The 57671-nt window shown below is 64.0% G+C and carries 51 protein-coding genes (2 of these 51 cut by a window edge); 11 read left to right on the top strand and 40 right to left on the bottom strand.

The window, feature by feature from the left end; genetic code table 11:
- Positions 1-25 carry the beginning of a flavin-containing monooxygenase gene (locus DEH80_RS08210; RefSeq protein WP_109720017.1) on the bottom strand. 1469 nt of this gene lie to the left of the window's left edge, so 25 of the gene's 1494 nt are visible here — the first part of the coding sequence; the start codon lies at positions 23-25; the stop codon falls past the left edge of the window.
- A 107-nt stretch (positions 26-132) separates the two neighbouring features.
- Between DEH80_RS08210 and DEH80_RS08205 the strand changes: the two genes are divergently transcribed.
- A complete protein-coding gene (locus DEH80_RS08205; protein WP_109720016.1) occupies positions 133-1143 on the top strand; it encodes an AraC family transcriptional regulator in 1011 nt (336 codons plus the stop codon).
- A 408-nt stretch (positions 1144-1551) separates the two neighbouring features.
- On the opposite strand, the gene DEH80_RS08200 is transcribed toward DEH80_RS08205, so the two are convergent.
- Genes DEH80_RS08200 through DEH80_RS08180 form a run of 5 tightly spaced genes read right to left on the bottom strand, consistent with a single transcriptional unit; the run spans position 1552 to position 13055 of the window.
- Positions 1552-2481, bottom strand: a complete 930-nt coding sequence (locus DEH80_RS08200; RefSeq protein ID WP_109720015.1) for a M48 family metalloprotease — start codon at positions 2479-2481, stop codon at positions 1552-1554.
- Positions 2468-2944, bottom strand: coding sequence for an SH3 domain-containing protein (locus DEH80_RS08195; protein ID WP_109720014.1), 477 nt, complete (start codon positions 2942-2944; stop codon positions 2468-2470). Before DEH80_RS08195 ends, DEH80_RS08200 begins: the two co-directional genes overlap by 14 nt.
- A 21-nt stretch (positions 2945-2965) precedes the next feature.
- Positions 2966-4801, bottom strand: coding sequence for a CHASE2 domain-containing protein (locus tag DEH80_RS08190; protein WP_133249172.1), 1836 nt, complete (start codon positions 4799-4801; stop codon positions 2966-2968).
- 2 nt (positions 4802-4803) lie between these two features.
- A complete protein-coding gene (locus DEH80_RS08185; protein WP_165831366.1) occupies positions 4804-11529 on the bottom strand; it encodes a Calx-beta domain-containing protein in 6726 nt (2241 codons plus the stop codon).
- 35 nt (positions 11530-11564) lie between these two features.
- The gene (locus tag DEH80_RS08180) at positions 11565-13055 is read right to left on the bottom strand and encodes a PorV/PorQ family protein (RefSeq protein ID WP_109720011.1); all 1491 of its coding nucleotides are present in this window, start codon (positions 13053-13055) and stop codon (positions 11565-11567) included.
- Between the two features lie 446 nt (positions 13056-13501).
- Here DEH80_RS08180 and DEH80_RS08175 point away from each other — a divergent pair, with 446 nt between their 5' ends.
- Positions 13502-14617, top strand: coding sequence for a nucleotide-binding protein (locus DEH80_RS08175; RefSeq protein ID WP_109720010.1), 1116 nt, complete (start codon positions 13502-13504; stop codon positions 14615-14617).
- Between the two features lie 26 nt (positions 14618-14643).
- Here DEH80_RS08175 and DEH80_RS08170 read toward each other — a convergent pair whose 3' ends face one another.
- From DEH80_RS08170 to DEH80_RS08150, 6 genes are all read right to left on the bottom strand, one after another.
- Positions 14644-16602, bottom strand: a complete 1959-nt coding sequence (locus tag DEH80_RS08170) for a site-2 protease family protein (protein WP_133249171.1) — start codon at positions 16600-16602, stop codon at positions 14644-14646.
- Positions 16575-18284, bottom strand: a complete 1710-nt coding sequence (locus DEH80_RS08165) for an efflux RND transporter periplasmic adaptor subunit (RefSeq protein ID WP_133249170.1) — start codon at positions 18282-18284, stop codon at positions 16575-16577. Before DEH80_RS08165 ends, DEH80_RS08170 begins: the two co-directional genes overlap by 28 nt.
- Positions 18268-18573: a DUF3467 domain-containing protein gene (locus DEH80_RS17130; RefSeq protein WP_165831365.1), complete on the bottom strand. Its 306-nt coding sequence runs from the start codon at positions 18571-18573 to the stop codon at positions 18268-18270. The genes DEH80_RS08165 and DEH80_RS17130 overlap by 17 nt, the downstream gene beginning before the upstream one ends.
- 41 nt (positions 18574-18614) lie before the next feature.
- Complete coding sequence (locus tag DEH80_RS08160) at positions 18615-25973, bottom strand: beta strand repeat-containing protein (RefSeq protein ID WP_109720007.1); 7359 nt, start codon at positions 25971-25973, stop codon at positions 18615-18617.
- 46 nt (positions 25974-26019) lie between these two features.
- Positions 26020-26808: an efflux RND transporter periplasmic adaptor subunit gene (locus DEH80_RS08155; RefSeq protein WP_165831364.1), complete on the bottom strand. Its 789-nt coding sequence runs from the start codon at positions 26806-26808 to the stop codon at positions 26020-26022.
- A gap of 101 nt (positions 26809-26909) precedes the next feature.
- Positions 26910-28400 (bottom strand): TolC family protein, encoded by a 1491-nt coding sequence (locus tag DEH80_RS08150; protein WP_109720005.1) that lies wholly within the window; start codon positions 28398-28400, stop codon positions 26910-26912.
- A gap of 190 nt (positions 28401-28590) precedes the next feature.
- On the opposite strand from DEH80_RS08150, the gene DEH80_RS08145 reads away from it, so the two are divergent.
- Both DEH80_RS08145 and DEH80_RS08140 read left to right on the top strand, forming a co-directional pair.
- Complete coding sequence (locus DEH80_RS08145; protein ID WP_109720004.1) at positions 28591-29442, top strand: enoyl-CoA hydratase-related protein; 852 nt, start codon at positions 28591-28593, stop codon at positions 29440-29442.
- Positions 29443-29587: 145 nt separating this feature from the next.
- Positions 29588-30319: a methyltransferase family protein gene (locus DEH80_RS08140; RefSeq protein WP_109720003.1), complete on the top strand. Its 732-nt coding sequence runs from the start codon at positions 29588-29590 to the stop codon at positions 30317-30319.
- A 217-nt stretch (positions 30320-30536) separates the two neighbouring features.
- Here the strand turns inward: DEH80_RS08140 and DEH80_RS08135 are convergent, their stop codons facing one another.
- Together DEH80_RS08135 and DEH80_RS08130 are read right to left on the bottom strand one after the other, a co-directional pair.
- Positions 30537-31451 (bottom strand): metal-dependent hydrolase, encoded by a 915-nt coding sequence (locus DEH80_RS08135; RefSeq protein ID WP_165831363.1) that lies wholly within the window; start codon positions 31449-31451, stop codon positions 30537-30539.
- Positions 31452-31810: 359 nt separating this feature from the next.
- Positions 31811-32059, bottom strand: coding sequence for a hypothetical protein (locus DEH80_RS08130; RefSeq protein ID WP_133249169.1), 249 nt, complete (start codon positions 32057-32059; stop codon positions 31811-31813).
- Between the two features lie 65 nt (positions 32060-32124).
- Between DEH80_RS08130 and DEH80_RS08125 the strand changes: the two genes are divergently transcribed.
- The 4 genes from DEH80_RS08125 to DEH80_RS08110 all read left to right on the top strand — a co-directional run bounded on the left by DEH80_RS08125 (position 32125) and on the right by DEH80_RS08110 (position 33741).
- The gene (locus tag DEH80_RS08125; protein ID WP_109720110.1) at positions 32125-32358 is read left to right on the top strand and encodes a FitA-like ribbon-helix-helix domain-containing protein; all 234 of its coding nucleotides are present in this window, start codon (positions 32125-32127) and stop codon (positions 32356-32358) included.
- Positions 32355-32777: a type II toxin-antitoxin system VapC family toxin gene (locus tag DEH80_RS08120; protein WP_109720000.1), complete on the top strand. Its 423-nt coding sequence runs from the start codon at positions 32355-32357 to the stop codon at positions 32775-32777. Before DEH80_RS08125 ends, DEH80_RS08120 begins: the two co-directional genes overlap by 4 nt.
- Positions 32778-33034: 257 nt before the next feature.
- The gene (locus DEH80_RS08115) at positions 33035-33349 is read left to right on the top strand and encodes a hypothetical protein (protein WP_109719999.1); all 315 of its coding nucleotides are present in this window, start codon (positions 33035-33037) and stop codon (positions 33347-33349) included.
- A gap of 95 nt (positions 33350-33444) precedes the next feature.
- Complete coding sequence (locus DEH80_RS08110; RefSeq protein ID WP_109719998.1) at positions 33445-33741, top strand: DUF2845 domain-containing protein; 297 nt, start codon at positions 33445-33447, stop codon at positions 33739-33741.
- Here the strand turns inward: DEH80_RS08110 and DEH80_RS08105 are convergent.
- From DEH80_RS08105 to DEH80_RS07980, 26 genes are all read right to left on the bottom strand, one after another.
- Positions 33738-34400: an SPRY domain-containing protein gene (locus DEH80_RS08105; protein ID WP_109719997.1), complete on the bottom strand. Its 663-nt coding sequence runs from the start codon at positions 34398-34400 to the stop codon at positions 33738-33740. The genes DEH80_RS08110 and DEH80_RS08105 overlap by 4 nt on opposite strands.
- Positions 34397-35053 carry a DUF2793 domain-containing protein gene (locus tag DEH80_RS08100; protein ID WP_109719996.1) on the bottom strand — a complete coding sequence of 219 codons (657 nt, stop codon included), beginning with the start codon at positions 35051-35053 and terminating at the stop codon, positions 34397-34399. Before DEH80_RS08100 ends, DEH80_RS08105 begins: the two co-directional genes overlap by 4 nt.
- Positions 35050-38364, bottom strand: coding sequence for a phage tail protein (locus tag DEH80_RS08095; RefSeq protein ID WP_109719995.1), 3315 nt, complete (start codon positions 38362-38364; stop codon positions 35050-35052). Before DEH80_RS08095 ends, DEH80_RS08100 begins: the two co-directional genes overlap by 4 nt.
- Positions 38361-38759: a C40 family peptidase gene (locus DEH80_RS08090; protein WP_109719994.1), complete on the bottom strand. Its 399-nt coding sequence runs from the start codon at positions 38757-38759 to the stop codon at positions 38361-38363. The genes DEH80_RS08095 and DEH80_RS08090 overlap by 4 nt, the downstream gene beginning before the upstream one ends.
- A complete protein-coding gene (locus tag DEH80_RS08085; RefSeq protein ID WP_133249168.1) occupies positions 38759-39694 on the bottom strand; it encodes a phage/gene transfer agent baseplate hub protein in 936 nt (311 codons plus the stop codon). The genes DEH80_RS08090 and DEH80_RS08085 overlap by 1 nt, the downstream gene beginning before the upstream one ends.
- A complete protein-coding gene (locus DEH80_RS08080) occupies positions 39691-40329 on the bottom strand; it encodes a DUF2460 domain-containing protein (RefSeq protein WP_109719992.1) in 639 nt (212 codons plus the stop codon). The genes DEH80_RS08085 and DEH80_RS08080 overlap by 4 nt, the downstream gene beginning before the upstream one ends.
- Positions 40326-42530 (bottom strand): coiled-coil domain-containing protein, encoded by a 2205-nt coding sequence (locus DEH80_RS08075; RefSeq protein ID WP_109719991.1) that lies wholly within the window; start codon positions 42528-42530, stop codon positions 40326-40328. The genes DEH80_RS08080 and DEH80_RS08075 overlap by 4 nt, the downstream gene beginning before the upstream one ends.
- Positions 42531-42656: 126 nt before the next feature.
- On the bottom strand, positions 42657-43130 hold the full coding sequence (locus tag DEH80_RS08070) for a hypothetical protein (protein WP_109719990.1): 474 nt from the start codon (positions 43128-43130) through the stop codon (positions 42657-42659).
- Between the two features lie 9 nt (positions 43131-43139).
- Entirely contained in the window at positions 43140-43907 is a 768-nt protein-coding gene (locus tag DEH80_RS08065) for a phage tail tube protein (RefSeq protein WP_109719989.1), read from the bottom strand.
- A 9-nt stretch (positions 43908-43916) separates the two neighbouring features.
- Positions 43917-44429, bottom strand: a complete 513-nt coding sequence (locus DEH80_RS08060; protein WP_109719988.1) for a hypothetical protein — start codon at positions 44427-44429, stop codon at positions 43917-43919.
- The gene (locus DEH80_RS08055) at positions 44426-45070 is read right to left on the bottom strand and encodes a hypothetical protein (RefSeq protein WP_109719987.1); all 645 of its coding nucleotides are present in this window, start codon (positions 45068-45070) and stop codon (positions 44426-44428) included. Before DEH80_RS08055 ends, DEH80_RS08060 begins: the two co-directional genes overlap by 4 nt.
- Positions 45070-45399: a head-tail joining protein gene (locus tag DEH80_RS08050; RefSeq protein ID WP_133249167.1), complete on the bottom strand. Its 330-nt coding sequence runs from the start codon at positions 45397-45399 to the stop codon at positions 45070-45072. Before DEH80_RS08050 ends, DEH80_RS08055 begins: the two co-directional genes overlap by 1 nt.
- 21 nt (positions 45400-45420) lie before the next feature.
- Positions 45421-45798 (bottom strand): DUF2190 family protein, encoded by a 378-nt coding sequence (locus DEH80_RS08045; RefSeq protein ID WP_109719985.1) that lies wholly within the window; start codon positions 45796-45798, stop codon positions 45421-45423.
- Positions 45799-45857: 59 nt separating this feature from the next.
- Entirely contained in the window at positions 45858-48164 is a 2307-nt protein-coding gene (locus DEH80_RS08040) for a ClpP-like prohead protease/major capsid protein fusion protein (protein ID WP_109719984.1), read from the bottom strand.
- The gene (locus DEH80_RS08035; RefSeq protein ID WP_109719983.1) at positions 48161-49816 is read right to left on the bottom strand and encodes a phage portal protein; all 1656 of its coding nucleotides are present in this window, start codon (positions 49814-49816) and stop codon (positions 48161-48163) included. Before DEH80_RS08035 ends, DEH80_RS08040 begins: the two co-directional genes overlap by 4 nt.
- Complete coding sequence (locus DEH80_RS08030; RefSeq protein ID WP_133249166.1) at positions 49813-50037, bottom strand: hypothetical protein; 225 nt, start codon at positions 50035-50037, stop codon at positions 49813-49815. The genes DEH80_RS08035 and DEH80_RS08030 overlap by 4 nt, the downstream gene beginning before the upstream one ends.
- Positions 50038-50068: 31 nt before the next feature.
- Positions 50069-50524, bottom strand: a complete 456-nt coding sequence (locus DEH80_RS08025) for a hypothetical protein (RefSeq protein ID WP_133249165.1) — start codon at positions 50522-50524, stop codon at positions 50069-50071.
- Between the two features lie 212 nt (positions 50525-50736).
- Positions 50737-51294 carry a sulfotransferase family protein gene (locus DEH80_RS08020; protein WP_109719980.1) on the bottom strand — a complete coding sequence of 186 codons (558 nt, stop codon included), beginning with the start codon at positions 51292-51294 and terminating at the stop codon, positions 50737-50739.
- The gene (locus tag DEH80_RS08015; protein WP_207774534.1) at positions 51291-51953 is read right to left on the bottom strand and encodes a hypothetical protein; all 663 of its coding nucleotides are present in this window, start codon (positions 51951-51953) and stop codon (positions 51291-51293) included. Before DEH80_RS08015 ends, DEH80_RS08020 begins: the two co-directional genes overlap by 4 nt.
- Positions 51950-52624, bottom strand: coding sequence for a hypothetical protein (locus DEH80_RS08010; RefSeq protein WP_109719979.1), 675 nt, complete (start codon positions 52622-52624; stop codon positions 51950-51952). Before DEH80_RS08010 ends, DEH80_RS08015 begins: the two co-directional genes overlap by 4 nt.
- The gene (locus DEH80_RS08005; RefSeq protein ID WP_109719978.1) at positions 52617-53012 is read right to left on the bottom strand and encodes a hypothetical protein; all 396 of its coding nucleotides are present in this window, start codon (positions 53010-53012) and stop codon (positions 52617-52619) included. The genes DEH80_RS08010 and DEH80_RS08005 overlap by 8 nt, the downstream gene beginning before the upstream one ends.
- Entirely contained in the window at positions 53005-53310 is a 306-nt protein-coding gene (locus tag DEH80_RS08000) for a hypothetical protein (protein WP_109719977.1), read from the bottom strand. The genes DEH80_RS08005 and DEH80_RS08000 overlap by 8 nt, the downstream gene beginning before the upstream one ends.
- Positions 53307-53702, bottom strand: coding sequence for a hypothetical protein (locus DEH80_RS07995; protein ID WP_133249164.1), 396 nt, complete (start codon positions 53700-53702; stop codon positions 53307-53309). The genes DEH80_RS08000 and DEH80_RS07995 overlap by 4 nt, the downstream gene beginning before the upstream one ends.
- On the bottom strand, positions 53699-54397 hold the full coding sequence (locus DEH80_RS07990; RefSeq protein ID WP_109719975.1) for a transglycosylase SLT domain-containing protein: 699 nt from the start codon (positions 54395-54397) through the stop codon (positions 53699-53701). Before DEH80_RS07990 ends, DEH80_RS07995 begins: the two co-directional genes overlap by 4 nt.
- Complete coding sequence (locus DEH80_RS07985; protein ID WP_109719974.1) at positions 54398-54697, bottom strand: putative holin; 300 nt, start codon at positions 54695-54697, stop codon at positions 54398-54400.
- 105 nt (positions 54698-54802) lie between these two features.
- The gene (locus DEH80_RS07980; RefSeq protein ID WP_109719973.1) at positions 54803-55612 is read right to left on the bottom strand and encodes a DNA adenine methylase; all 810 of its coding nucleotides are present in this window, start codon (positions 55610-55612) and stop codon (positions 54803-54805) included.
- Between the two features lie 189 nt (positions 55613-55801).
- Here DEH80_RS07980 and DEH80_RS17430 point away from each other — a divergent pair, with 189 nt between their 5' ends.
- The 3 genes from DEH80_RS17430 to DEH80_RS07965 form a co-directional block, all read left to right on the top strand.
- On the top strand, positions 55802-56071 hold the full coding sequence (locus DEH80_RS17430) for a hypothetical protein (RefSeq protein ID WP_207774532.1): 270 nt from the start codon (positions 55802-55804) through the stop codon (positions 56069-56071).
- A gap of 196 nt (positions 56072-56267) precedes the next feature.
- On the top strand, positions 56268-56990 hold the full coding sequence (locus DEH80_RS07970) for a hypothetical protein (protein WP_109719972.1): 723 nt from the start codon (positions 56268-56270) through the stop codon (positions 56988-56990).
- Positions 56991-57132: 142 nt separating this feature from the next.
- Positions 57133-57671, top strand: partial view of a RexA family antiphage protein gene (locus tag DEH80_RS07965; protein WP_109719971.1) — the 5' portion only. It continues 391 nt past the right edge of the window; 539 of the gene's 930 nt are visible here — the first part of the coding sequence; the start codon lies at positions 57133-57135; the stop codon falls past the right edge of the window.

The raw sequence follows: 57671 nt of genomic DNA, 5'->3' as shown, positions 1-57671 counted from the left end.
TCAGGACATCGAGTACTTCACTCATGGGATTCTCCTCTTTGATGGGGCTTTACACGCGCCCTTAACGCCATCATCGCGCCGGGGCGGCGACGTGGATTGACATTTGAAGACAGATGTTTTGTATTTGGAGACATGTCGACCCTGTTCAGAGCCGCCGGCATGCGCGGCCTCGCCGAGCTGCTCGTGGAACTGAAGCAGCCGGTCGAGCCGCTGATGCAACGCTTCGGGATTCCGCTGACCGCGCTGGACGACGATGATCTGCGCATCTCGCTGGTCGCCTATGCCCAGCTGCTTGAGCATGTGGCCGGGGCGGCTGATTGCCCTGACCTGGGCCTGCGTATGGCCGAGCGCCAGGACATCGGCATTCTGGGACCGCTGGCCATTGCGATGCAGAACGCCAACACCATGGGCGATGCCTTGCGAATCTGCCTGGGCTATATGCATACCCACAGCCCCGCCATTCGCCTGAGCATGCATCCCGGCGTACCGAAGGCCGGGATGATCGCGCTGCGTCTGTTGCTGGTCGCACCTTCCTGGCTGCCGCACCGTCAGGTCATGGAGCAGTGCGTGGCCGACTTGCTGCACTTTATTCAGTGGCTGGCGCAGGCGCCGGTTCCCCTGGTGCAGGTCCACATGCCGCACCCGCCGGCCGCCCCAGCCAGTCGCTACGCCCAGGTGTTCGGCCCGGCCCTCACGTTCGAGGAGCCGCATGCCGAGCTGATCCTGCCCGATCATTTTCTCGATACCACGCTGCAGGGGGCGTCCGAAGAGCTTCAGCGCCTGAGCCTGGAGTACCTGCAGCTGGCATTTCACCCCGATCAGCAAACCCTGACCGAACAGGTGGAGTCGGTGCTCAGGCGGACGCTGTCCACCAGCCTGGGCCGCCGCGACGTGATTGCACGTTTGCTGGACATCCACCCCCGTACGCTGCAGCGCCGACTGGCCGCGGAAGGCCAGCGCTATCAGGACATCCTGGACAGCGTTCGCAGGGAGCAGGCGCTGCAATGGCTCACCGAGACCGATGAACCCCTGGTACAGGTCGCCGGCCAGCTCGGGCTGGCCGACCAGACCGTGCTGTGTCGCAACTGCCGGCGCTGGTTTGAACGCAGCCCGACCCAGCTCCGGCAACAAGGCGGCCGTTAGGAAAGCGCTGATTGATTCGCACCGCCCAGTTGCTGCCTGCAAACAGGCCAGGCAAGGCGCGAGGAGCGAAGTTTGGTCATTCCAAATGAACGACGAGCACCCATTCGCCGGGAGCGAATTGAAACCGCCGAAGGCGGGCCCACCGGGGGAGGCGCATGGATGCGCCGACTAACGCAGTCTGGCCTGTTTGCAGGCGCAATCCAGACGGAACGGGCCGATTTTCCCGCGATCCTGCGTTGCGAAGCGCGTCCATGCGCTTCGCCCTTCGGGCCGGCCTGCGGCCGTCCGAATACGTTCCCGACGCATTCGTGTCGTGCGCTGATTTGGAATAACCAAGCGGCACTCACTCTGCCTGGGCTCGCGGGAAAACCGGCGCCGTCTCGGCGGTGCGAATAGATTGGCGCTTCGCTAGAAATACAAGTCCAACAATGTAGGGATGAGATCGGGGCCGGATTCCTCCGCCTCTTGCGCGTCGAAGGTCGTCCGACCCTGAGCAATCGCCAGGAAGCGATCGCGTCCCTGAGTCCCGGCGTCACCCTGATGCGGCGCATCTGTCTGCAGGCTTTCCAGCCGGTCTGACATGGGCGGATGGGTGCTCAGTAGATAGCTGAGCCGGCCTTCGTCTGTGGTGTTGACCTCGGCCATGCGTCGCAACACGCTGGACAGCGCGTGGCTGTCATACCCGGCCGACTCGAGCAGCGCGTGGGCACGGAGATCGGATGCCAGTTCGTCCTCCCGTGTCAGTTTGGTGGCCAGTAGCTTGTACAGTCCGGACGAGGTAATCACGACCCGCTCACCCGAGCGGTTGGCAAACTCCAACTTGTGGCTAAGCAAGCGCCCCCACACGCCCTGATGAACCAGCGCTCGCATGTGATGCTGTTGTTCGATATGGGCGATCTCATGAGCCAGTACCGCAGCCAGTTCGGCTTCGGTTTCGAGCAGGTCCCACAACCCGCTGGATAGCAGCACAATGCCACCCGGCACCGCCAGTGCATTAATGGCGGGGTCATCAATCAACGCAAAGCGCCAGGGCAAGGCTGGACGCTGGGACTGCTGCGCCACCCAGCGGCCCACCAGGTTGATGTAGCGCTGACGCCGGCTATCCTCGACCGGCGGGTAAGCGCCTAACAAATGGGCCGCTGCCCGCTCGCCCAGTTCAATTTCCCGGGATTCATCCACGTCATCGCTCAAACCCAGTGCCGTAGCCGCCGCGCCCAGGCGCGAATCCGGATCAAAATGCTGACCGGCACAAGCAGTCAAGAACACCAGCACCAGGGGCAATAGGCGACCGGCGACCACTGAAACGACCCGGAGCAGCCACAGGTTACTTCGGTTCATGGGTCAGGCCTCCGTCTGCAGCAAACCGTCTGGCGTCCTCATCGGAAGCCGCATAGCCCGATACCGCCGCCAACGCGTTGTAGTCGGCATTTGCACGGCCGATCCGTTCCACGTCGATCCCGCGCACCGCGGTCGCCACCGTTAACTCGGAGTCGGCCCCATACGCGCTATCGGACACGACATTCAGGTGATCGTCTTGCTCGAAGACGTGGACATTGAGCAACCGTACCCAGCCGGTCACCGCCGTCGTGCCCGTCGCGGGCTGGGGCAGCGTCACCTGCACCCAATTGCCATCCTGTTCGAGAATCTCGACCACCGTGCCAATGGGCACGGTCCCCAGTCGCTCCGCCCGGAAGCCTGGGTCAGACCGCAGCACATCCGGCTGGATGATTCGCCCCTCTCCGGCGAGCGCGGGAAGCGAACTCGCCGCGGTCAGCATGAGCAAAATTCCAAGTCGTCGCATCACGTTCCTCCCCCCTGCTGGTCAGTTCGGCGCATAGAGTTCCACCGCTTCGGCCCGCCCCTTGACCGTATGCGCCCCCATGGGCGTGAAGCGGCGCTTGGCGTCGCACTGTTTGCGCACGGTATCGGAGACCAACACCGGTGCCAGCCCCTTGGTCAGTCCCTCGATCCGGCTGGCTAGATTGACCACATCGCCAATCGCCGTGTAATCCAGCCGGTCTGCAGACCCCAGAAACCCGACGATGGCCTCGCCCTGGTGCAGACCCACGCCGATGCGGAAAGGCTCCCCCAACTCCTCGGCCCATTCCTGCGAAAACCGCTCGGCCTCGGCGAGCATTTCGCAGGCCGCAGCCACCGCGGCCTCACATTGATGCGCGTCAGCTAGCGGAGCCCCCCAAAACGCCATGATGCCGTCACCAATGAACTTGTCGATGGTCCCACCGTGGCGAAGAATCACCGCAGTCTGGCGTTCCAAATAGCCGTTCAGGGCATTGAAGACCACCTGCGCCGAGCGGGTTTCCGAAAAGGTCGTAAACCCGCGAATATCCGAGAACATGACGGTGACCGGCACCCTCCGGCCAACCCGGGCATCGGCCCGGACATCGGGCATCCCCATGAGCTGACTGACAACCTCGGGGTGCACGAAGCGGCCGAAATGCTGACGAATCGCCTGGCGTTGCTGTCGCGTCACCAGGTAACGGCGAATCAGATCGATGATCAGCACGCTCAGACCAATCAACACCGCGTGACCTAGCGGTAGATACCAGCCACCGACGAAAGCCTGGCGCATGACGATGAGGGTCACCATCATCAGGCCAGCGGTGAGCAACACGCTGACCAGCCAGCGGCGAGCGAGCATGACGCAGGCAAGCGCGCCGAGCACCAGAGCCCACTTCAGACCCCAGAGCATCGGCGCGTCCAGCGAGCGATAGAAATCATCCCGCCACCATCCACGCGCTGCCGTGGCCAGCACGTCCATACCCGGGGTGTGATGCCCCAGAGGCGTGTGATGAAAATCATTCAACCCGGATGCGGTGGCACCGACGATAATGAGTTTGTCCGTCAGGCGGGATGACCACGCATCCTGCCCATTGATCAGCCCCTCATAGACGGTGGCAAAGCCATAGCTGGACCAGCCCGGCGTCCCAGCGCTCCAACGCAGGCGCACAAGATCATCTGCGGGTGCCGCCGAACCCGTTGCAGGTCGCCAATTCTTGACCACCTGCCAGGGCAACGAGGGCACCCACCAAGCCCCTGCTCGCCAGCGCCGTCGGTACTGCCGTAGCAGACCATCCGGGTCCAACGGCACGTTGACCGCACCCACCTGCCCGGGCTGGATCAACTCCCGCACCGGCAGCAACATGGGCGGATGGCTCGCCTGAGCACCTGCAGCCTCCAAACCAAGCTGCGGCGCCAGTGATGCCAGATCGAACCCCGCGGCCACCTGCTCCCGTTCGTTGCGTAGCAACAACAACGGCAGGTAACACGATGGGCAGCCCGCCAAGGTCTGGGCCAGCGCCCGGTCCTGCGCGGGCCGCAACGCGTCGGGCTCGGTCAGCAACACATCCAGCACGATGGCCTTGGGGTCGAACTGACTCAACAATTCGATGAGTTCCGCGTACACCCCCCTCGGCCAGGGGAACCGTCCCAGCACCGGGGCAAGCCGGTTCAGCGATGCATCGTCGATGGTCACCAATACGATGTCCGGATCCGCCGGGTGCTGATAGGCAGCGTGGCGCGTCAGCTGATCCGACAAGCGCTGATCCATCCCCCGCCCCAGCCCCAGCACATGGAACTCCAGGCCGATTAGCAGCAAGGCGGCGACAAGCCAGACCCGCCGGGACTGTACCCAGTTCATGGTCAGCCCGGCTGTCGGGACCTCCCCAGCTCGGCCAGGGCTCGGCGGCGCATCCAGCCGGCCAGCAGGCAGCCCCAGAGCCACAACAGACCCAGGCTGCCCGAACCACCGCCACCGCCGGCCTCATCGTCGTTGCCAATCCCACCCGTCGCGCTGGCGGTCTCGAGGACGGCGTTGACGGGATCCGTCAGTACCACGGTGAACTGCTCATCGGCCTCAACATTCGTGTCCCCGCGCACCGTGACCGAAATCGATCGTATGGTCTGACCCGCCGCAAAATTGAGCTGGCCACTGGTGGCGTCGTAGTCCCCGTCAGCTGTGGTCGCTGTTCCATCCGCAGTGGCGTAGCGAACCGAGACTGCGCGGCCGCTCGGCGCGGAAAGGCTTACATCGAACTGCAGGCTAACCGTGCCGCTATCACCTTCCAGAACGCCGGCCGATGCGATGGACAGCTCTGGCATCCGGTCATCATCCTCAATCAGTCCCACCGCCTCGGCGTCCGCCAAGGTCGCCCGAACCGGCGCACTCAAGGTGACGACAAAGCGCTCATCAGCCTCATCCAGCAAATCGCCACTGACCGGCACCGTCACCGTGGCTGAGGTTTCGCCGGGTGCCAGTGCCAGCGTGCCGCTGCTGCTGACGTAGTCGCCGGCACTGGCAGACGCGCTGTCGTCACTGGTCTGGTAGCTGACCTGAACCTCGCGGCCGCTGGCAGCAGACAGCTGGACCGTGAACTGGGCCTGCGTATTGCCGCTGTCTCCTTCCGCCAAGGTGGTGTCGCCAATCGACAGCGCTGGCAGGGGGTCATCGTTGACGATCGTGCCGGTTACCGACGTGGTGGCCAATGTGGCATTGCTCGCCGAGCCCAGGGTCAATGCCAGCGTCTCATCCGACTCGTTGAGCCGATCGCCCCGAACCGGAACCGCGACCTGCTTGCGCGTCTCGCCTGGCGCAAAGCTCACGCGAGTGGCCACGGATTCGTAGTCACCTGCGGCCTGCGAGGCCGAGCCATCGGCCGTCGCCACAGACACGGCAACCGTCTTGCCGCTGGCTGCCGACAGGTCCAGCTGGAAGACCAGTGAGGACGTGCCCGAATGACCCTCCGAGACCGATGCGCCGGTGGCGCTCAGACTAGGCGCGGCATCGTCATCACGGATGGTGCCCGTGGCGGTCGACGTACCGAGACTGGCACCGCTGGGCTGGCTCAAGGCCAGGGTAAAGGTCTCGTTGGGTTCGTCCCGCGTATCCCCGCGCACCGTGACACCTACGGTTTTTTCGGTTTCGCCGGCCTGGAAGGTCAGCGTGCCGGACCGTGCCACATAGTCACCTGAACTGGCGGTGGCTGAACCGTCTGCAGTGGCGAATCGCACGCTGGCGGTGCGCCCACTGGCCGCGCTGAGCCGGACCACAAACGCGGCATTTCGATCACCGCTATTTCCTTCGGTGACCGACACATCGCTCACGCTCAGCGCAGGGGCCGCGTCATCGTTGCGAATGGTCAACCGCCCGGTGTCATCGGCCAGGGTGGCATGGGTTGGGTTGCTGAGCGTCACCGTCAGGTGTTCATCGGCCTCGTGCCGGGTATCACCCCCTAGCTGCAGGCCAATGGTGGCACTCGCCGAACCGGCCGGAATGGTCAGACTGCCGGAACCGGCCTGGTAATCGCCGTCCGCCGTCGTGGCCGTCCCATCGCGACTGGCCCAGCTCAGTGAGACATCGCGCCCGCTGGTACGGGACAGGCTGATGGTCATCTCCACCACACGACTCCCGCTATTGCCTTCGCCATAGGTGACATCGGCGATGCTCAGCGCAGGCAGGGGATCATCATCCGTAATGGTCGCGGTCGCCGAAGAATCACCAATGGCCGCACCGCTGGCATTGCTCAGCTGCAGCTGGAATTGCTCGTCGGCCTCATCCAGCGCATCGCCACGCACGTTCACGGTGACCGACTTGGCCGTCTCGCCCGGAGCGAACGTCAACGTGCCTGAGCTGCTCTCGTAGTCGTTGTCGACGGTCGTCGCCGACCCGTCACGGGTCGCAAAGTCCAGCGTGACTGCGCTGGCGCTTTCCGCCGACAGGCGAACCTCAAACACCACTGGGCTCAGTCCGCTGTCACCTTCGGCGATCTCCACGTCTGCGACCGTCACAGTGGGCACGCCTTCGTCGTTGACGATGGTGCCTGCGGCAGCCGCCCGCTCCAGACTGGCATTGGCCGGAGAAGACAGCGTAACCGAGAAGGATTCATCCTCCTCACGCACGGTGTCACCCGAAATCTGCACCTCGATGGTCTTGGCCGTCTCGCCGGGTGCAAAAGCCACAGAACCGCTGGCGGCCACGTAGTCACCATCTGCCGTCGTGGCCGTGCCATCGGCGGTCTGGTAACTCACCGTGACCATGCGTCCGCTGGCGGCCGAGAGGCTGACGGGGAACACCAGACGTGAGGTCCCCGAATCACCCTCAGCGATTGAACGATCCTCGATTCGCAGTGCCGGCAGCGGGTCGTCATTGACGATGGTCCCGACGCCTGTTGCATCGACGATTTGTGCGTTCTGCGCCTCGCTGATCACCAGCTGCAGGGTTTCATCGGCCTCGTTGCGCGTATCGCCGGCAACCGTGACGGCCACGCGACGACTCGTCTCGCCTGCAGGAATCGTCAGAGAGCCGCTGGCCGCCGAGTAGTCGGAATCACCAGTCGTCGCCGAATCGTCGCGCGTCGCGAACTGCATGGACACGGCCTGCCCACTGGCAGCCGACAGGCTCACGGTGAAGTTCAGCGTGGCGGTGCCGCTGTTGCCCTCTTCGACCTGTGCGTTGCCTACACGCAACTCCGGCACGGCGTCGTCATTGGTAATGGTGCCATTGGCCGTCGCGGTCTGAATGGTGGCATTCGTGGCCTCGCTGAGACGAACGGAGAACTGCTCGTCCGGCTCGTGGCGGGTGTCGCCGTTGACGGCGACCTGAATCGACTGGCTGGTTTCAGACGGCGCAAAGCTCAGCTGTCCGCTGCGCGCCTGATAGTCACCGTCTGCCGTGGTGGCCGAGCCATCCCGCGTCGTATAACGAACCGTCACCGTGCGACCGCTGGCCGCAGACAGCGTGACCGCCAGCGTTAGCGTCTGCTGCCCGCTATTGCCTTCCGTCACCGTAGCAGCTGCGATGGCCAGGCTCGGCGTCGCATCGTCATCCACGATGGTGCCCGTGGCCCGTCCATCCTCCAGTGCCGCGTTACCCGGATTACTGAGTACCAGATCGAATGTCTCGTCGGCCTCGTCCAGGCGGTCGCCCTGCACGCTAATCTCGATACTGGCCGTAGACTGGCCTGCCGGGATGGTGATCTGTCCCGTCGCAGCCACGAAATCTCCATCCGTGGCCGTGCCCTCCACCGTTGCATAATCGGCCGTCACCGTCTGACCGCTCACGGCAGACAGTTCCACCGTGAATGTCATGGCCGTCGTCCCGCTATGACCCTCGGCCACGCTGACATCGGCCACGCTCAACGTCGGCAAGCCCTCGTCGTTCTGAATCGTGCCGGTGGCGGTGGCCTGATCCAATGTCGCCTGCGCCGGGTTGCTCAGTGTGACCTCGAAGGTCTCATCGGCCTCGTTGCGCGTGTCTCCGACAATCGAGACTTCGATGGTTTTCTGCGTTTCTCCGGCGGCGAAGGTCAGGGTTCCGCTGGCCGCGTTGTAATCCGAGTCTGCGGTCGTGGCGGTGCCATCGGAAGTGGCATAGGCCACCGTGATGTCTCGGCCGCTGGCCGCTGACAGCTGAACGCTGAACTGCAGGTCGCGTGTACCGCTGTCGCCCTCAGCCTGACTTGCATCCGCAATCGACAGCGCCGGTAACGGATCATCGTCGGTGATGGTGCCCGTGGCCGAGTTGGTGGTCACCGTCGCATTGGACGGATCGCTCAGCCCCAGTTCGAAGGTTTCGTCGGCCTCGTCCCGGGTGTCCCCCTGGACCGGCACCGTGACCGTTTTCGTCGTCTCGCCGGCCGCAAAGCTCAGCGTCCCGCTGCGGGCCTGGTAATCACCATCCGCGGTGCGCGCACTGCCATCGCTGGTGGCATATGCCACCGTCACCGCACGGCCCGAAGCCGCCGACAGCGAGACGGTGAATACCGCATTCACGGTGTCGGCATCGCCTTCGGTCACCGTGACATCCGCAACACTCAGCGTGGGTAGCGGATCATCGTCCTGGATCGTGAGCGTGTGTGTGTCATTCGCACCCAGGGTTGCATTGGTGGGCGTGCCCAGGGTGATGACCACTGTCTCACGGCCCTCATCCAGCGAGTCATCGACCACCGTTCCCTGAATCGTGGCCTCGCGACTGCCGGCCGCAATGACGATGGGCGATGCAGTGAAGTTGGAATAATCGTCGCCGGCGGTCGCCGTCCCCGACAGGCTGTAGGGGATCGACACCTCATCCTCGGCGTTTTTATCCAGCGCCACCGTGACGGTCAGCGTGCCGGCGTCTTCCAGAACCTCGCTGGTGGTTTCCGGGAGGGAGACGACCGGTGGGGTGCTGTTCACGCTGGTCTCGACGGTCTTGCTCTGTCGAGTTGTATCCGGGTTCTTCTCCTCGCCCGGATTGTCGCCCACCCCACCAAAGCCGCCTTCAGAGGGCATGGAACTCCCCGTTCCATCGTAGACCTGCCCGCCTTCGTCGGCGTGAACCGTTGCTATCGAGCTCAGCTCACCGCCACTGCCCGGCGCCGTAGCTACGTAATTTAGCTGGATCTCGAAGCCGGGATTCAACTGGTTACCGATGTATGTACAGACGCGATTGGTCTCGCTGCCTGACTCCGCATTACAGGCCCAGCGATTAAAATCGGTGCGTGTAAAGCCCGAGAAAGGGGTCTGGAATCTGACGGTAAAACCGGGCCCCGCCGGCAGGTTGTTTGCGTTCTTGACCGTGGCTGTAAATGCGAGGCCCGCCTCATTTTCCTCGGCCTCTGCAGGCCCGTCGTAAACGCTTAGATCAAGATCGACACCACCGGGATCCCCGACCAGGGATACAAAGATGTCGCCATCGTCATTTGGCCCGGATGCCTGCCATGCCAGGGCGTAGTCCATGAACTGGGAACGGCAGTAGGTGAAGTAATAGGTCCCATCATCCGGCCCATCAACCTGGCCGAAATCTGAGCAGTACTCCCGCACAACGAGCGAAAACGGGAAACCCGCAACAGCAACATTCTGGGCGGCATTGTGTTCGGCAGGGAGCGGGCCGATCGCCGTCAATGTCACGTCATCCGATTGGCTGATACGGCGCCCCATGACCTCGCTCTCGACCCCGGGCAGCGCACTACTTCGCACCCAAGTCAACGTGAAGTCCTCACCTTTGGGAGGATAGTTGTCCACAGCGGAGTTTCCGAAGTTACCCGCGGTGTTAGATTGCGCTCCTTCACGCTCAGCCCTGCCAACGGTCACGACCTGCGGCCCGCTCACCGACGCTACGCTGGAATCGATCGTCTGCAAGTTATCAGGAAGTGTGTAGCTCGCTGGACCAGTCATCCCGTTCTCGTTCGGGATGAGCTGATAGTGGTTCGGCTCCATCACCAGAAGAACGTGATCAGGACTAAGTGACGTCGAAGACTCGGAACTGTCTAAACTATCCGCGCAATCATCCAACGCGTCGTCCGGGCAGATATCCCCCAGGGCGATATCTGGTCGTGCATAGGATTCACCGCCATCGACCTGAGAGACCCGCTGCGCGGCCAGATACTCGCTGCCATCTGCACCAAAGAGTTGCCAACGCACATCCCGGCGGCCGGCACCATCATCAAAATCCCACACAAGCCCGAACACATTGCGCCCGGCTGCCAGGCGCTGCGTCAGCGGGTGAACAGGTGCTCCCGCGCTTTCTGTGGCCACGAGCGTGATGACATTGCCCGTGCCTGCAGCGTCATCGGCGGCGATCTGCCGGACGATAAGTCCGCGGTCGGTGCCTGCGTCAGCCGTGAAGATGGCAGACACCAGAAAACGCCGAATGGGATCGGCCGTGGTATCAAACGCGACGTCCGACGCACGTGTGGTCGTGAACGTACCCGGGAACACCGTGAACTCACCCTGCCCGTCCAGCGGCGCAAGCGTGCTCGCATCATCGGACTGGAACGCGAACAATCGGCCCTTGACCACGGGCACACCTGATCCCGAGTCCGTCCAGGTGACGAGGACCTGATAAGTCTGGGGAAAGCTGCCATCAGAGGCCGTGATCGCCACGCGCGGCTCCGACTGATCGCCGGCCCCATCGGAGTTGACGGCGAATCGAATCTCCTGATGCGTCCAGCCCGGGAAGGTCGTGTCCCCATCGCTGTACTCGATGGGGTTTGCCGTCACCGCATCGGTGATGCGCAGCAAGCCGTAGATGTTCCGGTCGCCGTCGGTATCGCCATCCTGGTTGGGACTTTCCCAGACCGTCACGGTCACCAGCGGATCGACCCGCGTGCTGCCATCGGCGTTGGACCCGATCGACTGCAGCCCGCCCGCGGTCGCCACGGCCGGGGCGGTCTGTTCACCGCCGATGGCGGCATCGTTGGCCTGGTACTGGAACACGATGTACTGGCGCGCCAGTTCGTCACCACCGATGACCAGACAGGGCACCATCAGCGCGGTCAGCGCCAGTCGCTGCAGCCAATGTTTGCCCGAAGACCTGTGACCCGGTTGAGGTTGTACTTGATCCTGACGCATATCCCGCTCCTCCCAGGCGGCCTCAACGACCGCCCCCATGCTGCGTCGCATCGTGCTGCGACGGCCAAAAGCTGTTATTTGACGAAGTACGTCCAACCGATCAGAAAGCTGACGGTGCTTGCACTCACATCGGTCTCGTCCCCTCCAAACTCACCGGGTGTCGGCACGAGGAAGAACGACGAGCTGGATCCGCCCTGGTTAAAGGGCCGGACGCTGGAAAACCGCTGGTAGTCGGATTCATTGGCAAAGGTGTAGGACAAGCCAACCGACAACAGGGATTTTTCGGATGTGCGCGAGAACCCGACGGTGATGTTGTTGTTGTCCCAGGTCGTGATGCCCATGTCGTAGTTGTTATTGTTCAGGAACAGGCTGGGGTCATTCGGCGCCCGGTCGAAGGCCGATTTATCCGTGCGCGCACTTACGTAGAGGGTGTATCGATTGCTGACGCGTTGTTCGATGCCAATGGCGAAGTTGGTCACGCTACGGGCTCTGTCACGAACCTCCAGAACCTCGTCGGCATCGACCGGTGTATTGGCATTGCCCAGCACCAGGTTCTCGGAACGGGCATCGACCACCGTGTAGGGATCAACCTTGTCAAACCATTCTGCGGCCAACGCAAGGCGCGTCTGGCCCAGCAGAAACTCGAGGCCAAAGGCAACGGACATCGGGTTCTCGTATTCGGCGTCCAGGTTGTCCTGGCGGCCGTCGAGCAGCTGATCACCATTGTTGGCCTGGATGGGATTGTTGATGTCCGAGAACACCAGCGAGCTGGACCCACTGCCCGACAGGGACACACTGGGCGTGGTCAGCGTCAGGCCCGCCTTAATCCATTCCCAGTCAGCCGCAACGCCCAGCTTGAGCAGCGCTCGCAAATTCTGGAATTCCACCGCTCGGTTGTAGGCCTGCGTGGCGGCCACATGGGTCACCTGGTTGGCCGCCCGGGCGGTCTGGGCGATGAGTGACGACTGACTGCGGTAGGCCGCATAGGCCGTGGCGCCGACAGACCAGCGATCCGATAGCAGGGTCCCGTAAGACAGGCCGGCCCAGTACTCGCTGAGGTTGCTGCTGTAGCTCATCTGGCCGCGGTAGTCTTCCAGCTGGCCGCTGGATTGCTCGCCAAACGCTGGTTGGCTGTTCCCGCCCGGCATGTCCACCGTACGGCCGCCATAAAGTAAATCCTGGGAGAACTGCAGCCGCTCGGACATTTGTGACCCGCCCGACTGACGGGCGAGCACGCTGTAGCCCAGCTTCACGTCATTGAACAGGACTGTCCCGCTGAGCAGCAGGGGTACCGAGCCAGGCTGCGAGGATTCCAGAGGCCGCCCCGTCTCGGCACCGTCTTCGATGCTGATGGAGCGCACCTGGTAGGCATCGGCGTTGATCGACAGGGTCAGGTCGGGCACGTAGGCCAGCCCGGCCGGGTTGTAGTACGTGGCGCTGGTGTCCCGGACTCCGGCCACCATGGCACCACCCATCAATGCCGAGCGTGTCCCGAACTGGTTGGTCCAGTAGTGGTACTCCTGCGCGGAGACCACCGATGTCAGCCCCAGTACACAAACCCCCATTAGCCAACGGCTTCCGGCCGTCACCCGCATGCAATCAACCATGTTCCGCCCCGCTCCCTTGAAACTGAGCCGCAGCCCCCGCGCGGCTCATTGCGTCTGCTGAACATAGCGCGCGGCCGACGCGTTGCAATCATCCGAGTCGATGAAATCTGCTCCGCGTCTCAGTTCTGTCGCCAATCGACGACAGCCACCGCTGGGCGAGATCGCCGCAACTGCAGGAACAAAGGGCGTTTTTCTGCGGATAAACGGTACGAAATCGGGCTGTTCACCATTTGCTGTTTTGGAGACTCGGTTCACCTGCCCGCAGCGGCTATCTCGAAGGGTTTTGCTGCGATTCCCGCAGCGTGGCCTCGCACGAGACTTGCCTCAGCCGCTGCATCAACCCCTGATGGCGGACCGCCGCGTTGTCACATGCCCAGCCCGTTCACCCCGCAAAACAGCCCGCCATGACTCGTCTACCACCCAAGGCCAAGCGCCTGATTGCCGTTGGTGGCGGCAAGGGCGGCGTGGGCAAAAGTGTGGTCGCCATTGCACTGGCGACGGAATGGGCGCGCCGGGGGCGCCGCGTCGTGCTGGCCGACCTGGATCTGGGTGCGGCGAATCTGCATAGCTATCTGGGCATACATCACACAACGCCGACACTGGCCCGATTCCTCCGCCGGGAAACCGACACGCTGGATGGTCTGCTGGTCGAGTCCGGTCAATCCGGTCTCCAGCTCTTGCGTGGGGCCGATGACGTGCCCGGCCTGGCAACCCCCCAGCACTGGATGAAGCTCAAACTGCTGCGCCACATCCGGGCGATCGACGCCGATGTCGTCCTCCTGGACCTGGGCGCCGGTACAGCCTTTAACACCCTCGATTTCTTCGGCGCCGCCGACCTCGGGCTGGTGGTCACGGAACCTCAACCGGCTGCGGTCATGAACGCGTATGGGTTCATCAAGGCCGCGTTCCACCGCCGCCTGCAGGCGGTGTTCCGTCACCACCCTGCCCTGGCCGATGCCGTGGAATTCGACCTGGCGGCCCCGGAGGATCAGCGCCAGTTCGGTGTCGACTGGCTGCGTCAGATGGCAGCCGATGTCGCTCCCCAGGCCACGGGGCTGATCGACGAAATCGCCCAGGCCTTCAAGCCGGGGCTCATCATCAACCGCAGCCGGCCGGATGATGACAACAAGCTGGTGAACAATCTGCTGACGCTTTGCCGCAACCGGCTGGGACTGTCCATCGAGCAACTGGGCCAACTGCCGGCCAACGATGCCATGCGCCGGTTCCAGTTGAATATTCCAGGCTTTCTGCAGCAACCGACGGCGGTCGATTTACACGCGTCTGTGCAGCGCATCGTCCGCCAGCTCGATAAGGCGTCTGCTGCTCAGCCCTCCACACCGCCTGATCTCAGCGAAGCCGATCAACACCGCCTTCAGCAACTCCTCGACACGCTCAACACCGAACAATTGCAGGGGCGATCACGGGATGCCTGGAAGCTGCGCGTGTTCTTCCGACCGCAGGATGTGATGGCATTGCTGGAGTCGCATGGCCATTCGGCCGATTCGCTAATCCAGAACTGAACCGCACGCCCCCGGCGAACACATCCTCACTCGCCCCGGGGTGACTGGGCCAAAGCCCGGGCCTGGAAGTATTGCAGCCGCAAGCGCCGGGCATGAAAGACCAGATGTCGCCAGACCGGTTCGCTCGCAAAGCGAATTTTGAGATGCCCCATACCCGCGCGAATCTGCTGGGGACGCAGCCCGGCCACCACGTCGATACGCAGCTGACGCCCTGCCTGCATGCCACGGTCTTCGACACGGCTCAGCGAGGCCGTGAGGTCTTCATCCAACACCCGATGGCGGCCTGGCAGCCGCAATGACAGACGATAATCGCCCGAACGAAAGCGCTGGGCATACGACTCAGGGAAATGCCCAACCAGGGCGGCCGAGGGCCCGGTCGGCAGCAGACTGCCCAGGCGGTCACCCGGGTTCTGCCAGTCGCCAGGGCGTAGCGACGGGTCGGGCATGAACTCACCCGCCCGTGCGGCTGATACGGATAGCGCCTCACGTTTGGCCGCCACCACCGCTGCAATGTCACGGGCAGCGCGCCGTCGCTCGCTGGCCGCCTGCGCCGCCACGGGCTCGCCGCCGCGCGTTGCGTCCATCGCGGCCTCGCTGACCTGCACCTCTTGTTGGGCCAGCGTCACGGCGCGATCCAGCTCAGGATTCCGCAGCAGCGCCAACAGGCTGCCCGCCTCGACCGGCCCAGGTGGTGACAAACGCGTGAGCACACCCGCCTCCTGGGCCCTGACGGCATAAGCCCCCTGCACGTCCAGACTGACGGGGAGCGTCAGCCGATGCGGCAACGGCAGGCACAGCAGGCCAAACAGCGCGAGGATCAGCCATGGCCAGCGCCGACGCAGCCACGCCCGCCCGGTGCCAGCACCCTGCGATGGCTTTGACGCCCCGGCCAGCCGCGGGATCACAAACATCAGCACCGCCCCCCAGCCCACGGCCAATGCACCCAGGCCGTAATACCGTGGCAGCAGCATCCAAGTGATGAAGGCAAGGATATAGACCTTGTAGATCAGGGCTGCCACGGCAAACAGCAGTTGTGGCCATCGAGTGATGGCCAGGACCTGTGCGGCCCTGAACTCCCCCCGCCCCAGCGTGCTCATCAGCCGGGACAACGCCACGCTGCTCTGGGCGTGAAAGTTGCGCCGGTACAAGCCATCGCTGAGGGCGAAGTAGCCGTCCAGCTTCATCAAAGGGTTGAGATTGAACAGCAGCGTTGACAGCGTGTTGAACAGGAAGACATGACCAAACAGCTGCTTCTGCCAGGGACTGTCTGTCAGGTGCCAGGCCACAAAGGCACAGAGCCCGATGGTGACGTCGGCCAGCAGTCCGCCCAGACTGATGATGATGCGCTGTGTCCGGGTGGCTGTGAGATCGGCGCGGGAACAGTCCACAAACGGTAGCGGATACAGCGCCACGAACATCATGCCCGCCCGACCGACCCGCACCCCGAAGCGCGTGGCCGCCAGCACATGACCCAGCTCATGGAACAATTTGAGCACCGGCGCCAGCAGCGAAAACGCCAGCAACGCATCCACCGAAAACACCTGATCCAAACTGCCGGTCAGCGCGAACTGGGACTGGGTGGCCATGACGCCGCAGAGCAGCATCAGGCCAGCCAGCATCAGCGCCCCCGGCCATCCATAGGCCAGCGCGGCGATCCGTCGCAACCGAGGCTGATACGGGGCGACCTGCAGCAACGGCAAGCTGAAGAACAAGGGATTGAATCGAGGCCGGCGACGTTTGTGTGCGGCCGTCCTTGCGGCATCGATTTGCGTCAGCATCGACCCGACCGCTGCTGTGTCCAGCGCCTGCGGTCGTTGCCCCGATTGCAGAGCATCGCGTGCCAGCAGGAATTGCTCGGCCTGACGCGGCGGCATATCCATGGCCTGATCGGCTGCCGGGTCCCACAACAGGTAGCGATGCCGCCGGGCCTCCGGCGACAAGCGAAGCGTGGCCTCGGCTAAAGGGGCAGTCCGAGGTACTTCCATGCGGCCAGTTGCAGGTATTCGATCGCCGGTCGGGTCCAGACATAGATGCGCGGCCGTCGTGGACCATCTAGCCGCGCGAAGCCGGTCAAGCCCTTGAACAGCAAGTCATCGCCTGGGGCTGACGGCCCCGGTCGTTCGACCGCTGCCAGCAGCTGTGTGATCGACTGCCCATCAGGCTGGCTACGCGCCACCGGGTGCGTCAGAACGCGAATCGGAAACGCCTGCCCGATCACGCCCCGGACCACGAGATCCCCCGACATGCCGGGCTCGACCTGCGCCGCGTCTGCTGCACCGAGGTCGATGAGGACATGCATGTCGGACCCGAATTGCAGTTCAGCCACGAAGTCGCCCACCGATTTCAGGGCGCCGAGCTGATCAGGCGTCAACACATCGGCAATGCGTCCATCCGCGGGCGCTCGAATCTCGAGTTCCTGAAGCCGGCGTTGCCCCTGCTCGACCTGCAGGGCGGACACGGCCTCACGTTGCTGCAGGATCCGATATTCCCCGTAATCACCACGTGACAGCGCTTCCTTGGCATTGAGCGACTGCAGCATCGCATCCAGCGAGGCCTGCAAATCGGCCTCGATGAGTTCGGGTGCGGTCATGCGAGCCAACACATCACCGGCCCGCACCTGATCACCGACACCAACGTGTAGCGCTGCCAGCTTGCCGGCCTGCGTCGCAACAATCACCTGCGAGTCCGCCGGCACCAGCGTCGCAGGCGCCCCCACTTCCATCGGTATCGGCCAAAGCAATACAAGGCCGAGAACTGCGAGGACGCCAGCCAGGCCGCGACGCGACCGCAGGCGACCGACCAGCGATGCGCGCGGGGCCGCCCTGAGGCTGAGCAAATCGACCAGCTCCAGACCTGTGGCCTCGTCCACATCCGCGGCGACAAACAAGGCCACCCCAGACCCCGCGGGGAGGAACAAGGAGAAACCCGACAGGCCGTGCTCCTCCAGCAGCAACCGCTTGTCGAGTTCCGACGGCTCATCCCCCCAGGTCTGGCTGGATCGCAGGCATCGCTGGCCCTGAGCCACGAGCTGCGCGACGAACACGTGCAGGCTGTCCTGGAGCTTGCCGGTATTCTCGGCCGTGAGCTCGCACCACAGCACCCGGTCGCCCCGGAGCTGCAGCAGGCCGACGCCGGGCCAGCCGGTCTCACGCCCAAGCGTCAGCCGCATCTCACCCAGCCAGGCGCGGGGCCGCCCCGGCGTCTGCCGCATCACCGCGCGCAGACGATCCATCACCGCCCGCCCGCTGCCAGCTCGCGAGTCTGCCGACGATTCCACGGGTGGCACTTGTGCGGTTGGCAGGGACCCAGCAGCAAGCCGCCGACTAGCCTCGGTGTAGCGTCGGATCAAGGCGATCTTTCCAGCGGCGGTGCCGGCGGGTCGCAGTACCCAGACATGCGACAAAGCGCCCAGTGCGGAGACCCGAAGCAGCCAGAACGCCCCGGATTCGATCAGCTCCGGGCGCGCCTTGCTCTCACGCCCCGCCAGGCCGTCAACCGCGGCAATAACCGCCGCGGATTGCAGACCGAGAATCGGCTGGTAGCGGCCTTCTGCCGTGCTGCCAAACAACGCCACGAACGCATCATCCATGCGCGCCGGCCCCGCTGCGCCGGAGTCCGGCAGCTCATCAGCAGGCAGCGCTGGTGCGGGTTCAGGTCTGGATGGCACCAAAGCGGTCTTCGTAGACTTGAATCGAGCGCGCGAGTACCGCGGCCAGCCGTTTGGCCGCGTGTGGGTTGAGCACCATCCGGTGCGTCAACGTCACGTCCAGTTCGCCGTCCTGAGGCATGCCTTTCCAATTCTGATGCAGCCCGAACAGCAGAAAGAACTCCTCGCGGGTGGCCGTCGCCGTCGCGATGTTGGCGTAGGTGCTGACAATGCTGCTGTCATCCCAGTTGATCTTGACGCCATCCACGCTGGCGCCCCCTTCGGGGTTGGTTGGTGCTTCTTCGCTCACGCATCGACTCCTTGACTTGCGTTGAATTGACTTGGCCGGGACTAGGCCGCCTGCGGCACAGCAGACTCGGCCGGCGGCTGGGCGGCGCCCTGGGATGCACCGGTTGCATCGAGCAGCTGCCGCAACATGGCGTCCAGCAGATAGCGATCCAGTGCAGATAAATCACTGGCCAGCGCGGCTCTGATTTGCTCGATCAGCGCTTCACCCGCCAGCCCGGTCATCAGCGCGCCCGACATCTCCACCGATGCGAGCTCAGCCAGCAGCAGCGCCAGCGATTGATCGGAGGCCTGTGACGCAACCTGGTCTAGCAGGGCCTCAGTTCGGTTGCGGAGCAGCTCGGCCATTGAATCGGCAAAGCCATCATCAGCGGAGCTGTCGGATGCATCTGGATCGAAACCGAAGCGGCGTTCGCGCTCCTCCAGCGCCCCGCCGGTCACATCGTTGACCTGGCTGATGGAAAGCACATCCTGCGCCCCCAGACCCGGGAAGTTCACGGTCACGACGTCCAGGAACCGTTCGGCGTCGAACACGCCGACCGAGTCATCCGCGGCAAAGTCCGCAACCATGTAGATCGCGGCGGAATCTCCGGCTAGGTAATCCTGCTCGGTATTGCCAAAGAACTGATCCGGCCCGAGCCCACCAATGATGATGTCGTTGCCGGCACCGCCAATCAGGATGTCGTTGCCGCCCTGATCGAATGGCAAGCGACTTTCAAACTGCAGTTGCTCTTGCTGAGGCTCGCCAGTGCGATCGATTTGGTAGTCCCGAGTGACGATGAAACTGTCACCTGCGAGCAAATCCTGACCCGCCTGGCCGTCCAGCCGATCCGCGCCGAATCCACCCAGCAGCAGGTCGCGGCCGTCTCCGCCAAGAATCACATCATCAAACCCCAGATCGGACCTGACATCGGCCAGACCCTGAACCCGCTCGACCAGACTGGCGCTTGCATCAACGTCGGTTAGCGGCATGAATTCAAGGCTGGATAAGTCGCCGATAAGAATGTCATCGGATTCGGAGCCGGTGATCTCGTCTGCGCCACCCTGGCCCATCAGCACCGAATCGCCGATGCCGGTCGACGACAGGCGATCCGCCGCCCCATCGTCGGCCGCCAGATTCTCGAAGAACACGGCGTCGGTCCGGTTCACAAAACCCACCCGGGCGTCGTCACCAATACCGAGATCCTCACCTGCCCCGACCTCGATCTGATCCGATCCGGCCCCGCCCAACACGATGTCGTTCGCGGCACCCGCATCGATCACATCGTCGCCAGAGAGCCCGGAACTCAGCGTTGCGACCGTCGCCTCGCTAACGTTCGTGGCCGCATCCAGCCGGGCCAGGTCGCCGGTGATGATGTCGTCGCCCCCGGCGCCGCGCACGGTGTCGCCCCGCTCACCGGCGATGATGATGTCGTGGCCGTTGCCGGTCTGAATCGAGTCCGCGCCCCCGGCCGTATTGGCGAGCGACTCAAGCTGTTGCCACTGGCCCCCGGCGAAATGCAACGAGGCGCTGTCTCCGAGGACAATGTTGTTGCCGCCAGCTGCGCTGATGTCATCACCAGCCTCGCCGCCGAGCAGGATGTCATGACCGCTGCCGGCCTCGATGCGGTCGGCATTGCCCTGGGCGCTGGCAACGGAATCCACACGGGTCACGGCATCCAGAATTCGGATGCCATCGACATCGGCATGATCGCCGATCAGCAGATTCGAGCCGTGAAGATCGCTCAGCGTATCGGGCTGGCCATCGGCACTCCCGCCGCCGACCAGAATGTCACGCCCCATGCCGCCGACAAGCGTGTCGGCGCCCTGAAGATCGGAATCCACCGCTGCAGCGCGCATGCGTTCGATGGCACCGCTGGAGGTGACGTCCACCTGAGCGAAGTCGCCGATCAGTAGGCTGGCGGATGCACCCCCCGTCACCTGATCCGACCCCGCGCCGCCCAGCGCGAGGTTGTTTCCCCGACCTGTGATCAGCGTGTCGGCGCCGTCATCCACTTCGGCCAGTTGTACCGTCAGCGCCGTGCCAAAGCCGCCGATCAACTGCTCGGCGGCGATTTGCTGGCCCGAGCGATCGATGATGTCGAAAACCCCACCGGTGAGGATGTCGTCACCGGTGCCACCATGAACCAGGTCATCGCCCAACCCGCCCATCAGCAGGTTGTCTCCCCGCTGACCGTAGAGGTGGTCGACACCGCTGCCACCCAAGATGACGTCATCGCCATCGGCACGGGCCATGGTGTTCAGCGCACGATCCTCCGTTTCACCGCTGTCACCCAGCGACTCTGAATAGCCGTACACGGTATTCGCGCCATCGCCCAGCACGATGAGATCCGCACCGGCCCCGCCCTCGACCAGAACCTGATCAGCGGCTGCGCGAATCACATCGTCCCCTGCACCGGCAAAGATCTGCAGCGATTGAGCCTGCGCGGTGGACGTAATCCGGTCGGCACCACCGCCGGCGAAGACCGTGTGAGATCCGCCACCAAGGTTGATCTCGTCTGCCGCGGCCCCAGCCGTGTTCTGGGACTGCACGGTGAAGTCCGCCATAAAGGCAGCCATCGCATCCGCGTTGTCGCCGCCCTGCCGTAGGGCCGCACCCGAGCTGCTCCCGGTATCGGCCATCAAGTCGTTAATCAGCTGCTCGGCTGCCGACTGCGAGAATCCACCGCTGGCAAAATTCGCGAGAAATGCATCGCGAAGCTGGTAGTCCTCTGCCCCGAAAACGACGGTGTTGCCGCCGCTGGCATTGATGATGTCCGCGCCGTCGCCGCCAAAAATCCAGTAGGTGCCGGTCGCACCCTCGGGGATGCTGATGCGGTCGCTCCCTTCGCCGGCGAACACCACATGGAATCCATCGCTGGGCAGCACGAGCGTGTCCGTACCCTCGCCGGTCGCGACCAGCGTCGACAAGCCGGACGCCCCGGACAAATCGATCAGGTTATTGCCCTGACCCGCCGGAATGAACAGCGACTGGGTATGGTCTGGCAAGGCGAAACTGCGGGTTTCACCATTGTTGTCGTAGCTGACCTGTGAGCCGTTAACCACGATGGACTCATCGCCATCGGTGGTGATTTCCGACAGGGCGGAGGCCGTACTGGTCCCGACATTCAGGTTGACCTGACCGCTGGAACCATCACCCGCCATCGTCGCAAACTGCTCCGGCAAATCCGCACCACCAAAGGTCTCCTCAATCGTGGGCACCGTAAAGATCGGGCCATCAAAGGTCAGCGGGCCAAGGATGGCCTCGTACACGGCATCGATGTCGATCAACAAATCGCCGATGAAGGCGATCTCAAGAAACTCCAGAAGATCGGGCGAGGATTCGAGGACGAACTCCGCCAACGCAAGAATCTCGGGAATGCGCAACTGGCCATCGTCGTTCGGGTCGTTCAGACCGGCTGAAAGCGCCAGCTCGCCATCAATGCCGCCGAAAATACCGGCCACCGGCGTACCAAAAGCCGGGATCACGTAGTCACCGGAGAACGCCAGATCCAGCAAGCTGCCGTCACCGCTGTTGATGAACAGGCCATCGAGCAGCCGGATCGGGTTGTAGCTTTCCAAAAAGCCGCTCACGCCCTGCAAGTCGTAGCCGACGTTGAAGCCGAAGAAACCCAGCAATGAGAACACGCTGGGACTATCGGCCACCGCCTCGACCAGATCGCCTGCCAGCGAGCCGAAGCCCAAGGGCAAGGCATCGGAGATCAACTCGGCCGCCTGCGCTCCGGGATCCCAGTCAATGGCCATGTCGATGAGCGAAAACTGCACATCAACCAGCGCCACATCCTCGAAATTGCCCAGCAACAAGGCCAGTGCATTGCTGGGGTCTGCCAACAAAGGAATGGTCAGCAGCACGCCCCCGTTACGCTCACCGAACTCGCCAAAGGTGTTCTGGGTTCGCGCGGTTAATATCCCGTCGGACAGGCCCAGACCGGAGGTGGTCACCGACCCCTCGGCCAGGGCCTGACCACTGGGCAGCAAATCGAAATCACCGAAGATGAAGTTGCCGCCATCGGCGGCGAACTCTATCGCCAATTGGCCGATGTCTGCCGCGATCTCGGCGACTGTCAGCGGTGTCCGGATGATCGGGAACGCTGCGCCCAGGGCATCAATCGCGAAGCTGATCGGCGGCACGCTGATCAGTTCCAACAACCCGGCGATGGGCTCCAGATAGGAGATGATGGGGTCGAGGACTGGAGCGATCAGCGCCTCGTAGAGCTCATCGAGACTGATGCGGACATCACTGAACTCCAGCGCATCGATGACGAACAGGTCATCGGCAGCCGTGTCGAAGGTCGCCTGGAAGATCAGATCGGTGGCGACCTGGGGCAGAATCGACACGCCGCCCAGCTGGACGGAGCCGCCGGTCAGCGGGTTCAGAATCTGCGCGCCCAGCTGCAGATTGACATCGACCTCGGCCGAAAAATCAATATCGACCAGCTCGCTGACAATGATTTCGTGGACGCGGACCGTGTTCTCGAAGCCGACGACCGATTCATTCACCGTCCCGGCAGCCCGGATGATCTCGATACCGCCGAAATCGCGTTCCTCGACGGTACCTGCGGAGCCGAACAGGTCGACCTCCATCGCAGCCACCAGCTGAACCACGCCTTCTTCACCGTTCTCGAAGTCTGGCGGCAGCACCAGCTCTCCCTCAGCAAGCTGGTCCTGGCTTGGCACGGCAACCGCACTCAAACCCAGGACTTCGGCCAGCGTGAATGAGCCCTGGAACGTGTTGGCATCCACCGAGAAGGTGACGGAAATTTCTTCCTGATCCGTATCGTTCAGCAGGAAGAAGCCCTGGCTGTCGATACCGAAACCGATGTAGGCATCGAAGCTTGCCGCCAGATTAATCGCCGATCCCTCTTCCAGCTCGATCTCGAATCCGGGAATGCCGAAATCGAACCCGATATCCAGGGCTTCGTTGAACAGCTCGCCCGAGAAGCTGAACGCACCGTAGATGAACGAGTCGGCCGTGCCGCCGCTGGTGTCCAGAAAGGCCTGGATATATTCGACATCCTGCGTACCCAGCAAGCTGTTGAACTGGTCGTTCATGAAGCCGGTGAGCAGGTCGACCGTGGTCGGCAGGTTGCCGTCGGCATCCGGCATGGTGGCCAAGGCGATGGCCGGGTCCAGGATCGCCGCACGGATGTCGTCAAAAATCGTGACGGCTGATGCCAGGTTGCCACCCACGATCGGCAAGCTGAGGTCGCCAAGAAAACCGCTGATCGCAGATTCCACCGAACCCAGCAATGAATCGACGCCGTCGAGAATCGTACGTGGATTGTTGAGCACCTCCAGCACGTTGAAATCGCTGAAGAACTCGCTGAGATCCGGCAGGTTGAACGACAGGCTGTCTTCGCCCAGCCCCTGACCCTGGGCCAGGTCGACCAGCACACCTCCGAAAATGTCTGACAAGTCGGCCGAGGCCAATCCCGCGAGGCTTTGTGCGCCATCGGTCGCGATCAATTCGGCCGCGACAAACAAGCCATGCTCGGCCGCATCGAACAGCCCGAGGCTATCGGCCAGCGGGATGGCGGCATCGATGCCGACACTGGCATCCATCTGCAGCAAGTCGGTCAATTCGGAGATGACGGTACCCTGGCCGGTCAGCAAGGCATCCAGATCAAGCTGTCCTGAGAATGCGTCGCCATCAATATCGCCAAAACTCACCGCGATGCGCGCCGGGGCACCTGAACCGTCACCCGCCCCGATCAGGGCGTGACCATCAACCACAGCGGCTTCCAGCGGGCCCAAACCCAACAGGATGTTCAGATCCGGCACCCCAGCCGAAAACTCCACCGACAGGCTGGTCTGCTCGGTGTCGATGAATGCCCGGATCGGCGATTCGGCATCATCCACAGCGCTGTCTTCGCCGCTGCCCTCCTCCATCGCGGCTCCACTGGTGCGGCCACCGGCAGCGGCCGCGCCACCTGCTGCAACAGCGCTGCTCACGAGCAGCGCCTCGTCGGTGGCTGGTGCCTGCTCCGGCGCCAGCAGTCCGCTCAGATCCAGACCAAAGGACAAGTCCAGCGCCACGGTGGCATCCACCGCCAGCGCAGCCTCGCCCCGCGTGTCCGTCATGTTCGAGATGAAATCGGCCACGCCCTCGCCCAGCGTGCTCTCCAGCGCGCCACCCAGCAGCGAGACCAGATCCACCGACAAGGGCACACTAAGGCTTTCGCTAATGAAGCTGAGATCCAGATCAACAGCCAGAATCGAGGTCTGGGCATCGAATGCGAGCCCGACCGCGGTGTCGCCGAACACGCTGCCCAGAGCAGCCTCCAGGCTTTGCAACGTCACCTGCTCGCCGGCATCCAGCTGGTCCAGCGCGCTGACGAAACCGCTGCTGAAATCCAACAGATCCAGCAGGTTGAATCCGAGAATCGGCAGGTCGGTGGCCAGGAACTCAAGGTCTTGCGCCAAGCGATCGGTCACCGCCTCCAGCACGTCGGCCATTGCCGCCAGGACATCGATGACCTCGCTGGCATCGAAACCTTCCAGCAAGGCATGGTCGAGATCGCCGGCCCCATCGGTTGCCTCGGCTGTCGTTGCATCCGGCTCCGATGCCACCGTGAAGGTGTCGGCGACCAAGGGCGCACCCGACCATTCGATTGGCGCGGTCGATGCCCCCGTCGCGGCCTCGTGCGTGCCGAAGGCGTCCGCGACAGGCGCCAGCGTCAACTGAGCCGCCGCTGGTTTGTCACTCGCGGCCTGCTCCGGTGGCGATTGATTGCTAAGCGGGGTGCCGGTCGTCGAATCTGACACCGGTGCCAACGTGAGCGACACCGGTTTACCCGACGATCCGCCCACCTGCGTCGCCTCGCTCTCCGGGGAAACCGCAAGCTCATCCGGGGATTGCGACCAGTGATCGGCCGTCAGCACATCGACCACGGGATCCAGCGCGCCCAGGGAAATCGGCTCGCCGGTGAGCGGCGCTGAATGCGCGGTGACCCCCGGCTTATCGCCCCCATCCAGAGCGGCCATCAGCTCCTGGGCAATGGCGTCATTGTTGCGGAACGCCGTGTCCTGCAACTGCTGCAAGACAAAGGCATCCAGTTCAGATTCGAACGCCACCGTGGCGGCTTCGAACGACGCCAGCCATTGGCCCGCTCGTCCCAGTTCGGCCGCATCTGCCGGGACTCCGGTCATCGACTCCGAGGCCTGCGCATCGCTCAGGCGAGCCGACTGCACGGCATCAGTGGCTGCGAGTTCGTCCGATTGTGACCATGCCCAGTCAAACGCGTGGCCCGCCGTGTTCTGATCGGGCGCATCGGGAATCACGTGGTCGAATCCCAGCCCCCCCGAACCCAAATCGATGACCGCATCCAGCAGAATGCGGGGCTCCATCGCCACCAATCCATCCTCGACAGCGGTTTCAGTTGCGCCAGCCTTTGTCATGCTCATACCCCGACCCCGCTACGCCCAACCTGCCCGCCCAGTCCTGCCCGGCTCATCGGGAAAAACTGCCGGCCAAGGTCTCATCCGAGACCGCATGCGCCACGGGCTCCGCAATGGCGTCACGCGCGATCATGCGGCATCGCATACCGGGGAAAACATCCGGTCCGCTGAGTTCGTAATACACCCGCATGGTGTCCGAGGACGTGTCGGCGACAGGAGAGATGTAGTCAAAGCGGGGCTCAACAACGGCGGGATGGCGCGAACCGGCGAGCACCACATACTGGTGCGGCTGGCGACGCAGCTGTTCGACCATCGCAACCGGCGCATAAACCTCGACGCGCATGGGTTCGACCACGATGAGTTCAGCCACAGGCGCACCCTCGACCGCCTCACCCGCGTGGAGTAGCGCCTCGCTGATCATGCCTGCGGCCGGTGCACGAATTTCACTTTTCTGGACGACCAGCGACATCCGACTGGCTTCAGACTCGGCGAGTTGGAGGGATTCCCGCTCACGCTTGAGCTCCTGACGGGCAATCCGCAGCTCAGCCTCGGCCTGCTCATATTCGACAGGCGAAATCACGCCCTGCCGAAACGCATTGGTGGCACGCTGGAACTTGGTGTCCGCTGCCTCCACCCGAGCCACCGCCGCCTCCAGTGCCCCGCGTGCACGCGCCTTGACGCGAGCCGAATCCAGATCGGCCGATGCGATATCGGCATCGATTCTCGCAATCAGCTCGCCCTGTTCGACGTACTGACCGGGCTTGACCAGCACCTCAGCGAGCACGCCCTCGATGGGCGACGCCAGCTTGATGGTCTTGGACGGATGGATTGCGCAATCCATGCCTTGACCCGCCCGCTCCGCCGCCTGCGCTAAGCCCGTCACGGCTCCCCAGGCGAGCAACAGCCCACCCATTCCTGCCCACCGCCTTACGCTCGTCATGGCTAGAACATCACCTCGATGGGTTCTCCGATGAGGTAGGCCAGCCGGACCCAGGTAGTGAGAAACGCATAGCGAGCCTGTTCTGCACGGGCCTTGGCCAGCTCCAGCTGCAGCGAATGCCGCAGCACCAGCATCTCGGTTCCGAAGCCTGTTCCAGCTGCTTTTTCGGCACGCTCGACCAAGGCCTCGCTGGCTTCGATCACGGCGTCGGCCTGGGCCAGCACGGCATGCTCAGCCGCCAGCCTGGGCATCAGCGTGGCCACCTCGACCTCGATCTCGCGGAGCAAGTTGGCCTCGCGCAGCACGGCCTGGTGATACTGGCTTCTGGCTTCCCGACTCGTGTAACCGCGGCCACTCGCATTGAGCAGTGGAATCGCAAGCCGCAGTCCGATCGTGTTGTCAAACGTCTCCGAACCCCCTCCGAAACGACTGGCCTCACGATCCTCATACTCACCGCGGAAAAAACCGTCCAGCGTGGGCACCAGTTCGCTGGCACGTTGCTGTTTAAAGCTTCGCAACGCGCCCAGTGTCTCCAGGCGTTGCAGGTTCACCCGAGGGTTGTCGGTCAGTGCTTGCCGGATCAACGATTCGACAGAGCCGCTGTCGACTAGGCGGTGCACCTCCTCGCTGACCTGCACCGGAACCAGCTGGTCAATGGGGTGGCCGGCCATTCGGCTCAACTCAACCAGCGCCATCGAGTACTGGGAGGACAGGCTGATCTGTTCGGACTGGGCCGCACCGATTTCGAGGGCGATGAGGTCGCTGGCGTCCCCGGTTGCGAAACCCGTGTTCTCCAGCTTCTGTTCGTTCTGCTCCTGCTCACCCAGCAGCTTCAGTCGCTGCTCGACGCCATCGAGCTGCGCTTTCTTCTCCAAGGCGCGTAGATAAGCCGTCACCAGTGTGTAGACCACCTCGTGTGACTCGGCCACCAGTGCAGCACGAGACGCCGCGCGCTCGCCCTCCGCAATATGCAGTCCGCGAATACGGGCCAGATCGAAGATGGGTTGCACCAGCTCCAGCTGCGCCACCAGCGTCTTGAACGTTGCGTCGCCCTCCTGAAACACCTGGTTGTCGGTGTTGATCACCGACTGGTCTACCTGGGCAAACTCGGTGGATGCGGTGATGCGGGGCAGATAACTCCACACCGCATTTTTCTTCGCGTAGTCCGCCTCGACCACCTGCTCCCGTGCGGCAGCCAGCGAGACGTCACGCTTGAGGGCCAGCGCGATGGCACGCTGAATCGATACGCCAGACGTGATCGGTGACCAGGCCTGGTAGGTTCCCAGCAGATGCAGATACGGCTCGGAGCGGATCAGCTGCTCGTCGGCGTCCTGCAATTGGCGCTCGACAATCGCGGGGCCGTCGGGGTCGGCGTGCTGAGCCGATGATGCGATGTCACCGCCTGCCCCCGTATCCTCCGCGGCCGACACATAGTCGACAGGTAACGAAAACGAGAGCACTCCGCAGATCAAGCAAGCCTTTCCCCAGGGCATCGCTGACGATCCTTTGCATTTGTAGGTGACGCCAAGGACGCTACTCCAAAGGATGTGAAAGCGAGGTCAAGTGCGACGAGATATTGACGCAGGCCCCTCAGAATCGCCCTCCACCCTATCGATCGACAGGTGACGGCCTGCGCGCGGGGCTTACACTGCGGACACACTTGTTGTTGATGCCAAACACCTGATGACCGCAAACGATCACGCCGCTTCTGATACCTGCTTCACCCTATCCGTGGACAACCGGGTCGCGCATATCCAGCTTTGCCGCCCCGAACGACGCAATGCCATGACGCTGTCGTTTTGGGATGAGCTGCCGCGACTCGTCGAGCAAATCGAAGTGGACGGCAGCCTGCGGGCGATCGTCCTGTCATCCACCGGCCCGCATTTCTGTGCCGGCATCGACCTGGCCGTATTCCAGCAGATCCAGGCCGATAGCGAACAAGGTGGGGCCTTCGCGCTGTATGAAAAAATTCGACTGATGCAGTCAAGCCTAAGCTCGCTGGAGCGCTGCCGCCTGCCGGTGCTGGCCGCGATTCAGGGCGGTGCGATTGGTGGTGCGGTCGACCTGCTCACCGCCTGCGACCTGCGCTACTGCTCCGCGGGCGCCTTCTTCACCATCGAAGAAATCAATGTTGGCATGACGGCAGATGTGGGCACCTTCCCCCGCATCCTCAAACTGCTCCCGGAAGCCGTGGTCCGCGAACTGGCTTATACCGGCGCGCGACTCACGGCCGAGCGCGGCGAGCGGCTGGGCTTTGTAAATGCGGTCCTGCCCGACCACGAGGCCGTGGTCGCCCATACGCTGGAAGTTGCCGCGGAGATTGCCCGCAAGGCCCCCCTAGCCGTGCATGGCAGCAAGAAAGCCATCACCTGGGGTCGCGACCACTCCACCGAAGACGGACTGCAGCAGATTGCGCTGTGGAATGCCGGCTCTTTGAGCTGGCGAGACATTCAGGAAGCCATCGCCGCACGCACGCAAAAGCGTCCTGCCGAATTCTCCGACCTGCCGGGGAAGCGAGACCGGCTGGGATCGTGACCGTCAGACCGGGCCCCATGCAATACCGGCGGGCACGCCATCGGCTCCCGCCACCGGACCCGGCGTGGAGGAAGGCCGGCGCCACGCGCGCCGACTCGCAATCAGCGATGATGGCGCCTGCACCTGCACGCAGAGGAAGCGCCTGATGTCCCGAGCTGCCGTCGCCATTTACGGACTGGTCTGCTACGCGATTTTTCTGTCTGCTGTCGCCTACCTCATGGGTTTTGCAACAACGCTCGCGGTGCCCAAGTCGGTCGATGACGGCCTGGTGAGGCCCTGGCCAATCGCCCTGGGTATCAATGGTTTGCTTATTGCTTTATTTGCGGTACAGCACACGGTCATGGTCCGACCAGGTTTCAAACGCGTGTTCGAACGCTGGCTCCCAAGGGCCTGCGAGCGCTCCACCTTCGTGCTCGCGTCCAGTCTGGTGCTGTTGCTGCTTTGCCTGCTGTGGTCCCCGCTGCCCGGCACGCTCTGGTCGATCGATCACCCCTGGCTGCGCGGGCTCTTGTGGGCGGGTTGTGGCTTTGGCTGGGGGTTGGCACTGCTTAGCACCTTCCAGTTTGACCATTTCGGCTTGTTCGGCCTGCGCCAAGCCTGGGAGTACCCGCGCGGCTCGCAGGAAACCTCAGCGTCCCAGTTTGCCGTGCCATGGCTGTACCGCTGGGTGCGCCACCCGATGATGACCGGGTTTTTGATCGCGCTGTGGGTGATGCCCGACATGAGCACCAATCAGGCTTTGCTTGCGGGCGGGTTTTCGCTCTACATCTGGCTGGGCACCCTGCACGAAGAACGCGGGCTGATCCGTGAGTTTGGTGACAGTTACCGACAGTACGCCGCAAGCACGCCGCGGTTCTTCCCCCGCATCCTCCGATAAAACCCGGCGTAAGCGGCCGGGGGACGCGCTCCGGAACTGACTTAGCATCGATGCAGCCATGCCCTGTCCACACGCCACGACCTCCGGGCGAACGGACACAGGCTTGGAGGCCGCGCGGCCAATCTGCTTCGCGCCCCAAACCCACGCAATGATTCGTGCGCCTTCCCTGCCGAAGCCCGGCTGATCGCGCGAGCAATGGCCGCGCGACACCTCGAATCTACGAACGCACCGGAAACGGTACGGGCATCTCGGGGTGCAGGGTGTCTACTAGCGGGACCACACCGGGCTCGGCGCGGGCATAGCCACCCAGCCAGTCCGTCACCCATTGGGGATCGCGCTCGCGGCGCGGATTGTGGCCAGGCAGCGCCGCACGAAACAAGAAGGGGAAGACATAGCTGACAAAGGCCCACATCCATTGGGCCAGTCGCAGCCGCGACCGGACGCGTCCCCATCGCCCTTCTTTCTTGAGAATGACCTTGTAGCCACGCATGGCGAATCGCATCACATCGAACGAACCGTGAAATACGCCCAGCATTCGTGCCAATCCATTGATGAACGTCGGCTTAAACAATGCGCAGTAAACGTCGTAAGCCACTCGCTTGTGCTCGGTTTCTTCCACCATGTGCCACAACACGAATGACACGGCACGAGGGTCAGCTCCAGCGAACAGCTTGATGCGCTCCTCGATCAACCACTTGGTCACCCCCAGCGTCATGGACTCGAAGCCCGCGGTGTAAGCCATCCGCGTGCGTAGAGACCGCCGGGAGAGCTTCGCGTAGGAGGCCTTCATCTGCTCCTCGACGGCCGCCAGTTCCGGGTAGCGCTTACGTTTGAGCAGCGCGTTGAACCGCCGATGCGCCTGAAAATGATGCTGTTCCTGGGTGTTAAACGCCCGCCCCTGCTCCTTGATATCGCCGTCATCCAGCCGTTCCACCGCCGCGCGCATGGTGCGGATCAGAAATGGCTCCAGGTACGGCATGGTCAAGGACGCACCATTGAGCATCGCCACCAGCTCGGGTTCGCCTGGAATCCATTGGGGATCCAAGTCCTCCGGGAATTCAAAAGGAATCTTCCTGGGTTGCGGGACCGGATCGGACGCAAGCAGATCCGGGGCTGTCTCGATTTCGTTCATCTGTCGTCTCCTCTTATGCCCGTCATCGTTGGCCGGGCGCCTGGCTGGCTTCGACGGTCGCATCCAAAACCTCGACGCAGACCGGGGTGCCACCTGAGCACCCTGACGCCTCTGAAGGGCGTTGATCGTCCCGGCGCTCCTCACGGCGGCGATGACTTAAGATTAACGACGTTAATTTAATACCGTCAACTTTTTAGGGACCCAACAGGGGTGGCATCGGCATACGTCTGGTACGGCGGGTGCTCGATCAGGAGAACCGTAGATTCGAAGGGGCCTTCGACGGTGCAGCCGGCGCTGCGGGTAACCGACGGCTCGCCCTCGCCCGGGATGTCCAGAGGCTCATTGTCCAGCCCGACGATTCAGCCGATGAAGGCCAGCGGAGCGTCCGACGCTGCGCCAAGGATCAGCCCGGCGTCGAAAGAGCTCGCGGCAGCCACGCCCGCCCCGACCAAGCTGCAGGCAATTTCATCAACCGCTGCGACCCCAGCGCACACGAAGAACGCGAAGAACGCGCCGATCTGCGTATGGAAACCATCAAAAAACGAGGCAATTCCGCTCACCGCGGTCGTCATGGCAAGCAACGATAGCCGTGGGCGCAACGCAATCATTCGCTTGACCGACGCACAGGAGGGGTTTAGCCTGGACGCTATCATTGATAGCGTCGGTGATGCCCATGGCCCAACTCATTGTCAGAAACCTCGAAGACGAGGTTGTAAGAGCACTCAAGATTAGCGCCGCCGAGCATGGACGTTCCGCCGAGGAGGAGCATCGGGAGCTACTGCGCTCGGTGTTGCTACGTCAGGGTAAGCCTCAGCCAGACTTCAAGTCGCTCTTGGCAAGTATCCCTGCGGGAGACGACGACATCTTCGAGCGTTCGCGGGATACGGGACGTGATGTCGCCCTGTGAATTTCCTGATCGACACCAACATCATCAGTGAACTGCGCAAGCCAGCAGATCGCCGCAATCAGGGCGTTGAGCAATGGTTCACGCAAGCCGACCCGGATACGCTGTTTCTGAGCGTTCTGGTGGTTGGAGAAATTCGCAAGGGAATCGAAGCCAAGCGGATGAGCGACCCATCACAGGCTGTCGCTCTTGAATTCTGGCTGGAACGCATCATCGACGGCTATTCAGATCGGATGCTGCCCATCGATTCCGAGACAGCACAGCTGTGGGGACGCGCTCAAAGCATTCGCCCGTTTCCCGTCATCGACGGTCTGCTGGCCGCGACTGCCCAGGCGCGTGGCATGGTGCTGGTCACACGAAACGTCAATGATCTTGAGGGCTGGCCGGCCTCGGGCCTCCTCATGAACCCATTCATCGAGTGACGGCTAAAGGCACGGTACCCACGTACAGCCGCCGCTGAGGACAATTCGGTACCTGTGGGCAGGGTGTCCAGCCAACTGGCTGCGCCGAACACGCGCTTAGCTTGTAGAAAATGGTCGGGGCGGAGGGATTTGAACCCTCTAAACGGGGTGTTCAGGGGATTTGAGGGGTTTTCTCGGCGATATAAAACAGCAACTTAGCAACAGTCGCCCCCTGTCGTACCCACGAATGCCCCCGCAAATGCCCCCGCAACAGCTGTATGCTGCCGAACATTCATCATGCATTTGCCGAGCAGGCAGGCAGCCTTGATACTGATGGAATGAACAGTTCTTTCAGCCTCGGCATCCGAGCGCCAGCGGCGCCCGGAGAGATGTTCAGCTGGATCCGCAAGCACGAGCCAATCCATGCCATTCCGCACGGCTCACAGACGACAGCATGCGGGCTGACCGATCGGATGATCACGCAGTCGGATTGCTGGCGGGTGTCGTGCGCACGCTGCCGGGCTGAGCTCGGCATGCAGGCCTGGCAGCCAAAGAAAGGCGATCCGGAATGGGGCCTTTTCATCCGCTACTGAATGCGGTGTCCGGATATCCGGCAGAATCTCGTATCTTTCTCTGATTCGCTAGAAACAGTCCCGACGGGCGCGCCCTACCACTTGGAGAACCACTGATGCGACTGCTACCCACGCTCACTTTCGCCGCGGCCACGCTCGTTGCTTGCTTGAGCCTCCCCAGCGTGGCAGAAGCCCAGGTCCGCTGCGGTCAGATGCTGGCGAAACAGGGCGACTCCCGTGGTTTCGTCATCAAGCACTGCGGCAAGCCTGACAACATTGTGAGGCTAACGAACCGCTATGGGGCTCAAGTCGCCGAAGAGTGGCATTACTACAAGACCGGCTACAACGCGAAGACCACGACAATCGTTTTTCGCGGCAATGCTGTGGCGTCTACGCGCGAAGTCCTGGACTAAACCGGCTCGGCATACCCCTTAAATCCGCTCGGCACCGAGTAGCTGAACTCACTGTTTTTCGTGCGCAGCGTGACATCGCCCGTGTTGCTGTTGCGAACACGGGCCGAGATCGCGACCCGGGCAGATGCAGGCACGACTACAAAAACCGGCCCGGTACCGGCAGCCGGGTCGCCACTGTTGACCCATGTGCCGTTGACCGCGATCCAGCCCTCGCCGGTGGTGCGGTCGATCGCCATGCCCACGATGTCGCCACTGCTGAAGGTCACCCCAAAACTGGTATCAGATTCGCCCTGCTCGCGTACGGTGTCGCCGGCGATGTAGGCGCCGGTGTCTGTCGCATTGCCGAGGAATGTCGAGCCGCTGGTGAGATCGGTTGAGGGCGGCGCGTAGCCGATCGTGAGCGCGCTGTCCGAGCCACCCGAGTGCGCCGAATCGTTGACGACACACTCACAGTAGAACTTGTCCGTCGACGGGTCTGTCTCGGTCGTCGCGGAGTACCACGACCCTCCGGTGGCTTGCACCGAGTAGCCGCCGTCATAGATCGTCAGCGATGCGCTCGAGACCGCCGCGTCCCATGTGACCTCGGCCGGCGGATCCGGCGGCGGCTCGGGCGCCTCGCCGGCGCCCACCAGCGGCAGCAGTGTCAGAGCGATGCTCACGACACGTTCTCGAGCGCGCGGCCGCCCATGATCCGGCTGCCATTGGCGACAAACACGAACACATCCGTCCCGGCCTGCGTCGGCTGCAGCGCGACACCGCTGGGCCATTCGATCGCCTCGGGCCAGGTGATCTCATCGATCGGCGATGAGCTCGAGCCGGTAATCTCCAGCGTGAAGGCCTTGGCCGTGCCCGCCGGCGGCAGCCCGTCGATCGTGAGCGTGATGGCCCCGTCCACCGTGAAACTGGCGTATGTCGCAGCGCGCAGGTCAATGGTCTGCGCGCCGCTGATCGCGCCCAGCGCCTGGATGGATTCCGCCTGCCCGACACCCGCCCAGGCGTCATTCTGGTAAGTGACAACCACGTCTTCGTCTTCGATCCACGCCTGCCAGCCCTCGGCCGGCGTGAGGAAGATCCACGCGGTGTTGCTGTAGTACGCGATGTTGCCGTCTTCGTCCTCCCAGTCGCCGGTCGCCGAGGCGCCGACGATGTAGGTGTCGCCATCGCTCGGTGACCCCGGGGGCAATGTCAGATCCCGGTCCGCCACCGTGAGCTGCACTGCGGCATCGAGCCGGCGCAGTGATCCGTTGAGCGTGACGTGGGGCTGGGACTGGTGTGCGATGAGCTCGTCGAGCTGGAGCCGTGCTGTGGTCATAGCGTCGCCTCTGAGACGAATCCGCGACCCACCGTCGCGGACAGTTGATAGATACGGACAGTGACGCTCTCCGGCGTCGGCGATCCGAAGTCGGCCGCGATCTGCGCAGCCGTGTATGTGGCGGTCTGGATGCTCGCGGAGAGCGTGCGCAGGACGGTCTCCCCGTCCATGACATCGACTTCGTAGGCCTCGCTCTCTTCCGACAGGGGGATGTCCGCGCCGGACCGCAGCTCTTGCCCGATCCGGCCGCGGCGGATCCACGTGATGACCAGGTCACCGTCTGACCAGTTGCCCGCCACATGCGCGACCGAGTACGGCTCCAGCGCGGTCCCGAGGCCGGTGAACGCGGTGACCGCCGCACCACCGACCGATGTTCCAAACGTCACTGCCCGGTGCGGTCGCTCGATCCCGATGCCGGACGAATCCATCGGCACGCGGACGATGCCGGTCAGCAACACAAACCGGTCACCAACCTTGTGCTGGGCCGTGGCCCATTCCGTGCCCCGCCGCCCCCGCAGCAAATCGGACAGCGTCCAGGTCCCATCGCTGTTCTGTGCGGCCTCGGCAAACTGGATGATCTCCCACCCCAGCGTCTCGCCATCGCTGGCCGTTACCTCCAGCGCTGCTGCGTTGCCCCCGGCCAGCACTGCCGCCTCGGTGATGCCCTCGAGCGATCCGGCATCCAGCGCGACCGTCAGCGTGTTGCCTCGGTCCCAGGTCGTCGTCTGGGCATCGGCCAGGGCGGTGGTCGCCGCCCCCATCGTTGCGGCAGACGATGAGGACGCCACGGCCGCGAACGAGGCCCCACCGTCGTCAGAGCGCATGAGTGTGGCGCCCCGCCAGCCCGTGAGCGTGCCCCGCATCGCGGCGTAGTAGCCGGCGGTGTTGTCGCTGTCACGCAGCGCCGGCAGGTCCATCAGGATGACTTCCGTGGGGCCGGACACAGCAATCGTCGAGCCCCGGAAGTTGCCCGAGTTGCCGACTGCATAGCTCACGTATGCGCCGTCATCGTCACGCACCGCCTCGATCGCCAGCACGCCGGGAAACGCGTAGTCGATGGCCAGCACACGGGCGCGCTCCTGCGTGCCCTCCACCGGCAGCGTGATCGCGTCGCCTGGTGTCAGCGCCAGGTACTCAGTCGAGATGGCGGTCTGGTAGCGGTTGCGCGCGGTCCAGGCCTCGAACAGCAGGATCTCCGCGATCTGCGCGGCCTGTGTGTCCGACATGGCGATCGGCAGCTGCACGTCCACGGCCTGGACCGCGTCGGTCGTCAGGCGCGAGGCGTACTGCTCGCCAGGCTCGTAGTCGCGGTTCGTGCTCGCGTACTTGACACGCAGCTTGCGCGGCAGCTCAACATCCTGTGTGCGCTCCACGGTGATCGCCGCTGGCCGCTGGCCACCCGCCGCGTGCGCGCCCAAATCATCGCCCGTCAGTGTGGCCACCGCCGCCCCGCCCCGCTTGGCAAACACCAGCTGGCCGTCGATCTCCGCGCCGTCGAACTGGGCAAACTGCCGCAGCGGCTGCAGGGCATCGCGAGCCGCCATGACTGCGCCAATCGCGTAGCCGGTGACGTACGTCGAGGCGAGGTCCGACACGTCGATATCGGTCAACGCGGCACGGCCGCAGAGGTCCGACACGATCGACGACAACGTGACGGGGTTTGCTTCGAGCGTTGGCCCGTATGGCGCTCTGTAGTAGCCGTAGGATTTGCGGCGGGGGTAGGTGTTGGGTCCGCCCAGGCCGGTTGCGCTGTAGGTTCGCCCGTCGGCGATCAGATCCGCATCGACCAGGGCCTGGTACTCGGCGGTCCAGTACGCCTCATCGTCGTACAGCGGGTGATCCTCCGGCAGCGCCGGGTTGAACGGGAATCGCGTGATCGCGGCTAGATCACTGCCTACGCCGTCATCCTCGTAGATGGAGATCGACTTGTAGTTGCGCGATGTATCCTCGATCCATGGCGCGTTGGAGTGCAGGTCGCCGTCGATGACACAGTACTGCTCGCCCTCCAGCAGCGGCTGATTGAAGCAGGGGTTCGGCGGCTCCGAGATCACACGCTCAACGCGGATGAAGCTGTCGATGGATCGATAGATGTACAGATCGGGCTCGCCGATCCGGCTTTGATGCGCCCACCCCTCCCAGCCTGCCGGCGGGTCGGTCTGGAACACACTGTCCTCGAGGACCTTGATGTAGATGCCCGCCAGCCCAGACGGCTCATTCAGCCCGGCCACGTAGGTCGGCTCACCGAGCGCCAACGCGGCGAACAGGTCGTCGTTGTCCCCTGGGCTGTAGAGCGGTGCCCCGCTGGCTTGGTGCTTGTTCAGATTGAGCTCGACCGCCACCTGCTCCCCGTAATCCGTCACGAATGACCCTGCGGGGGCGGCGGGGTAGGCCTCGTTCGGTGTCTCTCCGTAGCCGTGAATCACGTTCGAGGTCATCAGGGAGTCGTCGCCGTAGGCGGCCCGCACCATCGTGCGGAGATCCTCCAGCGCCAGGCCAAACGAGTCTCGGTCCGGCCCATTCGACGCGCCGGGGATGTTCTGCGCCTGCGCCCGGTACACATACGCGCCGTTCGCGTCGATCGCCGGGTTCGGGCGGGTGAAGTCGAACTCTGCGATGTAATCGGTGGAGTACTCGTAGGCCTGGTCCTCGTCCGCATCGCGCGAGACTTCGACCCGCAGATTGGGTACCCGGTTATAGAAGTCGGCCAGCGGCAGGGAGTCGAACACCAGGTACGCCAGGCCTCGGTAGGCCGGCACCTCGCCGGCTCCTTCCACGGCCTCAATCGTTGGGTCAGCGGTTTGCGTCTCGGTGCCGGCGTACACCGTCATGTGCGCGCCGAACGAGGTGCTGCCAGCCATGCGCTGGTTGTAGGCGGCGGTCGTCTCGCCGGCCTGCTGCGGCCGCACGTCGTAGACCAGCTCCTCGTTGGCCCAGATCCGCGTCACGCCGGCGATCTCGCCCTCGCATAGGCCGACAGCAAACGAGCCGAAATAGGTGTAGGTGGTGACATCCTGCTCGGTGCCACCGCCCTTGCCGACCTCCTCGGTCTGCGACACCTCCTGGATCTCGTCCGCCCAGATCACATTCCCGGCGATCGCGTACGTGCCATACACAATCGGCAGAGCCACACCGACAGCTGAGGTCTGAACGTTGAGATCATCAAGACGCGGACCGAATGCGTCAGGCAGCTGATGAGGAAACACCAATCCGCCAACGTACCCGCCGATCAGCCCTCCAATCTGGCCGCCGTAGTACGAACCGATCGCCGTAAAGGCCAGACGTCCTACGGCACGTGCGTCGTTGCCACTCATGCCGGCAACCTCCACGCCGAATCCGTCACCCGCAGCCAGGCGCCGGCGTAGCCGTGCTCAACAACGCGGCGATTCGACCGGTGGGAATGGATCATCGTGTCGCCCGTGTAGATGGCGCAGTGCTGGACATGCGATTGCCAGCGGAACAACAACACGCAGCCCGGCGTGGGCTCAGCCAGCTCGGTGCAGATCGCAGCAACCTGGTCGCGCAGCCGATCATCGATCGCCCGGCGTGGATACTGGCGAGAGTCGCCCTGGTAGAGGCCCAATGCCCAGCAGACGACCAGCGGCAGGCCGATGCAATCGATGCCATGGCGGGTGCGGCCCTGGTGCAGATACGGGACGTCGACCCACTGGCGGGCCGTCTGCACGATGTCTGCCGCGCGCGGGTGCATCAGTCCTGCGCCTGCTCGCCCGCCGGCTGGGCAAAGTCGCCACCGGTCGCATCCCGAGATCCGCCCCGGATCATGTCTCCGGCGCCCGGCACAAACAGGCCGTAGCCGCGAAAATTCACCAGGTTGGCAAACTTGGCCCTGCAGGTCGCGGCCGACTTGTCGCAGCCCGGCCGCAACGTGAAGGTGTCGCCGACCTCGATGGTGGCCGGCAGCGGCTCGTAGGTCTCCAGCTCGCCAGGCGCGCCCTCGGCTGCATCCCGGCGCAACTCCTTGCCGTAGCCGGCGTTGTCACCGCTGGTGAAAGTCAGCAGGCCGCCGTTGTAGTAGCCGGCGGCGGGCGCTGGGCTGCCGGCGTCGAGCGTGGCATCGAACCGCCGGCGCGAGGTCACGGCTGTGACGGTGCCGGTGATGGTCAACGCCTCCAGATCGACGCCGCAGCGGGTGTCACCGAGGTCTGCATCGCAGCTCGTGCCGTAGGTGCGGACGATGGTCTGCGTCAGCCGCTGCGTGAGGCCGCGCAGCTCCGCCGAGTACTGGCCCTCGGACGTGCGGCGGATGTTGCCGATGTTGCCCCGCCGCAGGATGATCTGACCGTCGTCCGGCGCCTGCCAGTTCACGAGAAAGAGCACGATCTCTGCGTTGTCGTAGAGGCCGGCTTCGATGTCGGCGACCGCCAGGTCCACGCCGAGACTGCCCGCCACCTCCGTGTTGTCGACACTCAGATCATCGGCCGAGCGCATATCACTCATCGTGATGTTGCGGCTGGCCTGGTAAGTGCCGGGGATCTGCAGCGCGCCGCTGCTGATCACCACATCCCGCGTGGCCTCCGTACCGCGCACGATCTCGCCATCCGCCCGGATCACGTACCAGCACGGCACCAGCGATGTGGTATCGCTGGCGATGTGCGCCTGCATGGCGGCGCTCAGCGATCTCACAGCAGCACCTCCTGCACACTCACGCTGCCGAGCTGGTAGGCGCGCTGGTTATCGTCGCCGCGCTGCTCGTAGGCGAGAAAGTGGGCCGCCAGTACGTCAACATCAAAGCGCACGCGAATGTCGAATTCGCAGGACGCCCGCACGTAGGCAGGCGCCGGCGGCGGGCTGCCCAGCAATGTCACAACCCCGGTGCTGTAGTCCGCGCTGTAGTCGGCGTCCTCCGTCCATGGCGACCAGGCGATACCGTCGGCGCTGTGCTGAATCACCAGCGTGCCGTCCACCGGCAGCGTAATCGGGCAAACATACGCCGGAGCGCCGGCGCCATAGGTTTTGGCCAGCTGGATCTGGCCGTCAGCCACCGTTTGCAGCCCCTGGATCAGCTCGTAATCATTCCAATCCTTGTAGCGAAACGTGTGCAACATGCCGCGAGCCCGCGCATGGAAGCTGGCCAGGTAGTCGAGCTGCGCTTTGTCGATGACGCGATTGCCGAGCTGCCAGCGGCCGATCCAGTCCTGCCAGTTCTGGTTCCGAATCGACCGCCCACCCGCCAAGGTGATGACACTGGTGTTCCAGCTCCGGCCGCCCTCTGCACCGTAGTCGTAGCCCATGTCCAGACGGGCATCGATAAAGCTCATCGGTTGCGCCTCACGGCACGAGACACGGCGGCCCCGATCGCCGCCTCGACCTGTTGGCTGGAGCGCCGAAACGCCTGGGGATCGGGGGTGGTAATCGGCGCGTTGACGACCACTGTGCCGCCGCGTTCGTACTGGCGGGTTTCCTCACGCGAGAGCACGCGCTCACCCTTTAGACCTATGAACGGCACCTCATCCGGTGCCAGGCCCAGCAACCCGCCGCGATGCATGCGGGGCGCACCCGCCCAGGCCAGCGGCGATGCCTGTTTGCGTGGCCCTGCCCCGCCGATGATGCCCCCCGTGTGGCCGGTGCCGGCGCTGGTGCCCGCCCCGCCCGCCAGGTAGGACAAACCCTGCCCCACCCACCCACCGAGATCACCGCCGGCGGCGAACCCGTCGCCAAACAAGGCACGCGCCAGCTGCGCGGCCGCGGCCTCGGCCAGCATGCGCTGGATCGTTTCGGCGAAACTGGCCACCAAGCCGTCCAGTCCCTCCTCGAACGGGTCGAAGAGGAAGTCGGCCAGGGAGCGCTGAATGCCCCGCGCCGCCTCGCGAAAGTACTCGCTCATGCCCTCGGCGGTTTCGTCCGCACGTTCGTGGAGGTCATACAGCTCGCCGGCCAACTCGCGGATCTGCGCGATCTCCTCGGCAGTGGCCTCTACATTGAGCCGCCGCACGGCAATGGCCTGTGCGCGCTCCCGGTTGCCGAGATGCTGGAGGGCGATCTCTTCCTCCATCGCAGCGATCAGCGAGATGTTCTCTGCCCGCAGTTCCGCGATGGCTTCGTTGCGCATGCGCAACGCCTCCTCGGCATCGGCCTGCGCCTGGCGTTCGGCCTCGGCCGCTTCGGCGGCCGCCTTTTGCGATTCGCGCTGCGTGAGTAGATCCCGCGCCAGGCGCAGCGTCGCGTCACTCGCGCCCAGCTTTTCCAGGCGATAGATCTCGGTGGCCTGCGCGGCCTCGCCGGTGGTGGCGACCTGCTCGCGCAGGCGGTCGATGATTGCCTGAATGGCCTGGGTACTATCGTTCGAGGAGTCTGCCGTGCCAACGAGACGGCCGTTGCCGCTGGCTCCCGGCCCTCCGCCGCCACTACCTTCGGAACGGGCGCGCTCCTCAGCCTCGACCAGCTGCTGGCGCAGGCGCTGAAGCTCGGCCAGTTGTGCCTCGAGATCGTGGCGCTGACCGTCAGAGATCGGTGCGGGCGCTCCACGGTAGTAGAAACGCGTATTGCTGCCGAGCCGCGCCCGGATCTTCGCGATCTGCTTGTCGATCTGCTCGACCGACTGCGTGACATCGCCAGAGATCGCCGCGGCGATGGACTCGCCTAGGTTAGTGCCCAGGTTGCCAGCCAGCTTGGTGATCTTGACCAACCAGCCCGCGATCGTGGACAGAAAGCCAACCATCCCTTTCAGCCCAGTCTGCACTCCGGGACTGTTGAGGGTATTGGCTAGGTCGCGGAACCCCTCCGCGTTATCTGCCACCGCACGGTTCAGCGTGGCAGTGAATACCTCGCTCAGGCCCCGAAACGCCTGGGCGGCTTCGGTCGCGTCGTCGATCGCCTGCTCGCCGAGGACCGCGCCCGCCTCATGCGCCTGCCGGCGCAGGTCCTCGAACCCTTCGGCGCCCTGGATCAAGAACGGCAGCAGCTTGCGGCCCAGGTCGTCGCCCAGAATGCGGACCACGGCGGCATTACGGCGGGTCGGGTCTTCCATGCGCCCAATGCGGTCGACAAACAGCTCGAACAGTTGGGCCGGATCCTTGTCGCGCAGGTCCTCGACCTCGATGCCGATCAGGCGGAAATCGTCGATGAAACTCTGCATGCCGGACTGCGCGTCCAGGCCCCGGTCAGCCAGGGTGTTAAGCGCATCACCGACATCGTCGGTGTCCAGGAGCAGGCGCTGGAAGATGAAGTTCAGCTCCTGGATCCGCTCGACGCTGGTGCCCAGCGAATCTGCGCTGCGGCGGACCTCCTGCAAGTCGCTGGCGGCTTGTCGGGCACCCGCCGCAATGGCACTGAAGGAGAACGCGCCGGCCAGGCCGAACAACGCACCGCGCACGCTAAAAATGTTCTGCCGCAGCGAGGTGAACGTGCGGGCGCCATCCTCCCGCATGCGCTGGAACTGGCCGGTCACCTTGCGGCGCGCCGCCTCCAGCCCTTTGGCATCGCCGAGGATCCGGACGATGTAATCAGTGCCCCGGTTCATCGCCCGTCATCCATTGCTCGAAATCGCGATCGCCCGCCCAGGCGCCGATGCGAAACGCCAGCGCCATGGCTTTGATCCGCTCCCGCTCGGCACGCTGCGCGGCCTGATCCCATGCCTGTAACTCCGTCAGTGAGTACCCGGCAATGTCGGCTCGGCTGTGGCCGCCGGCGAGGAGCCGGGTGCAGGCGTCGTCGAGCCAGGTGCAGAGGTCGCTGATAGGGCTGTCGCCAGTCGGGCCACCAGGACGTTGACCGCCCTCGCGACCCGGCCGGCGAAAAAATCCAGGTTCACCTCGACCACGGCCTGCGTCAGCGCAAAGGCGTCATCCGCCGGGAGCTTCTCCAGCCGCTCGCGTGGCACGCCGGATCCCAGCGACACCCACCCTGTCGCGTCGTGCAGGTGGGCCACGATCAGCTCCACCCAGTCCGCCTCCGACTGCTCGTTGAACACGGCCTTAAACAGACCTTCGCCCCGGCGCAGGAACTCAGGCAGATCGCCGACGCGCACTGGGCGAACAACAATCGGCCCGCCGTCGATATGAACGACGCGCTCTCGCCGATCGCCTTCGATCGCCGCGCGCTGGGTGGATGTCTCAGTCATCGCCCGGACTTACGCAGACGGCTGCTGGTAGCGAACCTTGTAGAACCGGCTCAGCCCCTCGGTGGTGATGCTGGCATCCGCCAGCACATCCCCTGCTGTCTGCGCCTGCATGAACTCCGCGCCGATCCAGCCCAGGGACTGGGCGACACCCGGCTTGAAGCGATGCACGTCGATCAGCACCGGCCGGTCGCTGTCCGCCTCGTTAAGACCCTCGAAGAACAGGCGATAGGTCATGCCGGACTGCACCAGGGCCTCCACCACATCCTCGGCCAGCGGCGTGTAGCTCACCGTGATGGCTGAGCCAGGCGTCTTGCTCGAGCCGTCCAGCCCCACGATGCCGCTCTTGGTGCGCTCGTAGTCGGTGCCCTCCACATAGGCGCCTTCCGCCGGCGAGGCGGCATCCGTCACCGTGACCGTCGAGTCAGGGTTCGGGATGCGTGCAAACGGCACCAGACCGCCGGGATAAAACGTATGCGCCTCACCAGAGATCGCCGTAGTGCTGGTGTTGGCGCTGGCCGCGCCCCGCGTCGCACGCGCCAGGTTGGCGGGCAGCAGGATGTCCCACTTGGCCATCGACAGCTCCACGCTATCAATGCGGCGCAGCGAGTCATACTCGCCACCGCCCGAGCGCGTGAAGTCCGGCACGCCCACCTTGTTCTCGTTGTGCTGGAAAGTCAGCTCGCTCACGTTGCCGATGAAGGCCAGCGCAGCAGAGCCGTCCACCGGCCCGATATAGATGCGGCCCTTGCCGACATACGTGCGTTTCTGGAATGACATGGTGCTCTCCTATTGGCTCGGGTCCGAGGCGTGCAGCACGTACTGCACGGTCGTATCGATGATCGCGGCGGCGATGCGCCCGCCGTCGTCGTGGGGATGAATGGCGTGGCTGGCGTAGGCAAAACGGCGGGCGTTGCCGGCCAGATCGTCGTCGTAGGCGCCGGGCTCGGTGAACAGCGCGCGCATGATGTCCAGCCAGACATTGCCGGCGGCGATACGGGCAGCCATGGCGACATCGATCGGATCGGTGGATTCGGTCAGCGTGTCGGGGATTTCATCGAACCCCGCGATTGCGACCGGCAGCTCAACCATCCCGTGGCTGCGGCTCCATTCGGCAGCCGGAACGGTGTCGGCCGTGAGCACCTCGATGCGCGGGTACGGGCCGCGATCGCCGTGGCTATCCGGCGGGTCCAGCGCGACGGATGCGCCGGCATTGGTCAGATAGCCGTTGGCCGGGGTGATCTGTTGCAGCCTGCGGATGATTTCGCGCAGGCAGCGCTCCTCGCGCGGTACAGCGCTCATGCCGTGGCCCTCGCGATCGCGCGCTGCATTTCCTTGTCCACCTGCTCGAGGAAATAGCGCTGTACATCGGTCAGCACCTCACCACGCTCGACTTGCTCGCGGAACATCTCCAACACGCTGGTGGTGTGCAGCACCTGGTATTGCCGGGCCCCGGATCCACCGACTGACCCGGCATCGATGCGCTTGCCCAGCCGGCGCAACACGGACGTACGCACCGCAATGGCCTGACCCAGCGAACCCGCCGATTGGTTGCCTCGCTTCAGCGGCACGAGAAAACCGCTGTAGATGCGCTGGGGGCCACGACCGCGGCGAATGCGAACGCTCACGCCCGCCTTGATTCGACGGCCTTTGCGTGTGCGGTACACCTGCCGGTGGGGAAACCGGGCGGTGAGTGTGGCGCGCCGCCGGGCCCGCACGTAGGCATTCGCATGGCCGCCAGCCGCCTGACCCACATGCAAACGGCCTCGCACGTAGCTGGCCTTGAGGTGCCATTCGCCGGTGATGCCTTTGACGGCGCGCGTGCGCAACCGCGACGCCGCACGATTGGCAGCACGGCGCAGGCCGGCACGGGCGTAGCGCTCGGACGTCGCCAGCGCGCTCAGCACCGCGCGTTCGCCCTCGAATGCCAGGCGCACGTCCATCAACTCACCTCACGCGCGGCGACGATCCACTCGTCGTCGGTGGACTCCTGGAGCGAGTCCACGACAAACGCGCGGCCAAGATCGGTGAAGTCGATACGCGTACCACGCGGCGGCGCCTGCTCGACCTCGGTCTTCTGCAAATTGATCATCGGCAGTCGCTCGCGCATGGCACTACGCGGCAGGCCCGGCACGGTCTCGGCGTTCGCGTCCTCGTTCAGCTCAGCGGTCACAGAGAGGGGTTCGCCGCCGGGCACGGTCAGGCTCGCCGGATCGCCGAAAGCGGCGAACAGGCGGCCCGTCATCTCCGTAGCCCGTGCGTCGAACCCCATGATCTGCGCTCCGGTGACCGCTTAGGCGGTGGGCTGACTGACGTTCAGCTTGACCTTGACGGTTGTCGTGCCGCTGCCGGCAGCCGCCTCGACCACCACGCCTGCGCACACGAACGCCAGATCGGGCGAGCCGCCGTCACTGCCCGTCGCGAGCTGCACACGCTTGTTGGCGTGGTCCAGGAATACGCGGTCGCCGATTTCCATGGCGTCCGCGCCCAGCTTGGTCAGGGTGACGACGCCCTCGGTAACGACCGAGCCCGTGACGCCGGCGGCGATGTCGACCAGGGCCACGGCCACCAGGTTGTCGCCATAGCGCAGGGGGTCGCCGGCCGACAACGCGGCCGCGCCGTCCGGGTTCGGGTAGTCGAGGTCGTAGCCCTCTTTCACAAAGTTCCGCATGTTCTTGTCCTCTCGTTGGATCCGTATGCGCGATCAGGTGCAGTGGGTAGCGCCGCCGGTTAGGACGACGCGCCCGCGTTCTTGACGATGCCGCGGTAGCCGACGCCTCCGACCGCGTAGTCGCGGATCACGCGCCACTCCATGCCGGCGGTGGAGAACTTTTCCTCCATTGCGAGCTGCGTTTCCTCGATGCCGTCCAGGAAGGCGACCTCGAAGACTGGCTCGATCGCCGGGCTGGCGAGCATGTACCAGGGCGTGCCCGTGAGCCGGGGCGTATCGACCACGTCGGAGAACAGGCCACGAACCTTGTTGACGCGCTGGAGCTTGTTGGTCGCATCCGGGTCGTACTCGGAGTTGTTGACCACACGGGCGGTGCCGCCCAGCGACAGTGGCCCCAGCCAGAGGTCCGGCCGAATGTCCAGGAAGTCGTTGCCACCGACGTCCTGCTGGTTACCCATCAGCACGCGGGCAGCCTCAATTGCCTCCACGCTCGGCGCTGCGGCCACGGCGGCAATGTTGTTGTGATCGGCATGGAACATGGCCTTGCCATCGCCCAGCGTCGGGCCATTGCCGCTGTTGAGTGCGAACAGGGCGTAGACATCGATCTCGATGGAGCGCTCGGCCGCCTGCCCCAGCAGGAAGGCGATGTTCGAGAAGACGCCCATGTCATCGTTGATGAGCATGTCGCGCGTGATGCTCAGGCGCTTGCCCTTGCTGCGACCGGTGATCGACTCGCGCTCGGCGTCGGCGATGGTGCCGTGCGGGTACTCGCCCGCCTCGTTTACGGCCTCAAGACTCGAGAACGAGCCCGCGCGATAGCGTGGGTGCTCGCGGAAGTCCGCGATGGAACCTGTGCGGCAGAACCGACGCCACGTCGGATTGACAGCCTGACCGCCGAGCACGAGCGTTTTGTGCAAGGCGTTCTCGAAGATGTGGGGGAAATCGCTGGTGGTATGCGTGGCGGCTGCACGAATGGCCGCCTCGACCACTTCGATACGCCCCATGCCTCGGCAGTTGATGCCATTGTCCTCAAGCACCGAGCGGGCGATGTCGGAGTAGCTATGCCCGCGGAACGGGTTGCCGTTCATGGCCTGGCGAATGCGCTTGGCCTCCTCACCACCATGCGACGTGACGCCGGAGCGGTGCACCAGGTAGTCGCCCGCCGCGTTGATGCGCTTGTCACGCTCATCCTCGCCGGCCTCGGCCGCCACGTACCGCCCGCCGACCGAGCTGGCCGAGACCGGGTGTTGCTCCATGTAGGCCAGCAGCTGTGTGCGCACAGTGGCGAGGTCTTCGTTGCCGATGTGTGCCGCCGCCCGCAGCTGGGTGAGCTGCGCATCATCGGGGCGAGCCTCGGCGGCGAACGCGAAGATCTGATTGATCTGCTCAGCGCGCGTCGGCTCCGCCGGCTGCGGCTCGGCGGGTGCGGGTTGCGCAGGCGCAACGCCGGCCTGGGCTTTGAGCACCGCGGCCATCACGGCGTCGTCGCCGACGCTGGCATCGAGCTTGAGGTGCTGACACACCTGCTCGCGGACCTGGGTTTCGGTGGCGTCGGCTTTCACGGTGAGGCCGAGCGCCTGGGCAATGGCTGTCCACTTCATGTTGCACTCCTCGGGGTGTGCGGCGCTCGCCGCAGGGGTTGGTTGAGCGGGTGCGGTCGGCGCGGTGCCGGCCGCCGCGGTGCGCAGGGCGCGCGCCACATGGGGATGCACAGACGCCGCGATGGCTTGCGGCGCCGTGCGATAACGGGTCATGGCCTCGATGGCCGGAGCGAACTGGGCCGACGCGTCGTCGTCGGCCAGCTCCAGCTCGTCGAGCACCTCGTCGACGTAGCCTTCATCACGCGCCTGGGTGGCGCTGTACCAGTGGTCCTTGCCGTCGCTAATGCGGGCCAACTCCTCGTCGGCGGTGCGACCGGTCTTGCGGGCGTAGCTCTGGGCAATGGATTCGCCAAACGTGTCGAGCACGTCGGCAAACTCCCGCAGCTCCACGGCGTTACCCGCCACCAGCGACCAGGGCAGATGCACCATGAAGGTGGTGTTGGCGTAGGCCTGCACGGTGTCGCCCGCCATGGCGATCACGCTGGCGATGCTGGCGGCGATGCCCTCGATGCGGACCGTCACGCGAATACCCAGCCCGCGGATAATGTTCAGGATGGCGATGCCATCGGTGACGGATCCGCCACCGCTGTTAATCCGCACCAGCAGATGCGTGGCGCTCAGGCCGGTGAGCTGCTCGTTGACACTGTTGGCGTCGACGTAGGTGCCCCACCAGGTTTCCCCGATGTCGCCGTAGATGAGCAGCTCGCCATCTGGGCCGCCGGCGGCTTTGGGGCGGAGTGTGCGCGCCTGGATCTTGAGTTTCATTTCACTGCCTTCAGGTGCCCGGCCTGGCCACGCGTGCGGGCCTGGCCGTCGTCGGGAGTGGGTTCGGATTGGGTCGGCGCCGCCTGGGTGACGGCGGCCTGCGGCAGGTCGGCTGAGCTGGTGATGCCCATCGCCTGGCGCGCGTCGATCTCGCGCTTGATCTGCTGGTACTCGTCCTCCCAGCTGCGGCCCAGCTCGCGCTGCACGCGGGCGGCGCTGGTGAGGCAGGCCTGCATCATGATCACCTTGGCGTTGGCCTCGCGCTCCGGATCAATCCAGGGCATGGGCGGGCCGAGGTACATGGCATCGGCCAGCGTGCTCAAGTCCAGATCGGCGGGTACGCCGTACACCAGCGCCACCCAGCGGACGAACGCCTGGTACTGCGGACGCGTCCAGCGGGCCACGAACCGGCCGGTCAGCGCGTGGTAATGCGGCCAGTTCTCGACCAGCTCCTGCCGCTGCGCCGAATAGGTGCCGTTGTAGTCGCGCGCTACGGCGGAGTACGTGAGCCCCACGCCGCCGGACACACGCCGCAGCATGCCGTTGACCCAGTCCACCGCCTGGTTGTTGGGCCGGCCGGAATTGAAGAACTCGGCGTCCTCGCCCGGGCCGGTGTTGGCGACGACCATGCCGCCATCCATGCGGAAGATCGGCGGCTCCAGCGGGTCATACGTCGACGTGCCGTCGCCGCTCCCCCACATCTCAGGCGCGCCGCGCGTGATCTTGAGCACCAGGTCGGCCGCCATCTTGTTGGCCAGGCGCTCGCTGTCCTCGTACTCGTGAATGTCCTGCAGGCGCGGGATGACCGATGCCAGCGCGGAGATGCCGCGCAGCTGACCAATGCGAGTCACATGCGCGTGGTGCAGCATGCTGGCGGCCGGGACTTCCTTGGTCCGAATATCGCCCAGCTTCCACATGTCGCCCGGATGGCCGCGATACACGTGGTAAGCCGTGGGCCGGCCCCAGTCGTTGCGCGCGATACCCTGCCGAATGTTCTGGGCGAAGTCGTCGAAATCGTGCGGGAGCACATCCGGCTCCAGCAGTTCGACCGCCAGGGGAATATCACCTAAATACGGGCCATCACTGCGGGGGCCTTGCACGAGCTGACCCAGCACTTCGCCATCGCGAAAGTGCGTGCGCTGGGCAAGCCGTTCGGCCTGGCCGCGATCATGCTGGCCGGTGACCTCCGGGTGCTCACTCCAGCGATCCCATTCGGTGCGCAAGAGCTTGGCGAAATCACTGTGGATGTCGCCGTTGCGATCGCGCGGCATCGGCTCAACCATGATGCCGTTTGCGCCAACCGAAAAATCCACCAGCTTGTCCAGGACGCCGGTCACGACGTCGCTGTTGCGTTCCAGGTGCCGTGCCTGGTTGCGCAGGGCCACCGCTGAGGTGCGCGACAACGCGTCGCCGCTCTGCGTGTTGGAGTGGAACTTGCGCTTGCGGCTGGGCCGTGCACCTTCGTAGGCGGCACTGCCTGACGTGGTCACCGCCGCCAGCACCTTGCGGTTGCGGGCGCGCTCCAGCGCTGCACCAGGCGCCACGGTTTGCACGCCGGCATCCACCAGCTTGCCCACGCGGTCGAGCACGGGCAGTGCAGCGGCCTCAGCGGCGTCAAAGGCGCGGGAGACGATGCTGCGAGACTCGCTCACGTGCCCTGCCCGCTGAAGTCGGCCAGCTGTACTGAGATCGCCCCGCCGCGCTGCAGCTGCGCACGCTGCGTCCGCAGGTACTGCCGGTGCGCGCGCAGCTCCGCGAGCGCCTCGCGGCGCTCACGACGGTTGCCTTTGCCCATTTCAACGGCCTGCAGCGTCCGCGCGATGGAGGCGTTGACCAGGGCGATCTCGGCGTCGATGTCAGCAAGAGTGGTCATGGCCGCACTGTCCATGACCGGCCGGTCTCACTTACAGGGGAAGGTGAGACTTTCGCGCGCCGCTCAGCCAGCCCAGCGCCTCATCGAGCGGGCGACGGGGAAAGCAGCTCACGGCACTGAACGGATTGGCGTTGACGACTTCGCAGCCCGCTCGGGCCAGCTCCCCCGTGGCGCTGGCAAACAATGCGGGCAGATGGGTCAGGTCGCGCGGATGACCGCCATCGACCCGGGCTGCCGAGCTGCCGTCCACGCCTGCGAGCACGATGCGCGAGGCCCGCATGAGATACGCGACACCCAGCGCTGCATAGGCACTGTTACCGGTGTGCAGGCCGGCCGGATCAGCACTCAGGCCCGCCCGGGCGCCCCACGGGCCGAAGCCAGTGAGGCGCCGCAGCCAGGTGATGCCGGGCTCAGGCGGTGCGCGATGGTCCAGGCAGCGCGCAGTGGGCTGGCCGTAGTCGTCCGGCACGCAGGCGTAGTACCTCACTGACACAGGCCGGGGATTGCGCATGCGCGACCGATTCGCCGCCGACGGATCCACTGTGATCCAAGCGTCGAAACGCGGCAGCCAATCGGCAGCACCGTTGACCGCAATCACATGGACGGACGGCGGCAAACAGCGGCCCCGAAGCGGGCGAGCACTTGGCCCGCCGGCGACAATCAGTACCCGATGCGCCGTGCCGGTGACGGCGCCGAAGCTCATCCCCGCCATAGCGCCGGGTCGATGAAGCGGGCGGCGACTTGTGGGTCATAGCGTAGACCGGCGACATCCCCTAGCACCGGGGCGATCTGCGATGGGTCACGCACGAGCTGATCGGTGTGGACGTCGACAACCTGGCGCGCTTGCTGCCGGATGGCGCGCATGCCGTCCCAAGCATTGATCAGCGCGGAGTGCGTACTGTTCCAACCCACGCGGGCACGGCTGGCCATGATCGCCTGAGCAGGCCGCCAGCAAAACACGACGACAGGGTCGAGGTGCTGGACCAGCGGCCAGGCATCCGGCCCCAGCTTGAACACGGCCGGGCCGCCGCTGTAGCCATTGGCGGCCATGTAGTCAGCCAGCCGGCGCGGCCAATCCGGTCGCGGATTCTTCATCTGTGCCTTGAGCGCCAGCGACTCGAAATAGCCACGCGGGTTGTTGCAATCCGCCCGCAGGCTGGGGCCGACCCACGCGCCGTGATGGGCGATGAGCCCCGTGGTCAGTGACGTGCCGCTTCGGCTGGCGCCGGTGACGAAAATGTACGGCCCTGGACTCACGCCGCATCCGCCGGCGGCAGGCGATCGGTGTAGCGCGCGGCGTGGCTGGCCGCCCAGCCCGTCTCATGCGGGCGCGGCTGGCCGTGGTAACAGACCAGGCGCGCGCTGGCCGGGCGCTCGCCCTGACAATGCGCCTTGAAGCTGACGACCTGGCCCGGTAGTAGGTCCTGCCAGCAGGCCGCCTGCCCCATCCAGACCTCCTCGAGGAAACGTTGATCACCGAACTGCCCGCACTCCGCCATCCAGCGGTCCGGATCCGCGATCCATCGATTCCACACCTCTGCGCGGCAAGCGTGCGGCAGATACATCAGGCCGGAGCCGTAGCCGTTCGCGCGTCCGCGCGCGAAGTAGTGGTAGAAGTCACGCAGCAGGGTCAGCCGGCCCACTGCGGCCATGTCCGCCAAGCTGCCGGTGATCACGGTGTCGAGGTCCAGATACAGGATGTCGCCGGCCAGATCCGCGCGAAACAACTCCATCTTCGCCCACCAGCCCGGCCAGTCGGATTGCAGCGGGCAGTAACCAGGCACTGAGGAGTCATCAGACAAGCAACGGAATGGCACGTTCGGCAGATGGACCTGCAGCCCTGCCTGCAACCGCCGCACGTACTCTGGCGTGTACACCCCGCCGGAGCGGAGCACCGTGACGACCTGCACTGTCATGCAGCCACCCGCCCCAACTCGTCGCACAATGCTGAGCGAGTTGTGCCCGCAATGACACTGACGGGAGATGTGTTGATCAGGGTGATGCCCTGCCCCGCCAACCCGAGACAGAGCGCATCAACGACTGCCTGCTTGCGCGCCCAGAGCGGATCGGCCCGCCACAGCGTCGGGGGCGGACGTTCGCACCCATAACGCTGGCCGTCGACGTCGCAGAGGTCGAACCCGACCAACACAATCCGGCGAGCGCCCCAGCAGCGGGCCATCTCGATGGCCTGCGCTCCGCTGTTCGCGCCGCCTCCGGACGCACCAAAGTGAATGTACGCGTGGGGCTGCGGGCTGGGTCCAGCCTGATGGACGCCCCAGATCGGCTCCAGGCCAAGTGCTTTGTAGACCGCAGGTGACACGCTGCGCAGGCCCGCAGCAAAGCGGCGCGCCGAACTGCGGTCGCTCACGTGCGGGTGGTAGTGATCCCACCAGGCAATGTCGGCGGCGTAGATCGCGGCGGCGGCCGGCACCAGCTCAAACGCACCACCCACTGCGATGGTGGCTTGTGGGGGCAGGCAATGGAGCAGCGCGGTCGCAGCACTCGGACCCGGCGCAACCACCCACGCGGTCTGCCCGCCATGGAGCCGCAGCGGAGAGTCCGGCAACTGGGCGTGGAGGTCAGCCACCCGTGAACACCTTGATCACGACTGCCGAGACCGCTGCCAGGACCGTCCCAGCGAGCAGCCAGAGCGCACGGTTGTGGTGGCTCACGGTGGTCTTGAGCCCCGGCAGCTCTTCCATGTGCCGCTCCATTTTGTTGAGCGTGGTAGTGAGTTGCTTGATGGCGCCGCTCAGTTCGATGCGGGCCTCTGCGTCTTCGCGATCGCGTGTCTCCAGCGCTTCAACGCGGCGAAAGGCCCGACCCAGGCTTTCGCGCGTATGGCCAAACTCCACCAGCTGGCGCCGCACGTCTTCCAAGAGCACGCGCTGTTCACGTTGCTCCTGCTGGTGCTCGCGCAGGTCTTGATCCAGCCGCGTCTCGAGCCGGTCCAATCGACGATTGAGGTCATCCATTGGGCGTCTCGACGCGCGCCCAAGCGCGCCAGGCGCGATCGCGGGCAATCAGTTCGGCGATCCAATCACGCAGCACGCCTTCTTGCTCGGCCGACAAGGCGCTGGTGGCGGCCGGGTCGGTCGGGGCGATGAACGTCGGGGGGCGATGGGCGATGGGCGCCAGCAACACAGCCGGCGCTGCCCGCTCCACGGCCACCGGCACCCTCACCTCAACGGTCCGGGTGATGACTCGGGGCGGCAGGGTCTGCGTGCAGGCGGTGCATGCGCACAGGGCAGCAAGCAGGCCAAGGCGCGTCACTCGCCCACCACCTGCTGCAACCAGCGATTCATCGCAGCCGGCCCATGCCCTGCGGGGATCGCACGCACACGCGCGCGCTCAGCGGCCATGACCGACGCAGCGCGTGCGTCCGCTCGCTGGGCCGCCGCCGCAGCCTCCGCCTGCAGCTGGTCGATGCGAGCGTTCTGCTGCGCGATATCGGCCTCGCGCTGGACGACCTCGGTCTCACACTGCGCATGCTTGCGTTGCGCATGCGCAACTTGTGCCTCCGCTTGGGCTAACGACGTGCGAGCGGTATGCAACTGCCAACCCTGGACGGCGGCCACCCCGCACAGCAGCAACACCAGCAACAAGCCCGCGCCCGCCATGTACGGGGCCGCAGCGCCGGATAGACGGGCCGCCAGCCAGCTCATGTGTCCGGCGCCCCACATGCGACGGCGGGCCCCCAATGGCGGTATCGACTTTGATGCCGCAGCAGGACGCGGCGCACGTAGTCGCGGTTCTCTGTGACCGCCCAACCCGCCCGCCGGGCGTCGGGCGTGCGCTCAACATGAGACCACCACCGCTGCGGATCGCATGGCGGGCATGTCGGCGCGGCGCGACAGGTCGCGCGATCACGTGTGACCCATCCGGGACCGCCGTTGTATCCAGAGAGCGTGAAGCCCCAGCGGTCGCAATCGGTGGCTGCAGGTCTGGCCTGCCGCTGCCAGATGTGGCGGTCGTAGCGCACCAGTGCCCGCATCGCCCAGTGCGGCGACCAGACAGCTGGCTCGCCCAACTCCGCGTAGATCTGCGTGATCCACTGCGCTGTTGCCGGCGTGAATTGCGCCAGGCCCTGTGCGTAGGGCGACTCGGCATCGGAGCGCCAGGCCGATTCCTGGTGGATCTGCGCCGCGAAGACTGGGACCGGGGCATCCAGCCCCCAAACAGCGCGCGCCTCACGGGTAAGCGTGCGCTGATGTTCCTGCGCCGCACGCAGCGGCTCGGCTGCACAGGCAGTACTGGGCGCGATCAGCGCCAGCAACCACATCACTCCCAGGGTGGCCAGGCTGGCAACTCGCCAGGGCCGACCTGCCCCCCGTGCGTAGTGGCTGCTGCGACCCGGCATTCACAGCCCCATCGCGACTGCGAGCATGGCCGCGCCGACGATGAGGGCCCGGCGCACCATGCAGGCGCTAACCAAGACATGCCAGGCGCCGTGCACGCCGGAGCTCGGCATGAGCCGATGCGGGCGCGCATACGGGAATAGCAGCCGATCCAGCCAGTAACCCACGAAGCCCGCCAGCGTGACCAGGCAGAGCTTGTAGAGCATGAGCGGGACCTGGTGCGGCGCGATTAGCGCCACGACCACCAGCAGAACCAACGAGATTGCGATGAGCTGCCAGAGTCGGAACGGTTTCGGAAACATGCAGGCCTCCCAGGTGGAGGCCAGACCATGGCTTACGGGGCGGTCTCAGTTATAGGGGAAAGTGAGACTGGGGATCGATATGGCGGAGGATGCGGCTCGGCGGATCTACCACCCGAATTCTGTCTGACTGCGCCGGCCACCTTCTGGCCACTCTGGGCGGTTAATCAGCAAGAGCTCCGTTCGTTGAGCGGGTTTCGCTGAGCCGCCCAGCGTGTAGGCAATCTCAATGGTCCGCTGGGTCAACCCAGCAAAGACGCGACGCATCTCGGGATGGTCGTTCACACTGATAATCATGACCCCCTGGATTGAGCGGGCGAGCGTTGCAAGCCGCTCATATTCTCCGATCGCGAACTCAACACCGTAGCCCTCGGTTTCCCAATAGGGTGGATCGCAATACAACAAGGTATGAGGCCGGTCGTAGCGTTCGATCACGGCGGACCAATCGCCGTGCTCTATCAGAGTTTGAGCCAAACGCAGATGGGCTGCGCTGAGCTCCTCTTCCAGACGGATCAGATTCAACTTGGGCGGTGACAGCGTCGCCGTCCCGAAGCTTTGCCCCTGGACTTTCGCCCCGAACGAAAGCTTTTGCAGATAGAAGAATCGCGCCGCTCTTTGTATATCGGTCAACGACTCTGGGGGCGTGGACTGCGCCCAGGTGTAAATCTGCCGACTGACCAGTGCCCATTTGAACTGGCGGAGAAACTCTTCCAGGTGATGCTTAACGACCCGATACAGGTTGACGAGATCCCCATTAATGTCGTTTAGAACTTCGACATCGCTTGGCGTTTTCAGCCAATACAGCGCTGCCGCGCCCGCAAATGGTTCCACGTAGCACGTATGCTCAGGGAACAAGGGCAGAATTTCGCCTGCAAGACGGCGTTTTCCACCAATCCAGGGAATTATAGGGTTTGGCATCACCAGCCTCTCTGATAGCCTCGCTCCACCGTGCGCGCGCGGTGGCGGCCTTGGTCAATCGGCGGTGATGCGCCGTGCGATACTCAGGAATCGTGTTGCTGCACGATCTCCTGGGTGCCGTCTTTTAGCGCGCTAACGATGCCGCTGAGGCGGGTCTCAGTAACAGGGGAAAGTGAGACTGGAGGGGGCATGGCCTTAATCGAATGCGCGGAATGCGAACGGCAGGTATCTGACAAAGCGGCCGCCTGTCCTGGCTGCGGGGCACCCATTGCCGCACCCCACTCGCCGGCCGCCCCCACTTCCAGCACACCGGTCATGCGCGCTGGCGCCAAATGGGAAGGCTTAGGATTCTTGTTGATAGTCGCCGGCATGATTATCGGTATGGCTGGCGCCGGCGGTTTGGGCTGGACGTGTGCCCTGGTCGGGCTGGTGGTGTTTATCGTCGGCCGCTTTCAGTGAGGGCCGCGACTGAACCACTGGCTAAAGTCGCGATTCACCAGTTGTTTGAAGGTCTACACCTACTGGTAAGGTCGCTTCTAATTGACAGATTCTTGTTTTGGCTGGTCCAGCATTAAACGCCATATTCGAATACTGAGTCGCAGCCGGATGAGTGCTGATACCTTCTGTATGTCTTGTAAGTTAATGGGGAGAACTAATGTCAAAGAAAAAGACGTGTTTCGTCATCGCGCCGATTGGTGCTACTGGGTCGCCTGCAAGACAGCGCTCGGATAAGGTATTGAAGTACGTTCTTGGAGAGGTGGTACAGACTTTAGGCTACGCCGAACCAGTAAGGGCAGACAGCATTGGCGAGCCGGGGATCATCACTTCGCAGATCATCAAACATATCACCGACGACGATTTAGTAATTGCGGATCTAACAGACCTTAACCCCAATGTATTCTACGAACTTGCAATTAGGCATATGATTGGCAAGCCGCTTGTTCAAATTATCGAGAAGGGGCACAAAATCCCGTTTGATGTTGCCGCATCTCGAACAATATTTATTGACCATACTGACCTAGAAAGCGTCGGACATGCAAAGAAGGAATTGAAAGCACAGATAACTGCTGTAGAAAACGATCCATCGAAGGTTGACAACCCAATAACTGTCTCACTGCAGCTTGAAGCTTTAAAAAACAGCGAGGTTCCGTCAGAGCAGGTCTTGGGGTTAATACAACAGCGCCTGGAGTCTATAGAGAGCGCTGTGCGCAACATCGATGGATACAGTTCACTAGATGACATTATGAGCAAAGTTGAAGAAATCGATAGTACTTGCGAAGATATTGAATCAACTGTCTCGAACACTGAGGCAACATGTGAAGCGATACAATCAACGGCTAACGACATTCAGCTTACCGTAGACGGATTGCAAGGGTAAGGCGTCGCGCCGGCAATACAGCACTATTAGTTGCAACAGGCTATTAAATCTCTCTGCAGCTTCTTGCAAAGAATAATACGAGCGCCGCCACAAACGCCGACGCACGTGGGTATTTAATTACAAAAACAAGTGGAGACAATAGGTGAAAGTTTCTTACTTTGGGTACTCTATATTAAAGCAGAAAAGCGATCAGCAGTACCTTTTTGATTTAAGGCCGTTCATCAGAGCCTTCGTGCAGCTAGATGATGTTAAGTTCAAGAGTCAGTTTAGTTATGCTGATGAGAGTCTATTTCTACTTCCAGTAACTGATAATCTTTACCTATTCCTGATGACCCGTACAAACGAGATCATCAGGAAGATTAAATCGAGCGATTTGTCAGTCACTGAAATTTACGATCTACTTAGCGCCGACGAGCAGATAGGTTTTGCTTCATACGTCTATATGGGGGCTAGCTTCCTCGGGTTCGCTTCAACGGTCATGGCGCCTCGCTCCAAGACCTTCAGTGTATTCCTCAACGAATTGTGCGATGCAATTGGTCTTGGACGATATAACATCATACTCAACCCTCTTCTAACTCAATCAACGAAGGCGGATGCGATGAAAATGGACTTCATCGGGCGCTCCGTTATTCAAGTCACAAAGGAAAATTCCTTTTACGAGGACATTAGGAATTTTTTTAA

The organism is Abyssibacter profundi (assembly GCF_003151135.1).
Taxonomy (GTDB): domain Bacteria; phylum Pseudomonadota; class Gammaproteobacteria; order Nevskiales; family OUC007; genus Abyssibacter; species Abyssibacter profundi.
This window is presented reverse-complemented; position numbering and strand designations above follow the sequence as displayed.

Excerpts from the sequence above, each read along its gene's own strand:
- DEH80_RS08205 (WP_109720016.1), top strand. The coding sequence starts at position 133 with ATGTCGACCCTGTTCAGAGCCGCCGGCATGCGCGGCCTCGCCGAGCTG.
- DEH80_RS08200 (WP_109720015.1), bottom strand. The coding sequence starts at position 2,481 with ATGAACCGAAGTAACCTGTGGCTGCTCCGGGTCGTTTCAGTGGTCGCC.
- DEH80_RS08195 (WP_109720014.1), bottom strand. The coding sequence starts at position 2,944 with ATGCGACGACTTGGAATTTTGCTCATGCTGACCGCGGCGAGTTCGCTT.
- DEH80_RS08190 (WP_133249172.1), bottom strand. The coding sequence starts at position 4,801 with ATGAACTGGGTACAGTCCCGGCGGGTCTGGCTTGTCGCCGCCTTGCTG.
- DEH80_RS08185 (WP_165831366.1), bottom strand. The coding sequence starts at position 11,529 with ATGGGGGCGGTCGTTGAGGCCGCCTGGGAGGAGCGGGATATGCGTCAG.
- DEH80_RS08180 (WP_109720011.1), bottom strand. The coding sequence starts at position 13,055 with ATGGGGGTTTGTGTACTGGGGCTGACATCGGTGGTCTCCGCGCAGGAG.
- DEH80_RS08175 (WP_109720010.1), top strand. The coding sequence starts at position 13,502 with ATGACTCGTCTACCACCCAAGGCCAAGCGCCTGATTGCCGTTGGTGGC.
- DEH80_RS08170 (WP_133249171.1), bottom strand. The coding sequence starts at position 16,602 with ATGGAAGTACCTCGGACTGCCCCTTTAGCCGAGGCCACGCTTCGCTTG.
- DEH80_RS08160 (WP_109720007.1), bottom strand. The coding sequence starts at position 25,973 with ATGAGCATGACAAAGGCTGGCGCAACTGAAACCGCTGTCGAGGATGGA.
- DEH80_RS08155 (WP_165831364.1), bottom strand. The coding sequence starts at position 26,808 with ATGGATTGCGCAATCCATCCGTCCAAGACCATCAAGCTGGCGTCGCCC.
- DEH80_RS08150 (WP_109720005.1), bottom strand. The coding sequence starts at position 28,400 with ATGCCCTGGGGAAAGGCTTGCTTGATCTGCGGAGTGCTCTCGTTTTCG.
- DEH80_RS08145 (WP_109720004.1), top strand. The coding sequence starts at position 28,591 with ATGACCGCAAACGATCACGCCGCTTCTGATACCTGCTTCACCCTATCC.
- DEH80_RS08140 (WP_109720003.1), top strand. The coding sequence starts at position 29,588 with ATGTCCCGAGCTGCCGTCGCCATTTACGGACTGGTCTGCTACGCGATT.
- DEH80_RS08135 (WP_165831363.1), bottom strand. The coding sequence starts at position 31,451 with ATGAACGAAATCGAGACAGCCCCGGATCTGCTTGCGTCCGATCCGGTC.
- DEH80_RS08130 (WP_133249169.1), bottom strand. The coding sequence starts at position 32,059 with ATGATTGCGTTGCGCCCACGGCTATCGTTGCTTGCCATGACGACCGCG.
- DEH80_RS08125 (WP_109720110.1), top strand. The coding sequence starts at position 32,125 with ATGGCCCAACTCATTGTCAGAAACCTCGAAGACGAGGTTGTAAGAGCA.
- DEH80_RS08115 (WP_109719999.1), top strand. The coding sequence starts at position 33,035 with ATGCTGCCGAACATTCATCATGCATTTGCCGAGCAGGCAGGCAGCCTT.
- DEH80_RS08110 (WP_109719998.1), top strand. The coding sequence starts at position 33,445 with ATGCGACTGCTACCCACGCTCACTTTCGCCGCGGCCACGCTCGTTGCT.
- DEH80_RS08100 (WP_109719996.1), bottom strand. The coding sequence starts at position 35,053 with ATGACCACAGCACGGCTCCAGCTCGACGAGCTCATCGCACACCAGTCC.
- DEH80_RS08095 (WP_109719995.1), bottom strand. The coding sequence starts at position 38,364 with ATGAGTGGCAACGACGCACGTGCCGTAGGACGTCTGGCCTTTACGGCG.
- DEH80_RS08090 (WP_109719994.1), bottom strand. The coding sequence starts at position 38,759 with ATGCACCCGCGCGCGGCAGACATCGTGCAGACGGCCCGCCAGTGGGTC.
- DEH80_RS08080 (WP_109719992.1), bottom strand. The coding sequence starts at position 40,329 with ATGAGCTTTATCGATGCCCGTCTGGACATGGGCTACGACTACGGTGCA.
- DEH80_RS08075 (WP_109719991.1), bottom strand. The coding sequence starts at position 42,530 with ATGAACCGGGGCACTGATTACATCGTCCGGATCCTCGGCGATGCCAAA.
- DEH80_RS08070 (WP_109719990.1), bottom strand. The coding sequence starts at position 43,130 with ATGACTGAGACATCCACCCAGCGCGCGGCGATCGAAGGCGATCGGCGA.
- DEH80_RS08065 (WP_109719989.1), bottom strand. The coding sequence starts at position 43,907 with ATGTCATTCCAGAAACGCACGTATGTCGGCAAGGGCCGCATCTATATC.
- DEH80_RS08060 (WP_109719988.1), bottom strand. The coding sequence starts at position 44,429 with ATGAGCGCTGTACCGCGCGAGGAGCGCTGCCTGCGCGAAATCATCCGC.
- DEH80_RS08055 (WP_109719987.1), bottom strand. The coding sequence starts at position 45,070 with ATGGACGTGCGCCTGGCATTCGAGGGCGAACGCGCGGTGCTGAGCGCG.
- DEH80_RS08050 (WP_133249167.1), bottom strand. The coding sequence starts at position 45,399 with ATGGGGTTCGACGCACGGGCTACGGAGATGACGGGCCGCCTGTTCGCC.
- DEH80_RS08045 (WP_109719985.1), bottom strand. The coding sequence starts at position 45,798 with ATGCGGAACTTTGTGAAAGAGGGCTACGACCTCGACTACCCGAACCCG.
- DEH80_RS08040 (WP_109719984.1), bottom strand. The coding sequence starts at position 48,164 with ATGAAACTCAAGATCCAGGCGCGCACACTCCGCCCCAAAGCCGCCGGC.
- DEH80_RS08030 (WP_133249166.1), bottom strand. The coding sequence starts at position 50,037 with ATGACCACTCTTGCTGACATCGACGCCGAGATCGCCCTGGTCAACGCC.
- DEH80_RS08015 (WP_207774534.1), bottom strand. The coding sequence starts at position 51,953 with ATGACAGTGCAGGTCGTCACGGTGCTCCGCTCCGGCGGGGTGTACACG.
- DEH80_RS08005 (WP_109719978.1), bottom strand. The coding sequence starts at position 53,012 with ATGGATGACCTCAATCGTCGATTGGACCGGCTCGAGACGCGGCTGGAT.
- DEH80_RS07995 (WP_133249164.1), bottom strand. The coding sequence starts at position 53,702 with ATGAGCTGGCTGGCGGCCCGTCTATCCGGCGCTGCGGCCCCGTACATG.
- DEH80_RS07990 (WP_109719975.1), bottom strand. The coding sequence starts at position 54,397 with ATGCCGGGTCGCAGCAGCCACTACGCACGGGGGGCAGGTCGGCCCTGG.
- DEH80_RS07985 (WP_109719974.1), bottom strand. The coding sequence starts at position 54,697 with ATGTTTCCGAAACCGTTCCGACTCTGGCAGCTCATCGCAATCTCGTTG.
- DEH80_RS07980 (WP_109719973.1), bottom strand. The coding sequence starts at position 55,612 with ATGCCAAACCCTATAATTCCCTGGATTGGTGGAAAACGCCGTCTTGCA.
- DEH80_RS17430 (WP_207774532.1), top strand. The coding sequence starts at position 55,802 with ATGGCCTTAATCGAATGCGCGGAATGCGAACGGCAGGTATCTGACAAA.
- DEH80_RS07970 (WP_109719972.1), top strand. The coding sequence starts at position 56,268 with ATGTCAAAGAAAAAGACGTGTTTCGTCATCGCGCCGATTGGTGCTACT.